This is a genomic window from Vibrio sp. B1REV9, from assembly GCF_905175395.2.
Classification (GTDB): Bacteria; Pseudomonadota; Gammaproteobacteria; order Enterobacterales; family Vibrionaceae; genus Vibrio; species Vibrio alfacsensis.
Genome location: NZ_CAJIMW020000221.1, coordinates 1 through 57,671, shown reverse-complemented (window position 1 = coordinate 57,671; position 57,671 = coordinate 1). Strand labels below are relative to the sequence as shown.

Below are 57,671 nucleotides of genomic sequence, written 5' to 3'. Positions count from 1 at the left end.
CACCAACAACTTATATCGGTACATTGTTTGCTTCAAACAAACGAGTAATAGGTGAGGTAACCTGTAACGGAAAAGAGTTAATTGACGGTACTTTTGAAGTCTCGCAAGGAACCAGTTTTAGTTGCACTGTAGGTACAGTACAACTTGGTGATTTTACTGCGCCATTTCCAAAGCAAACTCGTGACGGCATCAGCAATGATAAATCAGAAGCTTCATTTGATCTGGCAAGCATTCATGGTGATAACGTCACCAAAGTACTTCAGTCTATCGATGCATGTGAGACTCAAGATGACATTTGCTTAACAGAAATAGACGCTTTCGATATAGAAGATGTTTTTAATCAAGGATTAAGCGATGAAGCGGTAGAAGCATACTTTGCTTCAAAAGAAGAGGAAGCAACCGACGAAGTAGGTAAGGCACCGAGTTCTCACGTTGATGATAAAGTGGTTCCGGCCGTTGATCCTGATGCAAATAGCGATCTGAACTCAAACTTTGTATCAGCAAATGCAGAGTCGACCTATTCATACAAACCTAGCGCGGAAAGCAAAGTGTTGACGCGCAGCCAACTGACGGATGCTAATGGTCAGCCTCTTGTTGGTATAAGCTACTTTTCAGCCAATTCGGTCGGCTTAACCGATGAAAAAGGTGAGTTTGAATATCTTTGGGGTGATAGGCTAACGTTTGGTATCGACACATTTGAATTTGGTCAAGTTCAAGGTAATAAGGTCGACTATAAACTGACTGACGTCACGGACAATAATGTTATCAAAGCGAATATTCAGGCTCTGCTCGAACGCTACGCTTTTAATTCAAATGGTAAGCTTGAAATTACGCAAGAGATCCAAGATACGTTTGCTATGTATCCGAACGTGATCAATGAGTTGATCAATTTGTCTCTTCCAAATGGCGGCAAGCTTGAGGCTGAGGGGGCTGATTTTTCACTTCCGAATGATTTTGAAGAACAATTCAACAATGGTTTGACAGCGACCATCGACCAAGCATTACGCCAACCTGCGTCTTTTGCGACTGCTTTGCGTCAGCCACAGGTTCTATCACTGGATAGCGGTAAGTACGTCACTGAATCATTAAATGCCATTTTCCGCAACGTGAATACATTTCATGTCTTCAACGATAACGGCGCGTTTTACGGAGCAACGGGTTATACACGTGGTATGCGAGCTCTAAATCTCTCTAACCGTGCATTCCCAGTCATGATGCCTCGTGCAGACATCAACCGCGAACTTGATTTTGGTGAGCAGCAAGCATGGACTCGTGAAGGTCGACCATATATTGCCCAGTGGCCAGGAATCAACATGCCTGCGATTCCAACGGTGAATAAAGATAACGCGACCTTTGGTTTTCCATTTGTCACTGCTGGTGAGATCGGAGCAGGCAAGATCGTGATGATGGGTAATGGTATGTATCCAAGCATCCTGTCATGCCCAGAAAATTATTGGAATAACCGATCTGTTAAGATCGACAGTGCAGCGAAAACGTGTACGTCGACAACGATTGAAAATCCGAAACACGATGATCATGGCAGCATGAAGCAATTCTTTGCGAACTTGTTCCAATGGTTTAATGGTGGCCAGTCTACGCAAGGTATGAGTGTTGCAACTAATATCGACAAAGCGTATTTTGCACATCAAAACTCAGCGTTAGGTATGCAATATGATTTCTTCGTGAGTCCAGAATTTGGTTTTGGTAACGTAACGGAGTTAAGCAAAGGTGGCTTTGATGGTCTTTCCGCAGTAGATACGCCAATTCTAATATTGCAAGCCTACCCACCAAAACTGGTTCAAGATGGTATGACGAATCAGTTTGTGGCTGATTTAGATAACCCTAACTTCACACAAGGCGATATCACCGCATTGATTAAGTATGTCAATGAGGGCGGTAATATCTTATTTATGGATGCCATTCAAACAGCAAACCCAGAGCCTATTGGTCGTTTGGCTGATGCAGCAGGTATGTCGGTTGGTGGTCAAAACGTAACACCAACAAACCAAGCATTTTGTGGCAGCTCATACTACTGTCAGTCGCCATATCCGAACCTGCATGTTAAGGGTGCAACAGAAATGGTTGTGTTGGAGCGCTTCCAAGACAATGATGGAAAGCAGCCATTTACTGTTAATCAAGACGGTTCAGTTGAATGGATTAAAGACGAAACTAAAATTAAGTTTGAGATCCCAACTTACGAAATGCCTAAGCTGAATGCTGAAGGTGAGCCTGAATTCGATGCTCAAGGTAAGCCAGTGATGCTGACCAAACAAGCTCGTATTTTTGTAAACTCTCCACAAGAGCGTCAGGCCGCGATTGCAGAGCTAGAAGCTGCGTTTAAAGGCACTCCTTTATGTAAAAACGAATACGAGTACGAGTTTAACTGTATTGAAACACGCTCAGGCCATGGTTACACCGTTCGTGGTGCTTATCATCGTCCAGACTTTGATCGCTATGAAGTGAGCAAAGATGTTGTTGAGAGCATGGTAAAAGCAGCAAACCTTGGCACTAACTTTACGGCGTTATACAACCATGAACTGTATTACCGTACTAAAGGCAAGCAAGGGATTCGTTTATCTACCACGGAGCTGAATCAAACATACGACAACTTGTCAATTTGGATGTGGAATGATAACCCATACCGCTACGAGACTGGTATTCCAGATGAGCTTGGCTTTAAGCAAACCGTGCAATTCTTGAACTGTTATACCGATGAACAACATCAAACCGATACTGTTGAAGCACAATGCCCAGTCGATCTCAAAGCTTCGTTAGTAAGCAATGGGATGATCCATGGTGAGGGTGAGCTTAAGGGGCAAATGAACCCAAGTTATCCATTAAACTACATGGAGAAACCGTTAACGCGTATCATGTTGGGTCGTTCGTACTGGGATCACGAGATTACCGTTGATACCACGCAATATCCAGGTCGTACAGCGGGAGTTGTTTCGAATGGGCGTGCAGATATTCAAACCAATGGTAAAGCGGTGACCTACTCGGCAGGGAACAACCAGTCTACAGGCTTCTGGGCTCCTCAATTGCAAGAAGTCAAGGTGTCTGGTGGCGTTAAAGCAACGATTTCGGTCATGATGGCGGATGATTTAACAGGTAAACCAAATCATGAAACGGCATTGAAACGTCCGCCACGTATGCAAACAAGCTACGATTATGATGGTGTGAATCTTACATTTAAAGCCCCTTACGGTGGTTTGATTTACATCCAACCAAAAGAGCGTGATCTTGATGTTGTGACGTTTAACCTTGATGGCGTAGAAACAGCAGCATGGTGGAAAGACGGCAAGTGGCTGAATACGCCTGAATCTGCGACTGCGCCAATTGCGGAAATTGATACGGGCTCGTTCATTTACACAACGCCAATCAATAACGTGACCTCAATGGATGTAGATCAATTTGCGAAAGACATGAACCGTTTTGCGGATGCAGCGAGTGATTTTTATGGCCGTGATGAAGTGACAGAAGAGGGCGCTCATCGTCGTTTCACTTACCCGGAACTAAAAGAATTCCGTCACCGTTTTGTCAACGATGTTCAGATCTCAATTGGTGCGGCGCACTCGGGCTATCCAGTAATGAACTCTAGCTTTAATGCGAAGAGTACTAATGTCCCAACTAATGCGGTGAATGATTGGCTACTTTGGCACGAAGTGGGTCATAACTTAGCGTCCGCGCCATTTAGTGCGCCGGGGAGTACCGAAGTGACCAACAACGTATTGGCACTTTACATGCAAGAGCTTGAGGGGCGTAATGATAACCCTCGAATGGACCGTATAATCTTCGACATCAAAAAAGCACCGATGTGGTTAGATGCGAATGATGGTCATGCATGGTCTCATGGTGATGCAGGCATGCGCTTAGTCATGTTTGGTCAGCTTAAACTGTGGGCAAAAGCGCACTTTAAGATTGATGATTGGTACAGCAACGTTGACGTTAAGCCAACCATTTATGGCGAAGATGAGGGCTGGAACATGTTCAAGTTGATGCATCGTAAAGCACGTGGTGATGTTCAAGGTGACAATGGTGGCATGAACTATTGTAGCTCGCGTGACACAGGCCTATCTAATGGTGATCTCATGATGGTTTGTAGCTCTTACGTTTCAGACTATGACTTGAGTGACTTCTTTACCGCTTGGAATGTTGGCGAAACATCAATGACTAACCCAGATGGCACGAAAGTGTACTCAGGTGGTATTAGTCAACAAGCAATAAATATGGTGAAAGCGTTGGGTTTGAAAGAACTTAAAAATAGCCCACTAGACGTCGATTCACTAAGCTACGGTGTAGCAAATTAATTAGTCAGTTCTATTAAAAATACGTCCCTCAACTTCGGTTGGGGGATTTTTTTGTGCTGTGCTTTTGTCTGGAATGGGTTACTGTTCTGCCAACTTAACTTTTTAGATACACATTATGTCTAAAGCAAAGCTCATTTTAATCCGCGGTCTGCCTGGTTCGGGTAAAACGACATTGGCGAAACAACTGGCTTCTAAGCTGGACGCAAAACATTTTGAAGCAGATATGTATTTTGAAAATGCTCAGGGGGACTATCTCTTTGATCAGAATAAGCTTGGCGATGCACATGACTGGTGTTTTTGCCAAACCAAAAAATGGTTGAAACGAAGCCATATCGTGATTGTGAGTAATACATTTGTTAGGCATTGGGAAATGAAACGCTACTTACAATATTGCAAAAAACATCATGTAGAATTTGAAATTAAAGTTTGTGGCGGAACGTTCACAAGTATTCACAATGTTCCGAGTGAAGTCATAGAGAAAATGCGGGAAAAATGGCAACCTTAATTCCAATTGTATTGGGTTGATTGCATATATCACTTATGTATCGTGCTATGGATCGTATAGTTGCAGTCAATGATGGCGAAATGTTAAAAACTTCGCTTCAATAGGGGCGATATAACATTTAAGGTTCGCCCATGCCGCTCAAACTCACACTAATATCAATAGCGATTCTTTCTTCTGCGCCGATTCATGCAGAGTCCACACCATTGCCTCCTGTGTCGTTAGCTGAGTCGTACCAAAATGGTATTGATGTTTCCCAATATTGGTATAGTGAAAAGTTAGATGGCATAAGAGCCTACTGGACAGGGCAGCATTTCGTGACACGCAATGGGAATCGTATCTATGCGCCTGACTGGTTTACGAAAGCTCTGCCAGATTTCCCGCTCGATGGTGAGTTGTGGGCTGGACGAGGGAATTTCCATTTAGTCCAGCAAACCGTGCTTGATAAAAAGCCAGTTGAAGCGGCATGGCGACAGATCGATTTCATGATTTTTGACATGCCATACTCGGCGGGAGACTACCAGAAACGCTACTATAATATTCAAGCATTGGTGTTTGATATCGATGTCCAGCACATAAAATACGTCGAACATCGGGCGATAAAAGATGAGGAGCATCTGTTTTATCAATTGGATCGTATTGCACAGTCTGATGGTGAAGGCGTCATGCTGAGAAAGGTTTCTAGCCGATATCAAGCAGGCAGAGGCAGTGACTTACTTAAGCTGAAACGATATGAAGATGCTGAAGCGAGAGTGATAGGTTACAAGCCTGGTACAGGTCGCTTACTCGGTATGATGGGAGCGTTATTGGTAAGATTGGACGATGGTACAGAGTTTTACATTGGCAGTGGATTCACTGATGAATTGAGGAAAACCCCTCCTCAAATTGGTACAACAATAACGTTTCGACACAATGGCCACACCCATACAGGAAAGCCTAGATTTGCACGATTTTTAAGAGAAAGAGTGCAATAGTTTGCCTTAAATATGTATTCCTTTGGGCGGTACTTCCTTTCTAATTACGTCCTACGTTGGTTCCACAACGTTTGAAAAGGCCTTTCCAAAACTCGACGTGTGCCATTGTGTTTCTTCGAAATGCATCATGAGCGTTTTTGATGCCATAGTGCTCTCCATGAGCGGCCATTCTATTGTTGATCAGTTCAATACCGACACTCAGTTGCTGGTAGGTGCTGTCGAGAAACGCCATATAAGGTTGAACTTCACCAATATATAAGTTTTGAAAGACATTTCTTAGATACCGAAATTGTGTCGTATCTCGGTTGGCATTACAGATAATGTTTGCTTGGTTTTGTTCAAGCATTTGAGTGATTTGTTTGAGCCATTCTGCAGCGTTGAGCAGAGAGTAATAGAGTGATCCAATGGTACGGCTTTTTTCTAACGATTCTTGATAAAGGGTAACAGGGGTATCGGGTAAACGAGAGATAACCTGATACGGCGCTTGATAGAATTCATCGAACATAAAAAAAGCATCCTTGATAGGCGCGATTTGGTTCTTACTTTGAGTTGATAGCCATCGAGCACTAGTCAGTTGTTTTCGCATCACGTCACTGGCAAGAAAAACATTATCTAAATGCACTAACAAGTGTTGCCATCTGAGCTTATAGAGCTGATCTAACTTTTTATTTTCTTGGTCATTCAATGGAAAGTCATTCAGGCAAGTGTTGAGCGTGTGTAATAAACTCGTCTGATAGTCGAGGTTATAAAAAGCGTCTTGAACTTTTCCCAACGAAGAGTTTTTTTCTGCAAGTAAATGGAACAGGCCGCATTCTCTTAGTTGGTAGCTTTCGAGTAAACCTAGGGAAAGTCGAGGCAATTCATGAAAAAGGGATCGTTTATCGGGAATGGTGATGGGGGGAGATTCAATAATTGTTGTTGGAGTGACCTCAAGTACATTCGCCAAGCGTTCATTGTACTTTTCAAATAACCTGCGCTCTGGCTGCTGCCAATACTCACATCCACCAAGCCAAATCGTAAGTATTGCGAATACCGTTGTCGTAAGTGATGCTTTCAAAACTATCCCTCAATCATCTTGTAGGTCGAATCCAAGTAAATATTGAACCTTAAGTCGGGGAAATCGAAGCCAATTACAAATTAGATAATGTAAAAATGATATCCCCAGTTGAGGTTGAGTATATTCAACGATTGTACCGATGACGCAGCAGTTTGGATCAAAAAAGCCAGCATAACGCTGGCTTTAAATGTATTTTTTACAAAAGTTATTGCTGTGAAAAATTCAATTGTACTTGCGGTTCTTGATGATGCATCCAACGTAAACGAGCGCCAAGTAAGATAGCAGCAGAAGTTAGGCCAATAATAAAGCCTAGCCAAAAACCTTGTGCACCCATCGGTTCAACAATCCAATCTGTGCGAGCTAGGATGTAACCCATAGGTAAACCGAGGATCCAATACGCAATAAATGTACGATTGAAAATAGCTCGCATGTCTTTGTAACCGCGAAGCGCACCTGCTGCGACAACTTGTACCGCATCGGTACATTGATAAATAGCGGCTAGGATAAACAATTGCATTGCAAGGCTAATGACTTCTGCATTGTTTGTGTATAGATTCGCAATGGACTCGCTGAAAGCTACTGTGATAAATGCCGTCATAAATGACAAGCAGAGGCCGACCATGATACCAACGCGAGACGCAACACGAGCACCATCTACATTATTTTCACCTAGGCGATGACCAACACGAATACTGACTGCGGCACCAATACTCATTGGTAGCATGAACACCAGTGATGAGAAGTTAATAGCAACTTGGTGTGCTGCCACAACAATTGAACCGAGCGGTGAAACCAAAAGCGCAACCACGGCAAACAGCGTTACTTCAAAAAAAAGTGCAGCCGCAACAGGAAAACCAAGCTTAAATAGGCGAATTTGAGCTTTTAGTTGTGGTTTATGGAATTCACCAAAAAGATTGATGCTTTTTAGTCGGGCAGAGGTTGTAACGTAAAGCAATAAAAGACTGAACATTACCCAATAAACAATGGCTGTCGCCACGCCACATCCGACACCACCAAGGGCTGGTGCACCAAACTTACCATATACGAATACCCAGTTAAGTGGGATATTTAGCATAAGTCCGATAAAGCCGATCACCATGGCCGGTTTTGTTAGAGACATGCCGTCTGTTAGGCTTCGCAACGTTTGGAAGAGTAAGAACGCTGGTACAGCAAACATAACGGCATGGATATAACCGATGGTTTTCTCAGCCATCACTGCTTCAACATCCATGACCTGCAGAATAAATTGAGTCTGAAATAGCACACCTAAAATAGGCAAACTGATCAGAAGCGCAAGTACCGCACCTTGTTGAATTTCAAACGGGATTTGATTTCGGCGACCGGAGCCGTTCAATTGGGCAACAATTGGTACAAGCGCCATTAGTAGCCCAATACCAAATAAAATGGATGGTAACCAAATGCTAGAAGCAACGGAAACGGCAGCCATATCTGTTGCGCTCACACCGCCAGCCATGACGGTATCAACAAAACCCATGCCTGTTTGTGCGACAGAAGCGATCAACACAGGGGTTGCTAGCTTAATTAGGCTTGACGCCTCTTCTTTGTAGCGATGCACGAAATACTCCAGAGTGGAACAAAAGTGATTAGGAAAACGTTATATATTCCAGTAACTTCAAAGATGAATAAATCAGAGCTTTGACACTGATTGGGTGTAAGGAAAACGGCGAAGCGTAGCCGATCGCGTTTTCCAAGATATGTTAGAGTGCATGAGAACGAAGATGTGATAAACGGGTGGTTGATTTTCACTACAATATGGTGAAAAAATGTCTCTAGAAACTCCGCGGCGATAATAAACAATTGTTCGAATAGTTACCATACTTTCGGCGTCTGCATTTACGATTATTCTCGGTTTGACGCCGGTACGCGAAATAGACCGATACATAAGATAGATACTGACGTAGAACGAATACCAAAACGTACAAAGTCAGTATTTCAATAATAGGTAATGATGATGTTTACAGGAATAGTGCAGGGCACAGCGAAAATTGTTCACATTGATAAAAAGGAACGTTTTCAAACTCATATCGTTGAATTACAAGGGCACTTAGCGCAAGGATTAGAGATCGGCGCATCAGTCGCTCATAATGGTTGCTGTCTAACGGTGACGAAAATAGAGGGCGAACAAGTTAGCTTTGATTTGATGCAAGCTACGCTAGCGTTAACGAACCTAGGAGAACTAACGTCTGGAGACTACATTAATATTGAGCGTGCAGCAAAATTTGGCGATGAGATTGGCGGACACAGCATGTCTGGCCACATTAGTCTCATGGGGCAGATTGTAGAGGTGCTTGATACGCCCAATAACCGTACGATTTGGTTTGAAGTGCCAGAGAGTTCAATGAAGTATGTGTTGTCAAAAGGCTATATTGGTTTAGATGGTTGTTCTCTAACGATTGGAGAGGTGACGGATAATCGTTTCTCGGTGCATCTGATCCCTGAAACCTTACAAAGAACCTTATTTGGTGGTCGAAAGGTGGGGGATAAGGTGAATATTGAATTTGATCCTCAAACACAAGCTATTGTCGATACGGTTGAGCGAGTCCTTGCGGCGAAACATTTGGCTTAGTTGCCATTTTCCTGAGTGTGCCATTTGCCTAAGTGTACCATTTGCTTTAGTGTACAAAGAGTGTGACTTGTAAAACACAAAAGGAGCATCTGATTGCTCCTTTTTTTCAATGCTTTATCGGTAATGTGAATCGAGAGTACTCATTACACGTTGTCTAGACTCCAGTAATCATGTTCGATATTTAGTAGACTTTCCTATTCATAGTTGTCGTCGATAAACAGCTCTACTTTGTCATGCAATTCATCCACTTTCATGTTTAAGTGAATGGCATGACAGCATGCAGGGCAATCATCATAAAATTCTTGGTTTCCATTACTCGCATCTAGAGTAATACCAATTGAGTGCCCACAGTGGGGGCATTTTACATGTCTTTCAGTATAATTTTGCATACAAAAACTCCTCGTATTGCAGGGCTTTTAATACTTAGATTTCTAAATGCTCAGATGTCTAAATACTTAGTTTTCTAATTTTTGGTATAACGAAAATGCAGCCCTTAATCACTCACCTCTTAGGTTGAGGTACAATCTAAGCAGAGTTAACTAGAATATTAGGTGTTGTTGTTGCTAATTGAGTCGAAATAAGTACAAAAGTTGACCCCAAACTCAGCATTTGAGCTTGGGGATATTTTGATGGTGATATGCGTCGAAAATTTACACATTTGAAATGTAATTTACCCGTTAAATCAATAAGAAATGATTTTCTTTATTATGGACTGTGCTTGTTCCAAATAGTGACCACCAAAAAGATTGCAGTGGTTTAGAATATGATAGAGGTTATAGATATCTTTACGGTCATCATAGCCAGGAGAAAGAGGCATAACTGATTCATATCCTTGATAAAACTCTTTTAGAAACCCCCCAAATAGTTCCGTCATAGCAATGTCACATTCTCGGTCACCCCAATAGCAAGCAGGATCAAAGCAGATTGGACCAAAGGGTGTTAGAGCAGAGTTGCCATTCCAAAGATCACCATGAAGCAATGAGGGGGATGGTGTGTGATTGGCAAGAAGCTGTTTCACGACGCCAATAAAGTCATCAATGTCGACCAAGGAAATACCTTTTTCTTTCAATAGTTGTAACTGCCAACCAATGCGCTGTTCCGCAAAAAAGACGCTCCATTTTTTATGCCATTGGTTTGGTTGCAATGTGGAGCCAATGTAATTGTCCGTATCGAAGCCAAATTCTTTTTGTTCGCCCCACGAGTGCAATTCAGCCAGCTTTTGACCAAAAACGAAGCTGTTCTTCGGATCATCCAATGGCTTGGTCGGGAGGTAATTTAAAATAATGAACGCATGTGTTTTGGTTTTTCCTACTAAAACGACTTCAGGAACAAATACGGTAGATGTTTCACGTAAAAGGTGGAGACTTTCTGCTTCAACTTCAAATTTGGAGAGAAATTCTCGGTCATTAATCTTAACGAAGTAGCGCTGTTCGCCATCGTTGATCATATAGCTTTCACTAATATCCCCTCCAGAGAGTCTTACTTTCTCTTTGATTTGAAATTCGAACAACAAAGTATCAGAGAGCTGTTGCGATATTGCTTGCCACATAAAAAACCTCGTTAATCTATTTGACCAACAATAGTTTAGGATAAATGCCAGAACATTGACGCCAAGTGACGCAAACTTCGACAACAAATTAGTGTGGCATAAGGGCAAATGTGCATAAGTGTGAATTATGTCTCCTATAACCTCATGATTTATCGAGCTATCATATGGAGCTATTTGGATACAGCGAGTATCATTAATTTTTTGACTTGGGTTCCAATCGTTGCATGAAAATACTGATTTGTGATGACTCTGCTGTGGCAAGAAAGTTGATCTCTCGCTCTATAGTGCAAGAGTCGTCAATGCGTCTGTTGGAATCGCAAGACGGATCCGAAGCACTACAGGTTTTAGCCGAACAAAATATTGACGTTCTGTTTTTAGATTTGACCATGCCAGTCATGGACGGCTTTGAAGTACTCAAACGACTACCAGTAAGCCAACACCCAACAAAAGTTGTGGTCGTATCTGGAGACATTCAGCAAGAGGCAAAGCAACGCTGTCTCGAGCTCGGTGCCGTCGACTTTATTGCCAAACCCTTAGCGATGGAGCAAGTTGCCCCGCTCTATGAACGAATCGGCCTACGTTATGCAGATAATGGCGGAAAGCGGGCACCTAACAGCGGCAGTGGTAAGCGTGAAATTTCACCTCTAGCGAAGTTTAGAGAAATTGCAAATATCGCTCTTGGCAAAGGGGCCGCAATTATGGCTGACCACTTACAGGAGTTTATTCACTTACCTGTTCCCCATGTTGGTCCGTTAACCAGTGGTGAATTGCATATGACGCTCGTTGATGTTATCAGTCGAGAACGGTCCGTTGCGGTTGCTCAACGTTTTGTTGGTGGTGGTATTCACGGTGAAGCGCTTGTGTGCTTGCGAGGTAATGACATCAACCAAATTGGTGAAAGACTCGGCTATTTGGCGGAGTTTACTCCCTACAATGAGATCATTTTGAATGTCTCAAATTTGCTTGTTTCTTCATTCTTGACCTCGTTAGGCACGCAGTTAGATAAGCAGTTTTCCATGCGTCAACCAAGTATTTTAGAGACGCTCACCCCATATGATGAGAGTAAATGTGAATCGGGTGATTTGTTTACTATGGAATATACCTATATGGCTGAGGAACTCGATTTTGAGTGTGAAGTTCTGTTTCTTATTGATAAGCCATCGGTTGATATTATCTATGAAATCATGGAGTCAATATAATGTCTGATCTTTCGTTAGATATTGCCAATTTTCATTGGGTCACCCAGATTTTAGATACGATGGATTCAGGGCTCATCGTGTTAGATCGCGAATACAAAGTGTGTGTTTGGAATAGCTTTATGCAGTCCTACAGTGGTGTGCTGTCACAGGATATCTTAGGAGAGTCCTTGTTTGATCATTTTGACGAGTTGCCTAAAACGTGGTTAGAAACAAAATTAAAAACAAGTGCTGAACTCGAAACGCGCTCTTTCTCTAGCTGGGAAAATAGGCCTTATCTCTTTAAGTTTAATAATTTCTCTCCAGTATCAAACAGCAGTAATTTGATGTATCAAGATATCGTGATCACGCCATTACATTCGCTGTCTGGTTCTATCAGTCATATCGCAATCCAAGTCAATGATGTTTCAGAAACGGCTAGGAATCGAATCCACTTGCGTGAAACGAATCAGTATCTTTCGGAGATCAGCCGAAAAGACGGTCTGACCGGGCTCTTTAATCGTGCATTTTGGGAACAATCCTTAAAGGAAGAGTTTTCTCGATTGAGCCTCATCGACAGAACGTCGTCACTTGTAATCTTTGATATTGACCATTTTAAGAAAGTGAACGATACCTACGGCCATCACTCTGGTGATGAAGTGATACGCCATACCGCTTCGTTATTAAGGAAAACGGCAAGAAGCAGTGATGTATGTGGACGTTTTGGGGGAGAAGAGTTTACGGTACTACTGCCGAATACCAATCAAGAACAAGCGTTTAATTTTGCCGAACGATTGAGAACGTTGATTGAAAAAGAGTGTGTGACGGTAGAAAGTAAACCTATCTACTTTTCGGTGAGCATTGGTGTATGTGAATATAAGCGTAGTTTTGAAAATCATACCCAATGGATAAAATGTGCGGATGCGGCGCTTTATATAGCGAAAGAAAATGGTAGAAACTGCACGCGTATTTATGATCAAGATTGATTGTAGACATATCTGGTCAAAGTTGAGCTTAAATGGGTGACAAAGCTCTGATTTATCTACCTTGAAGTTACGTAGCTATATGTCTTACTATTGATACGATTTTGCTTTCATTATTGAAAGCTTGTATAAAATGGAGAAACGCAGTGGTTGTAGAAACCGATGGATACCTCGCTCTTATCGAGCATTTGTCACTTAACTTGAGCATTTTTACTTCAGAAGTGGGTGACACGGGATCAGAAAGCATTGAAGATGTGGTTACGGATATGATTGCATCTAACATCATGGCAATTTTTGAACAAAATCCTGAACTGCATTCAAGTGTTCGTTTCAAATTATTAAAAGAAGCCGACGCCGTTGTGGCAGACTTGAGTGAAGTACTTGCCGGTGTGTGGTCGAAGAAAGCGACAAATGAACAGATCGCATTTCTAGATGAATACATTGCACTAGTAAAAAACTTGTTTGATACCGCTGTCGCGACATACGACTAGAGATTACTCCCCTAAATTTCTAGCCTATATTTGGTTTTACTCGGACATTGAAATAGCAGTTGATGCAGTGGACACATCAGAAGGGTTACAGTGTAACTCTTCTTACCTGCCAAAATTTGGAAGCCCAGTACGGATTATCCATTCTTGAAATAATGACACCTTTTGATGTCGATGCGTGCATAAACTGTTTATTGCCTAAATAAATACCGACGTGATAAGTCGAACGATTGGTTTTGAAAAAAACTAAATCGCCTTGTTGGGCATCAGACCATTTCATCTTTATGCCTCGCTTCGATTGTTGACGCGTCGTTCGCGGTAGTGACATTTGATACGCTTCAATAAACGCTTTCTGAACAAATGCCGAGCAGTCAATGCCTGATTTTTTTGTTCCTCCCAATCTATAGGGAGTCCCTTGCCACTCGCTATAAAATTGAAATAAATCAACATTTTCTGATAGCAACTCATTAACGGATACCACTTGGTTCAACGTTGGTGAGCTGGTCACTTTCGATTCTGGCTCAGGCGCAGATGAACATGCACTTAGAAAAGCACTAATAATCAAAGGAAAATAAACTCGACGCACAACATCCACCTGTCAACAATATACCCAAGCTGTCTCAGCCTAGGTGGAAATACGATATCTTAACTAAATTACACGAACAAAATCACACGATCCAAAGTACGAAGCTAAATTTTATGATCGAAGCTATATAACTCATCATCGCTTTGATAAACCTAGAATATGATTTTGCACTTGGTGTTTCTAACGTCATTCGGGCGATATTTTAAACCATCATGGCACTTGTTATAGCCTTTTCTATTCTAAGTTTCAAAGCTGAAACACTTTAATTGCGTATGAACACGAATGAATACGGTTCTGAAATAAAAAATGTGGAGGTAAGGTAAGCTTTTAGGCGAGTTGGGCAACAAAACGCTATGCTTTGATTAGAAGCGAGCTGAAAAATTGGGGACGCATCGTTGTTATTTTTAATGTGACGATTACTGCCCTCAGCGAGCACTATCGATTCTCGATGAAAGACATTGTCGGTCTCAAAAATAGTGATGAGATTATAAATATCAAGCTGATTTCTATATGCTTAGCGCATTCATTCAGATAAGGAAAGGAAACGATGATGGACAAATTCGTAGTATTTATCCTATGCCTTTGCCTGACATTAGGTGGTGTGATCCATATTTACGACAATATTGTCGATGGTTTCTTACCATATCATTTTGCCCCAACCTGGTTAAATTTGTATTGGAGTGCTTTGGGGATCGTTGATTTACTTGCCGTATACTTGCTCATTAAGCACCGCCGTTCAGGTTTGATTCTACTGTTATTTATTCTGCTGACGAGCGTCGGCTTTAATTCTTATGCTCATTACGGGTTAGGTATACTTGAGAATGCCGGAAAACTGCAGTGGCAGACTCTACTATTAGGATTTTCAATTGGCGTGTCGTTTTGGCTGTGGAGTTCGCAAAAGAATCGCCACTCACGTCAGATATTCCGTTAATTTTGGTTGCTATTTTTTTGGGTTGTTTATTTCTTAGCGTAACGAAATGGTTGAGTGAGCAGTTTGTCGAGGCGCTGTTCCGTTTGGTCTCTGATTTCCGGGACACCAATCTCAACATCATCATGACCTAACTTCGGTTGAGCGCGGTACGTGCCAAACAATCGATCCCAGACAGATAGGAAGAAACCAAAGTTTGAGTGAGTTTCTTGTGGAATAACGGAATGGTGCACACGATGCATGTCTGGTGTGACGATAAGTTTGCGTAACTTCGCATCGAGTATAAGTGGTAGTTTGGCGTTACTATGGTTAAACATCGCACTCGCATTCAATATAATTTCAAACACCACGATGGCAATAGGGGAAGCGCCCAAAGCGAACACAAAAGTTATTTTTACCACCATAGAGAGAATGATTTCTATCGGGTGGAACCGTGTTCCTGTTGTGACATCGACATCTAAGTCGGCATGGTGCATTCGGTGAAGCTTCCACAGTGGTTTAATGCGATGGAAAACTAAATGCTGTAGGTAGATGACGAGATCGAGTAATACGACGGCAATCAGCACGTTCAACCAATTTGGCAAGGCAAGTACATTGAGCAAACCCCACTGATTTTCATGAGCGATAATGGCTGCTTGGAAAGCGACAATTGGCATAATAACGGCAATAACGACACTATTGAGCGCGACCAGTGTGAGGTTGTTAAACCAACGGAATGCTCGATCGACGGTTAGCTTTCTTCTTGGTAGTTTGTTTTCCCATAAGGCACAAAGAATCAGTACCCCAATAAAGAGACTGAGTCGTAGCCAGGATGGGTCGTTAAATACAGTTTCGGTCATACAAATTTCCTTGATTGATTCACTTTTTCTAAAGACCTTGAGACTTCATTGTATCTTTCACTGAGAAAAAAGGCTTATGTGTAACGGTAGACTTAATCTGGATGTTAGTCCGCTCACCACCATTCCTTGAGACTCATTGATGATGCAAGTAGAATCGCGTTCTATTTTATACATGCACTCATAGGGTATGTTGACCTTTCAAGCTGAGTTTCACCGCGAAAAATCAACAGCCCCTAATTAATAGCACTTTCTATCCATGAGAATTCACGCTTTCCATCGTTTATACCAGCACCGTCAATCTATCTCAACGAAGCCATTTAACGCTCGTGGTTGTAAAGTGGTTCGCTGTCCTTATTGTCAGGTTTCTGAGCAATTTTGTTTGTGCGACGTCCAGCCGAACATCGAATCAAATATTGCCTGCATGCTGATTGTGTCAGAAAACGAAGTGTTCAAACCAAGCAATACCGGACGTTTGATAGCTGATACGATTCAAGAGACTTACGTGTATCAATGGAATCGCACAGAACCGTCGGCAGAGATGCTTGCGTTACTAAAAAACAATGAGTATCAGCCAGTGATTGTATTCCCATCCGATTATGTAGACGAGTCCGAACGTCTATTGGACGGATTGAGTCCAAAACTCGTGTCGAACCCAGATGGATTGAATAAAAAATGGCTGTTGATCTTTATTGATGGCAGTTGGCGAGAGGCGCGTAAGATTTTCCGTCGATCTGAGTTTCTTAAGTCTTTACCGGTGCTTTCTATTGAGCCGGAATCCTTGTCTGAATACATGATGCGCAGGTCAGATAATGAGCAGCATTTGTCGACGGCAGAGGTGGCTACATTGGTGCTTAAGCAAGCTGGAGAGGAGCAAGCTTCCGAGTGTCTGCAATTGTGGTTTGAAGCGTTCCGCGAAACTTATATGCTGACAAAAACTAGGGCTAAAATCGACTGGTCTCGACCACACCTGAAACGTTTCAAAGAATGGGCCAAAATCGAGAGCTAACTCTAAGGAATGAGTTTTTGTTGATGGCTTGTTGTTCAACTGGCTTTAACGAGAGGATAAATCTGGATTGGGTCACGGTTTGCAGGCGTACAGATATGGATAATGTTTAAAGTTTGACTCCAGTACCTATATTTTGGATTTTGGGAGTCGGTTGAGCATTTTAGGAGAGAATTGCATGTATTACGGCTTTGATGTCGGTGGCACTAAAATTGAGTTTGGTGCGTTTAATGAAAAACTTGAACGTGTTGCCACAGAACGTGTACCAACCCCAACAGACAACTATGATTTATTGGTAGAAACCATCGCTGGTCTCGTTAATAAATACGATGCAGAATTTGGCTGCGAGGGAACGATTGGTCTTGGTTTGCCTGGTATGGAAGACGCGGATGATGCAACCGTGCTTACCGTTAACGTACCCGCGGCAAAAGGAAAGCCACTTCGAGCAGATTTAGAAGCGAAGATTGGTCGCAGCGTTAAAATTGAAAATGATGCGAACTGTTTTGCGCTTTCTGAAGCCTGGGATGAAGAACTTCAAAACGAACCATCAGTGCTTGGTTTGATCCTGGGTACAGGTTTTGGTGGCGGTTTGGTATTGGATGGTAAAATATTTTCTGGTCGTAACCACGTTGCGGGTGAGATGGGCCATACTCGCCTTCCTATTGATGCATGGTTCTACCTAGGTGATAACGCGCCTTTGTTGGGCTGTGGTTGCGGGAAAAAAGGGTGTTTAGATAGTTACTTATCTGGTCGTGGCTTTGAGTTGATTTACGCTCATTATTACGGTGAAGAGAAGAAAGCGATCGAGATCATTAAAGCTCATGCTGACGGTGAAGAAAAAGCGGTGGAACATGTTGAACGCTTTATGGAGTTGTTGGCGATTTGCTTTGCGAACCTATTTACGGCCGTTGATCCACATACTGTCGTATTAGGCGGTGGTCTATCTAACTTCGAACTGATTTACGAAGAAATGCCAAAACGTATTCCTAAGTACCTGCTTTCTGTAGCGAAATGTCCAAAGATCATCAAAGCAAAACACGGTGATTCAGGTGGCGTACGTGGCGCGGCATTCCTAAATATTAAATAAGCACTTAAGCCTTACTTAAGAAAAGCGTAGAAATTATCATCGAAAGCCTTGCTGTGTTCAGCAAGGCTTTATTTATTTTAAACGCTTGTCACTAGGTTTAAGCCATGCACACTAGGGTTTGAGCAATGGTCACCAGACTTGAAGTAATGGCCACTAGGCTTATTTTTTCTTTTTACCTACGCCCAAGTTTTCTTTTTGAGCTAGGGTGATTTTGCTAAAGCCTAATTTTCTGAAATGATTGTCGCGGTAGTTACGAACCGCTTTTGTGTCAGATACTGCTTCGATTTGCTGCTCCATCTTTAGGAACTCAGTGATGTCGATACCTTCCGCTTCTGCAACCGCTTCTTGAATGTTACGGTGTTGCTCGTATGAGAACGTCAGTTCTTTGTCTTGGTCTTTGTAAGTGTAAAGAATGGTGCGAGCCATAGCTGTCTCTCTGAAAAGTTTTTCTGTAATCAATAAAAAGGCCAGACACGCTGACCTTTGAATTCTGAATCGGCCTAGATTCTGCCTTGAAGCGGGATGATTGTCACGCTTTCTCCTGCTTTTACTGTATCAACAGCCGGGGAGATTTCGATTAAACAGTTTGCCTCACTCATTGAACGCAGAATACCTGAGCCTTGTTTGCCCGTTGTGCGAACCGTTAAACGACCTGTTTCGTCTAGCTCGTAAATACCACGACTAAATTCGGTACGGCCTTGGCGAGAGCGCAGATTTTCTGTCGCAATTGCGCTGACTTTGAGTGGCTTCCAACCTTGTTCACCCTGCATCTTACGCAGTGCAGGCTCGACAAAGTTAATGAATGAAACCATCACAGCCACAGGGTTACCCGGTAAACCAAAGAAAGGCTTATCGTTGATTTGACCGAACGCAAGCGGACGACCAGGGCGCATGTTGATACGCCAGAAATCAATTTGACCCAGTTTGTCTAATGCAAGTTTGATGTAGTCTGCATCACCAACGGATACGCCGCCAGACGTCATGACCACGTCAGCTTTTTCTGAGGCGTTCTCTAGCGCTTCAATCATGAGTTGTTCGTTGTCTTCTAAAATGCCGAAATCTAAGATCTCGCAACCGAGTTTCTCTAACATACCCATGATGGTAAAACGGTTTGAATCGTAGATTGAATTCGCTTTTTGCTCAGTGCCCGGCGCTTGCACTTCATCACCGGTAGAGAACACAGCAACTTTCAACTTGCGGAACACATTCGTTTCACCAAAACCAAGAGAAGCAATCATGCCCATTTCAGGAGAGGCGAGGCGAGTCCCTGCGGTAAACACGTCGCTACCAATTGCTAGGTCTTCACCCGCTTGGCGAACGTTTTGACCTGCTTTGATGGTTGCACCATTGAACGTGACAGTGTCGCCGTTTTGGGAAGCTTGTTCACGCATTACTACCGTATCGCCGTTGATAGGTGTTGGTGCGCCCGTCATGATCTTGACTGCTTGACCTGCTTCAAGAGGTTGGTCGTAAGCGTGACCAGCGAGCACTTCAGCAACGATTTGATAGCTGTCACGATCAACATCATCGCCACGAATCGCGTAACCGTCCATTGCTGAGTTAGTGTATTGCGGAACATTCACTGGTGACACCACATGGTCGGCAAGCACACGACCGTACGCATCTTCAATCTTGCACGCTTCGGTTTCAGCAACCGTGTTCACCAAAGATAGGATCTTTTCTTGGCCTTGAACCACGGAAAGGAAAGCAGGAGAGAGCGTATCACAGCAAGTGGCTTCTTTCTCTTTACTCTTTGGCGCGTTCGCTTCTTGAACATACTGAAGAACGAACTGAGCGATGGCATCGAGATCGTTGATGTTCATTTGTGGCAGTTCAGATTCCAACTCGCCACTGTCTGAAGCAATCGCGATGATGTTTGCATCATGCGGGTAAAGCCAAGGTTTGCCGACTTCTTCACGATGCAATTCAATCTTAGGAAAAGCAATGTTTTTGCAGCCCTCAACTAAAACCACATCAAGTTTATCTTGATCGAAACGCGTCAGTAAGTAATCAAATTCGGATTCCGATTCAGGCGTTTCTGTCATTAAAGCAAAACGGTTACGAGAAGAGATCAGCATTTGTGATGCGCCGGCTTTGCGTAAGCGGTGGCTGTCTTTGCCTGGTTGGTCGACATCAAAGTTATGGTGTGCGTGCTTGAGCATGCCAATGCGCAGACCCGCTTCGGTTAACTTCGGTAGTAATGCTTCAAGCAAAGTGGTTTTGCCTGTACCAGAATAGGCAGCAAAACCAAGAATAGGGATGTTTAGCGTGTGTTTCATGATTCGAGTTGTCCAAATTGCGCCAGTTCTTCTGGGGTATTCAAGTTGACGAAACAGTTTGGTGAGTCACTAAAGTCAACGTAACTGGTGTTGCACTCTTTGTAGAGTAAAATGATCTTACGATCGCCACGTTCTAAAAACGCGGTCAGTTTTGGCAGCACGCGCTTGTGATAAAGTGTGAAGACGGGTTGCTGATGGTCACCATCATGTGCAACCAAAATATCAGTATCTTCTTTTACTGCTTGGCAGAAACGCTCGACCAGATCGGTGTTGATTTGTGGGCTATCACAAGGAACAAAACCAACCCAATCGGTCTCTGCATGGACTAAGCCCGCATGGATTCCACCCATTGGGCCAGGGAAGTTTTCAAATTGGTCACCAAAAACGAGACCATAGATGCGGTAAGCGTCTTGGTTTCGGTTCGCATTGATCAAAATGCGAGGAGTTTGCGGTGATAAACGTTCGATAACGTGTTCAATGAGTGGCTTCTGATTCAATTCAATCAGACCTTTATCTTTTCCACCCATACGGCTGGCTTGTCCACCAGCCAATATGACCCAACTAGTTTGTGTTGGCTGAAGCATATGCGTTCTCTTGGGATGTTTCTTTTGGTATGACATACAACAGTGGAGACTCTACCAAAGTCTTGTCTTTTATCCACCACTGTTTTTTACATAAATCCGTCAATGCATTGGCTTGGTGACTTGTGATCACGATGCTTGAACCACGATCTAGAAGATCTTTTGCCATGATGACAAGGCGTTCAATAGATTCTTGATCGAGAGAGGCACTCGGCTCGTCCATTAATAGAATTGACGGTTTAAGTATCCACGCTCTTGCCATGGCCACGCGTTGCTTTTCTCCGCCAGATAAAACAGAGATGTGCTCATCCGCTAATGTTTCCAAGCCGACCATGCGCAATGCATTGATGACCTGTGCTCGCTTATCATTCGCGGTGTTTTGTTGATATTTCACTCCATAAACAACATTGTCATAGACAGTGCCATCGAAAAGGTAAGGAGACTGATGGAGGTAAATAACATCGACACGACCACTACGACGCGTCCATTTTTTTAACCAAGTATCTTTTGGCGCGACAACTTTACCTGTCGACGCTTTCAAGAGGCCAGCTAGGATTTTAAGTAGAGTCGTTTTACCAACGCCATTATCACCTTTTAGGTAAATCGCATCGTTTGGTCCAATGGCAAGCTCAGGGATGTGAAAAAGCACACGCTCCTTAAATCGCATGGACAATTGCTCGGCGGTTACTTTAATAGTCATAATACACCCTTATATTGGGTTGAAGGCGAGTCGATTGCTTGCTTCATGTTCTTAGATAGCCTTTGCCTCTCATGCTTGATAAGAGGAAGTTAAGCGCTAACGCTAACGATAGTAATACAATTCCCAGTGCAACGCCTTGTGCAAACGCACCTTTGCTGCTTTCCAATGCAATTGCAGTGGGTATATTTCGCGTCACACCCATAATGTTGCCTCCAATCATCATTGAGCAGCCCACCTCGGTCACGATGCGTGAAAACCCTGCGATAACCGCTGCCATGATAGGAAATCGAGTCTCCCAGATCATAGTAGCAGCGATACGCGGCATCGAGACGCCTAACGTAATCGCGGTTTCCACAATACGGCGATCACTTGATTGCAGCGCACCGTGCATCATCGAAACGAGAACTGGAAAACAGATGATCATTTGACCGAATATCATCGCCTTTTGGGTAAACAGCATTTGCCAGCCTCCCCAAGGGCCAGCACGTGATAGCAGCATGTAAAGCAATAAGCCGATCACAACGGTGGGTACGGCTTGCAAGGTGTTCACAATCGACAACAAAAACCATTTACCACGAAAGTCGGTATAGGCGAGGACGAAAGACATCAAGATTGATGGTAATATCACTAAAGATATTGCCGTAATAGAAACACTAAAGGAGACCGCGACGATCTCCCATAGGTCTGTATCAAAATTCACTAATAAGCGCAGGGCTTCCAGTGTTGTATCAGCAAGATTCATACTGCGTTATTTGCTCTCAGCATCCGCAACAAATAACTGTTTCCCGTTTAGACGGAAGCTATTAATCAGCTCCTGACCACGAGGATTCACCAACCAATCACTGAATGCTTTTGCACCTTGGTAATTGATGGTTGGGTATCGCTCTGGATTGACCAAAATAACTTGGTATGGGTTGAACAGTGCTTTGTCGCCTTGGAAAAGGATCGCAAGATCCAGTTTGTTTTGGTAAGCCAGCCAAGTACCGCGGTCTGACATGGTGTAACCTTGCATTTCTGCCGCCATGGTGAGTGTTGGACCCATACCTTGACCGACGCTGCGGTAGCCACCAAAGTTAGGTTCCATTTTTGTTTGTGCCCAGATACCCAATTCTTTTTTGTGAGTGCCTGAATCGTCGCCACGAGAAATGAAGACGGCATCTTTGTCAGCAATTTCTTTGAAAACGTCCAACACCGATTTGTCGTCTTTTACTTGAGCGGGATCCGATTTAGGACCAACGATAACAAAATCATTGTACATCAGTTTACGTGGAAGAACGCCGTAACCTTTTTCAACAAAGAGCCCCTCAGCCTTAGGTGCGTGAGTCATCACTAGGTCTACGTCGCCATTTTCACCCATTTTTAGCGCTTTACCAGTACCTGCTGCGATGATGTCGACTTTGTAACCGGTGTCTTTTTCAAATTGTGGAAGGATGTAGTCTAGTAGGCCTGAATGATAAGTACTTGTCGTGGTAGCCAGACGAATGTGTTCGCCATCTTGAGCCGCAAAAGTAGAGTAGCTTACAAGAGTGATTGACGTTGCGGCCAATGTCAGCGCAATTTTTTTCATTTTTATTTGTTTCCTTTCCAATGATTTTTGGCTTCTAGAGTCTAGATAAACTGAAGAAGTCGCCAGAGCGTCAGAGCGCGCTCAAATTACAAGTCACCTTAGGGTGAGAGAATGTGGTTGGGTATTGCCCCCTAAGCACGGTTTATCGTGCCAAAAGCAGTCCCGCATCCTGAGGTCACTTGGAATCTCTTTATAGCAAACAAGATGCCAACATTTTACAAGCGAAAAAGGTTGGATTTATGCGCTAATTCATGGACTTATTTGCATAAAAATTAGAATTGGTACAAAATGTCGCACTTTTTGTAGGGTATCTCGACTCAAACTTGGTACACTCTGTCCCATCTGAATCCAACTGGGGTAAATATGTCTACTCAATCCCATATTAGTACACATCAACAATATAACGCATTTTCAGTACTCGTCGTTGATGATGAACTCGGCATGCAAGCAATCCTGAAAAAAGCTTTGGGTAAATTATTTTCGCAAGTTGATACCGCAGGAAGCATCGAAGACGCAGAAGTATTACGTTGTGCAGGCCATTACGATTTGATCCTGTTAGATATCAATTTACCAGGTCGTTCAGGGATTGAATGGGAAGAAGCGTTTGAAGATGACGACAAACGCGCCGATGTTATTTTTATGACCGGTTATGCGGATCTAGAAATCGCTATCCGAGCACTTCAGCTAGGGGCATCAGACTTTATTCTTAAACCATTTAACTTAGAGCAAATGCTTAAAGCCGTTAGTCGATGCATGGATCGTCGCTTGAATGAACGCATGCAATATGTCATGAAGCGTGATTATCAGCGCTACAACAATTCAGAAATCATTGGCAGCTCCGATAAAACCCATGAACTAAAGCAGCTTATTACTCAATTTGCACCATCGCGTGCTTCCGTTTTGGTTGAGGGTGAGTCGGGAACAGGTAAAGAGTTAGTCGCTCGAGGCATCCACCAAGCGAGCGGACGTTCTGGCCCTTTTGTTCCGTTGAACTGTGGCGCAATTGCCCCTGAGCTTCTTGAGAGTGAGTTGTTTGGTCATACTTCAGGTGCATTTACAGGTGCGAAGAAATCACGTGAAGGTCTGTTTCGCGTAGCGAACGGCGGTACTTTGTTTTTGGATGAAATTGGTGAAATGCCATTGTCCATGCAAGCTTCACTATTGAGAGTGTTAGAGCAACGTACCATTCGTCCGGTTGGTTCTGAAAAAGAGATCAGTATTGATGTCCGAATCGTCGCCGCAACTAACCGAAATCTGCAAGAAGAAGTCAATAAAGGGCATTTTCGTAGCGATCTTTACTACCGTTTGAACGTGCTTAAAATTGAAGTCACGCCATTACGTGAACGAAAAGCCGATCTTTTCGATCTGGTTCCTTACTTTAGCAATATGCTGACCCGTGAATTGGGTATGCAAGCACCAAAGTGGGCACACGAAGATATGGAAGCCATGAGTGAATATGAATGGCCGGGCAACATACGTGAGCTTAAAAACCTAATAGAGCGCTGTATCTTATTAGGCAAACCGCCTGCACACCATTGGCGTGAACTCGGTGGTAAACCAGTAATCACAAATGCGCCTAACCAAACAGAACAGAACAATGTTCAACCGAAGAGTATCGAACTCTCAGAACATTCAGGCGAGGGCTATCCTAACACATGGACTTTAAAAGACGTAGAAAAGGCGCACATTCAACAGATTGTAAATCTCCATGATGGTAATAAATCGGCAGCTGCACGCGATTTGGGTGTCGCGCGTAAGACGTTAGAACGCAAGTACAAAGAATGGGATTCTGAGGGTGAGGGATATGCCGAATAGTTGGCAGAGTAAAAGCGTGACTAAGTGGACACACCGTTTTAGAACCATGGTGCGATATCGCTTATTGATTCTTACCTCTGCGCCTATATTTTTGACGCTTATTGCACTGATTGGAATTACGATTTATTGGTCTATCCACTATACATGGCAAAACGCATTGCTCGATGTGTCTGAACGTCTAGGCGTGGCCAACAATAGTATTACCTTACTACAGCAAAAGCAGGCGAATTACGTTAAGTCATTTGCTGAGTCTTATGATTTTAGGACGCGCATTAACCAAAATCTCCCTCAGACGAAGCTTCAGCCGTGGGTGACAGAGCAAAAGAAACGTTACGATTTGGATTTCCTGTCTTTCCAACGTGTTGATTCAATAGAAAACAAATTTCGTTTTATGGATCTCACTAAGCGGGAATCATTCTTCGATGTGCTAGATAAAGCGGAGTTAGAGCGGTTAGACCCAGATCTGGCGAAACGTGCAGAAGTGCCGATTCTTAAAGATGGAAGCGTAGAAGTGCGCGGTCTTGTGAGTCGCACAGTGATTCCGGTATACAATCAAGCGAATGATTTGATCGGCTTCTTGGATGGGGGGATATTGCTAAACAACAGCACGATGTTGGTAGACCAAATTCGCGACCTTATCTATCTGGGCGATCAAGATTTACTCCGTCCTGTAGGCACAATTACCGTATTTTTGGATGATTTACGTGTGAGCACCAACGTACCACTGGACAGTGACCAACGTGTGGGGCGTGCGGTTGGCACGCGAGTGAGTAGTGAGGTGTACGACCAGGTACTGGCAGAGGGTAAGCAATGGGTCGATCGTGCTTATGTGTATGACGCTTGGTATATCACCGCGTATCAGCCAATCAAAGACCAATACGACAATGTTATTGGCATGCTTTATACCGGTTACTTGATGTGGCCATTTGTGAAAGCGTACATGACCAACATTGTTGAAATTAGTGTCATTACTGTCCTGTTGCTCTTTATTTCTGGAGTCATGGTTTATCGTGGCTCTAGAGAGTTATTTAATCCGATCGAACACATTCATCGCGTTGTTAAGATGATTCAATTGGGGAAAGAAACACGCATTGGACCACTGGATCTTGACGATGAGCATGAGTTAGCACAACTAGCGAAGCAGTTTGACAACATGCTGGACCTACTAAGGCAGCGTAAAAATGAACTTCAATTTGCGGCAAACGAGCTAGAGAGAAAAGTTCAGAAACGTACGGCGAGTCTTGAAGAAAAAACCGCAGAGCTAGAGTTACATATCCAATTGCTCAACCAGACTCGGAACAAGTTGGTTGTACATGAGAAGCTGGCTGCATTAGGCGAACTAACGGCTGGTATTGCACATGAGATCAACAATCCGAGTGCAGTGATACTGGGCAATGTAGAGTTGATCCAGTTTGAGTTAGGAGAAGATGCCCAACGTGTTCAAGAAGAGCTGGATGCTATTCATACCCAGATTGACCGTATTCGTAATATCACGCGAAGTTTGTTGCAGTACAGTCGTCAAGGTGGTGTACAGGATGAAATAACATGGCAACACGTCAACCCAATTGTCGACGAGAGTATCACCTTGGTGAAAACGGGTACCAAGAAGCGACACATAGAGTTTGTCACGCTCTTGCAGGCCCATACACCAGTAGAGGTAAATCGCCATCATTTATTGCAAATACTGGTGAACCTGCAAATGAATGCGATTCATGCTATGGATGGTCAAGGTAAGTTGACTGTTATCAGCGAAGATTGGGTTGAAGACGGCGACATCAAAGGCACGGTGATTCATGTTACCGATGAGGGTTGTGGTATCAAACCAGAAAACTTAAGCCGTATTTTCTCGCCGTTTTATACCACCAAACGAGATGGTACAGGCCTTGGGTTATCCGTTTCACAAAGTATTTTGAGCCAAACTGGCGGTGAGTTAAAAGCGGTGTCGGAATGGGGCAAGGGAAGTACGTTCAGTATCTACCTGCCGAAGAAAGCCGAGCTGCTACTTGAAGTGACCAATATCGCTTAACTTGTTGTTAGCACCAGATATTTTGACATCGCCACACAGAAAAATGATAAGAAAAAGGGTCAGTGTTATCACTGACCCTTTTAGTATCGGCTAATCGGTTGCTGAGGTTAATGAGGTTAATGAGGTTAATGAGGTTAATAAGCAGTAGTGCCCATTTATCCCGTATGCACAGCAATTTTCGGTGGGTTGATACCGTGCTTCTTAAACTCTTTCATTACACGTAAGGTAATGTCAGTTTCAAACAGCTTCTCGTATGCGGTATCGACTACGTATGCTTTACAGGTTAGTTGAATCGCAAGGTAGTTATCGGTTATCGTCTGTTTCACTAATACCGTTACTGGCTTTGGTAGGTGGATATAGCGACTTGAAGAGGCGGCTTCCTGAATGAGATCACGGGCGAGGGTTATGTCTTCATTCATCCCGACATAAAACGGAATCACAACCTGCATATCCAAAGCACCGTAGTTACCACTGACAACCACTTCGCTTAAGAATTTGTTGTTCGGAATAGTAATGATGTCATCGGTTAACGTACGCATACGGACCGAACGCAAACCAATTGCAATCACATCGCCGTAGTTCCCCTCAAACGTGACGCGGTCACCAACTTGAAACGGACGGTCAACCATCACGGTCATCCCCGCGATGAATGATGCTGCGAGGTCTTTCATCGCAAAACCAACGGAAACGGCCAGCGTACCGCCAATCAATGCGAGGATTTGGTCATTGATGCGAAAGCTCATCATAAATACGACAGAGCCTGCGGTTAAATAGATAAAGAATTGCAAGAACGATTGCAGTTTTTGCAGCACCATTCGATATTGCACAAACTGGCTACCGATGCTCTCTACCATCGAACTCATGAATTTAAGTAACAGCCAAGTACATGCAATGACGATAATAGAAAAGAACACGCCACTCCAACGGATCAAGCTTGCGATTTGCGAGATATTGTCCACACTCGCGATTTCTTCCGAGGCGAAAGTGGAAGTGCTCAATACTGATAGAGCGAATACGGTGAGTAGTTTTTTCATCGTTATTTCACCAATAAATGTTGACGGTCAAGAACGTTGGTAATGTGGCGGAACCAATGGTCAGAAACACGAGCTTTGTCCTCTCCCCACTCAATAAAACCACGGCTTTGAAAGTAGCGAAGAGTGCCAATGACTTCTGCAATACTAAGCTGAGTACAGTCCGACAGTTCCTCTGGCGACGCGACTTCGAGCTGAACAATGGAGCGAAGTACAGCTAACATGGGTTTCGGCATTTTTTCTAGTTCTTGTGACTCTGGTGCATGGAATAAACGCACCACCACGTGTTGTGTCTCTTTATTTTGACGAAGAGAGAGTCGGAAGAAACGCAAAGCAACCGTAGGGTTACCATCAGCGTAATGCCAAAGAATGCGATAGAAACCTTGTTTTGCACGCTCTTCTTCGGTGATCTCCTCTTGGTCCCATTGCTTTGGAACCACCAAACCATCAAACGTCACTGGATTTTCTACTTCTTGGTTAATTCGGCTATCAAAGAGCGCACAAAGCTGTTTTTCACTCCAACGAGGCATAAACTCAACCCAATCAAATAGAAGACGCTCTCCGCGAGCACGATCGACAAAGCGCCAACTCGCTTTTTCAATCGCGATAACCACGCGATGATTCTTTTTAGATCGACGAAGTAAGTTAGTCAGCTTGATTAAACCGCTTAGCCCTCCGACCATGGGTTTTACTAAACGCTGCGCATTATCAACTGCAATGAGATACGGCGTGTCACTTTTGCGTAGGTGAGCAAGAACTTGTATCTCTGTGGCTTCTGCTTCTAGGCCTAGGGAGGTTGCTAGCTCTTTCAGTAACTCGTTGTAACCGGCATAGGGGCAGTTTAAATAAAGTGGCTCGGCATTTTTAACTTTACTCAAGATCGTACGCAAGAATGTGGTTGTGCCAATGCCTCGCTCACCTGAAATAACACACACTGCGGGGCTGTCTGTCAGTAGATACTTCGAAAGCTGTTTGATTTCATCGGAGGCGTACTCGACCAATTCACTGTTTTCGCTACCTGGTAGAACATATTCGAACGCTTGATCACCTTTAATGCGCACTAGATTGGTGTCAGTACCGTTATTGCCGGTTTGTTTGGCGACTTCGATACGGAATAAGTACGCCAATGCTTGGCTAAACATGGTGTAATTAGAAAGCATTGCCACGATACGATGTTTAAAGCTATGCAGCGTAATCCACACCGCACAAATTGCTGTACCGATGATGCTTAAGAACAAGGTGTCTTTGCGGCGAATAGACCAGTTCACCCAAACTGGACGTTCAGAGAGCTTCTCTGCGACTTCGAAGACTTTCTTCCGCCATAGACGCAACACTGATAGCGTCACCAACACAAACCAGAAAAACAGTGCGCTGTAAATCCAAGAGTAAATGGTGCCTTTGCCAAGTGTGCGAACGGATATTTGAAGAATGACACCCGCCACGATAGCGCTCCATACATAGCGACGAATGGTTGAAAGGCGCAGGGCAATGACTTCTTGGCTCGTACTGCGACTGTTACGATAAGCAAACTCCAGAATAAAGCTGATCGCAATAGATCCGCCTAATACCCACCAAGTAAAAATTTCTAGAATAATTAGGTGCTGCAAACTTGGGATCTGTGAAAGTACGCGAAGCGAGAGTGTAATCGCAATCAGCCAAGCAATTGCGCGATGCGCTCGGCTGATGTACCAAATCATGCGAACCCAAATTGGGGGCTTGGCGACATTATCGAGTTGGGTTTCTCGAAACAGGGTAATGATGCGTTTACTATTGGTTAACCACCACACCAAACCAAAATAGATGAACAGTACTTTAATTCCTGCCCACACCACAGGGATCGGTGAAATAAGGATCTCTTGAACCAGAGATTGGAACGAACGAACTTGGAAGTACAGTAGGTACTCGGCGTTAAGTTTGGTTTGATGCCACTCCTGTTTAAATTGAGTCACACCATAAGGGCCGAATCCGGTGAGTTTGTCATGCGTTATAGGGTCCGCTAACTCTAATAGGTGCTCTTTACTTTGCCCAAGACTGTTAAGGGTTAAATGCGCAGATTGAGTATCGAACCACTCCTTATCACCACCTGATTCACGAAAGGTATTTAAGCGCTCATCGAAAATCAGAGTTTGTTTACGCTGTTCGTGAATAACAGCGTTTAGCAGTTGATTGACTTTACGTTTATCACGGTCAGACATGAATAATTGCTCAGGTAATTGATTTATTTCCTGAGCAATTTCTTGTGCTACGGGTTGTACTTGAGGCTCTGGCTGAAATTCATACTCCCACTTTGCATGAGCCGGCAAAGAAAGTACGAGGCCAATTAACATTAAAAAGCGCACCATAGAATGCATAAAATTCTCTTAAAACTTATAAGGTTAGAGTTAGTGTAGTTGTTTTATTGCCATATGCGAGTTTTCGTAAGTTACTGCAGGAGAATATTGCGATCCGCTTAATGAGCGCATTAAAGCAATAAGGTGGGCAGTAATAAGATTGCATACAGAATGAATGGAAAGGTCGCACTATAAGAATCAAGCGAACAATTATGTCAGGCCTGTGTCATAGGTAAGTGCCTGTATCAAACTTGAGATGAGAGGTTGGTTTTTATACAAAAGTACGCACTTTTTGTTAGCGAATTCTCAAAAATACGGTCGGGAAGATGGTTTTTCTCACTAATTAATAAAAACAAAACTTGCAGTAAGTAGCCTTAAGCAGTAACGTTGCGCGGTTTTTCCCAATAAACTTGAATTGCTAAGGTAAAGGTTTTGATTTCCACAGCGAATATTACTCAACAATTTGGCGCTAAGCCGCTATTTGAAAACATCTCAGTTAAGTTTGGCGAAGGTAACCGCTACGGCTTAATCGGGGCTAACGGTTGTGGTAAATCAACCTTTATGAAGATCTTGAGCGGTGAGCTAGAGCAAACTAGCGGTAACGTAAGCTACGATCCAAACGAGCGCGTTGCAAAACTGAACCAAGACCAGTTCGCTTATGAAGAGTTCACGGTTATCGATACGGTAATCATGGGTCATAAAGAACTATGGGAAGTGAAGCAAGAGCGTGACCGTATCTACTCTTTGCCAGAAATGAGCGAAGAAGACGGCATGAAAGTTGCGGACCTAGAAGTAGAGTTTGCTGAAATGGACGGTTACATGGCAGAAGCGAAAGCAGGTGAGCTTCTTCTTGCTGTGGGTATTCCAATGGAGCAACACTTCGGCCTAATGAGTGAAGTCGCTCCAGGTTGGAAACTTCGTGTGCTTCTAGCTCAGGTTCTGTTTGCTGATCCAGACGTAATGTTACTAGACGAACCAACCAACAACTTGGATATGGATACGATCCGTTGGTTGGAAGACACGCTTAACGCACGTAACTGCACCATGATCATCATCTCGCACGACCGTCACTTCCTAAACTCAGTATGTACGCACATGGCTGACTTAGATTACGGTGAGCTACGTGTTTACCCAGGTAACTATGATGAATACATGACGGCGGCTTCTCAAGCTCGTGAACGTCTATTAAGCGACAACGCGAAGAAGAAAGCACAAATCGCTGAACTTCAAACGTTCGTTGCGCGTTTCTCAGCAAACGCATCAAAGGCAAAACAAGCAACCTCTCGTGCTAAGCAAATCGACAAGATCAAACTTGATGAAGTGAAAGCGTCGAGCCGTCAAAACCCATTCATTCGTTTTGAACAGTCTAAAGAGCTATTCCGTAACGCTCTGATTGTTGAAAACCTAAGCCAAGGTTTTGAAGACGACTTGTTTGCAAACTTCAATGCGATTTTCGAAGTAGGTGAGCGTGTTGCTATCATCGGTGAGAACGGTGTGGGTAAAACAACCCTACTAAACACGCTTGCTGGTGTACTAGAGCCACGTACTGGTGAGTTCAAATGGTCTGAAAACGCAAACATCGGTTACTACGCGCAAGATCACGCTCATGAGTTTGAAGAAGACCTAAACCTAACTGATTGGATGGGTCAATGGCGTCAAGAGGGCGATGACGAGCAAGTGGTTCGTAGCTTCCTAGGTCGTATGTTGTTTGGTCAAGACGACATTAAGAAGTCTGTGAAAGTACTGTCTGGTGGTGAGCAAGGTCGTATGCTGCTTGGTAAGCTAATGATGCACAAACCAAACATGCTGCTAATGGACGAACCAACCAACCACATGGACATGGAATCGATCGAATCATTGAACACGGCACTAGAGCAGTACAAAGGCACATTGTTCTTCGTATCGCACGACCGTGTATTCGTAGACTCACTAGCAACACGTATCATCGAAATCCGCGATGGTAAAATCACAGACTTTAAGGGCACTTACTCAGAGTTCCTTGCGTCTCGTGGTATCGTAGGCTAATGATGTTCTAGTAAAAACTTGATAACAAAAAAGACCTCGATATGAGGTCTTTTTTTATGTCAGTATCAATCCTTAAACTGCCTCGTCAGGTAGGCAACGATTCCAACTAGGCCGAAAGTAATCAACATTGAAATAATAAGCCCGCTAGGGGTGAGTAGATAATCCCACAGTTGATCGTTGTACATAGTTCACATCCTTTGTGAATCTGTATTATTACACTTTTTCATTTTACTTGATGAATAGGTGTGACGCTATTGATTCCCTTTCACATCGAAATCAATTTTTTCTGCACCGGTGAAGACTTGGAAACGTAACCCTTTAGCACGTGCTATCGTGGTAATGCCGAATTTTTTCGCCAAATCTAACCCCATTTGGGTTACGCCTGAGCGAGATAACAAAACAGGAATGCCCATTTGAGCAACCTTAATCACCATCTCTGAAGTCAGGCGGCCGGTAGTATAGAAAATTTTGTCGTCACCTGTTTCTTGGTTTAGCCACATTTCACCAGCTAACGTATCAACCGCGTTGTGACGACCAACATCTTCCACAAAAGACAGCACTTCATTACCTTTACATACCGCACAGCCATGCACTGCGCCGGCTTTTTTGTAGGTATCATTATAATGTGTAAGCGCTTCTAATGCGGTGTAGATCTCTGATTGTTTAAGTGGTACTTGAGGAACTTGATAATCTTCAAGTTGCTTCATTACATTGCCGTACATCGTGCCTTGACCGCAACCTGACGTTACGGTTTTCTTCTTTAACGCACTTTCTAAGTGTTCTGTATTTTCTTTGGTGATTACGGCAGCAGAGTGGGTTTCCCAATCAATAATCACCGATTCAATCGCTTCAGGATCTGAAAGAAAGCTCTGATTCTTTAAATAACCTAACACCAGTGCTTCTGGACGGGAACCAAGCGTCATTAGTGTGACGATTTCTTTCCAATTGAGCATAACCGTAAGAGGGCGTTCACAGGCAATTTGCTTGGTGAGCTTTTCTCCATACTCGTCATATACTTCTACTTCGATGGTTTGAAGGGGATTCTCACTGGTTTTGATAATGTTTGGTTTTACCACAGTCATGTCCTGATGAATAAGAGAGTCACGTAATACTCTCATCGATAAGTCGTTTGTTATTTCAAAATTCGTAAAGCAATTCTTATTCCAACATAGCCATTAAGCAACAAAATGCTCGGTTTCTGTCAATTTTAGGTTAATCCGAGACTCTCGCACGAATAAAACAGGATATAAATGACAGTTTTACTAGGGTTGTATTGATGGTTCACGTAATTGTGAGTGTAAACGGGCTTGTTTGTTGCCGCTTGTTTATTTTGAACGGTTTATTGCGAATGGGTTATTATGAATTGTTTGGTGGCACTTGTTACTTTGGCTTGTTTATTGCTTTCAGTTGCGGGATTAAAACGAAAACAACGTATAAAATTGGGTGAGTTATGTCGGATACAAAAGAGTTTGGAACAGAATTCGAAAAAACAGAAGCATCATGGCCAATTGGCATCGAGTTAGTTGAACATGAAATTACGACTGGTATTTGGGTAACGACTCAATGGCAACTTATGGCGTTTGATATCGCCCCAACGGAAGAGGCTCAGCATGTGTGTCTACTTCAGTTACACAAAGACGAACGCTCTGATTATCGTTTCAATTTAAGTTCACAGCAGCCAAAACTCTTTTTAGTGATGGATAACGAGGACTCCGGTGTACAACCAACCATTCAACTGCTGACAGCCTCACAAACAGTTGCAGCGCAGTATATGGATGGTGACAATTTAGTATTGTCTAATGACATGCCTTTGGCGGTACAAGCGTGGATGGAAGCATTCATAGGCCGTCATGGTGAACTGATTGAAGTAAGACGCAAAAAACGCAAAGGAGCGGGTAGAGCGAATGGCAACTAGTTTTTTTAGCCGTTGGTCGAAACGTAAGTTAGAAGAGTCAACAACAGAGCAGGTAGAAGCAGAGGCATTCACGGCTAGTGATTCTACCGAAGCAGAAGTAGCACAAGCACAATCAACGGATGAGGCCGACGTTCAACAAGCAGAAACGACGGTGGCGCCTACTGAAAGCACGACATCTGAGCCAACAGAGCCAGAAGAAATGTCCGTTGCACAGCTATTGGTCTCTGAAGCATCAGAAAGTGTTAAGAAAGCGGCATTGCGTAAAATGTTTTTATCTGAAGAGTTCAATATTCGTGATGGTTTAGACGATTATGATGACGACTACAGTAACCTTAAGTCACTATCAGAGGGCGTAGCAGAAACACTGCGTAATTGGGTGAAAGAGGAAACGGAAGATGAAGCAGTAGAAGAGCCTGTGGAAGACAATGCTCAAGCTATTGAATCTAATACAGAAAGTGATGTTGAAGCGGTTGAATCAGAACTCTCGGAAAGTGAGGTAACTCTCGAAGAAGAAAAAGATCTGTATATAAAAACAGTATCTGATAAAAATGGTATTCCAGAGACGAAATTTAACAGTGAAGAAATGGGACAAAATATACCACACAAAGAATAGGTACATTTTGACTAAACACGCAATGAACCGACTGGGACAAAATGTCTCGGTCGGTTTTTTTACACTTAACTTTTTTACAAAAAGACGATAATTAGCTGATAAATAGACATAATCTAATTGGCACGACATTTGCTATAAACGGGCATTACCAGTTTTGTTGAAGTAAACAGTAAAAGGGGCAATCCATAAACCCATGGATGTACTACTCAAAAGGGTAGTTACTGACAAGTTGGACAGCAGAATTGTCCCTGCTAACTACAATGAAAGATGGAAAAGACTATCCATGTTCATAGATGGAACCGAGCAATGTTGAAACAATTATTAGAACAAGCAACTTCCAATAACGGTAAAGCACGCCTGTATGCTTTTGATAATACCGTAGAGTTGACGAACCTTATCCCACCAACGGTGAGCTACGAAAGTGGTGGTAATACACTGATTGTTGGTCCAACAGCGATCATTGAGAGTGCAGCCGCACAATTGTCTCAAATGAATAGCGTGACTTTACTTTCTACGGATGGTGAGAAAGGGGAAAACGCTGGTCTGTATTATGCAAATTCTGTTCAGGTATCTGGGTTCTTAGGTACATTTGAAGTTCTTATTGAAAATAATGGGCTAACAAATAACTTAGCGAAAGTTGCAATCAATAGTGATTGTTTCGATATCGTTTTGGATCTTTGCCTCAATAGCTGTATGTCAGAAGAAGTTCCGGTTCCTGGATACTACCCAGTTGGCCGTGGCTATCCAAAACTTACTGAAGCACTTGAAGAAATCCCAACGTTGATGGGTACATTCGACAAACCTAAGTTCTTTCGTCTAAATACCGATCTATGTGCGCATAGCTCTCGCGGCGTAAAAGGTTGTGAGCGTTGTGTGGATGCTTGTCCAGCTGGCGCGTTATCAAGCGAGGGTAGTGACAAAACGGGTCATCGAATTGAGATCAACCCTTACCTTTGTCAAGGTGTCGGTACATGTGCAACGGCTTGTCCAACAGAAGCCATTCATTACGCTCTACCAAATCCAGAAGAAACACAGAAATTTATTGAGCGTACGTTAGCGAATTACGAGCTTGCTGGGGGACTTGATCCTATCGTTCTTATCTGTAGTTCTCGCCATGAAACATATAACGTAATGGCACTTAAAGCACTACCAGATAACGTGATTCCTATTGTGGTTGAAGAGCTACCATCTATTGGTATCGATACTTGGTTTGCTGCGTTGGTTAACGGTGCAACTCAAGTTCTTTTTGCGGCTTCTCGTTTTATGCCGCAAACCATCATTCGTGTACTTAATAATGAAGTAGGTATCGCGCAAGAGCTGCTTGATCAACTAGGTATAGCAAAAGAAACGATTGATATCCTTTACTTAGAGTCACTACGCGAAGGTCCTCCAACGCTTTGCACTGACCCGTTCGATCTTGCGTTAGGCGATCTACAAGGTAATAAGCGTCAGCGTTTATTTTCAGCGCTTGATGCTATGACATCTTCACGTATTCCAGTCGAAAACATTGTTGAGCTGCCAGCGAATGCACCTTATGGCAATGTTTCTTGTGAAAGCAAAGATTGTACGTTGTGCATGAGTTGTGTAGCGGTTTGTCCAACACGCGCTCTGCATACTGACGGAGACTCGCCATCACTTAAGTTCGTTGAACAAGACTGTATTCAATGTGGCTTATGTGCAAAAGCATGTCCTGAAAATGTTCTGACGTTAACACCTCGCATGAACTGGGTAAAAGAAGAACGTCAGAAAGCGGTTGTTATTCATGAGGAAAAAGCAGCGGAATGTGTTCGTTGTCACAAACCTTTCGCACCGCAATCTATGATTGACATGCTCCAGACTAAGTTACGAGGTCACTCTCATTTCTCAGATGAAGCGGCAATTAACCGTATTGCGATGTGTGAAGACTGTCGTGTGATCGATATGTTTGAATCGATGGCGACAGATCCAATGAAACAACTTAAATACTAGGAGCTCGCAGTGGATACGCAACTAGAACAAGAACAAACACTGAGAACAGAGATCTACTTAGTTCTGTCAGCCCTTTTTCGCGGTGCACCAACGTCTGAAATGATTGAATTTCTGAGCTCATTAGAAATTGAACCATCAGAAAGTGCAATGCAAAAAGCGTGGCTCGCCTTGCAACAAGCAGCGAAAGAGTCAAATCGCGAAGCCCTTGAAGATGAATACCAAGACCTTTTCATTGGTATTGGTCGTGGTGAAGTAATGCCTTTTGGTTCATGGCACTTAACAGGATCGTTAATGGAAAAGCCATTAGCAGAAATTCGTCAGGATTTAGCATTGATTGGCATCGAGCGCGATGAGCAAGTGAAAGAACCGGAAGATCACATTGCTGCACTTTGTGAAGTAATGTCAATGTTATCAGGTGAAGAGGAAGCGCTTCAACAAGCGATATTTAATAAACATCTCGCACCTTGGTTTACTTTATTTACAAGCCAACTTGAAACTGCACAGAGTGTGAACTTCTACAAGCCAGTCGCTCAATTGTGTGAAGCATTCTTAACACTAGAGCAGGTTCGCTTTAGCGCAAACACAAAAAGCAGTAAGCACAAATTAAAAATTGATGTGAAAAACGTCACTGATTACGAGTAATCGAGCAGTACTTGGTCATATCGATAGCGGGGCGTATGCCCCCACAGTTCTACCGTAAGGTAAGGAAGCAATGATGAAAGATAATAAAGAAATAAACACAAGCCGTAGGGACCTCCTGAAAGGCTTAACAACTGCTGCCGTTGCTGGTGCGGTTGTCGCTGGAACAACAAAAGTGGCAAGCGCTTCAGAAACGGTTGAACCTTCTGATAAAGACGTGAAGAAGACAGGGTATCGCGAAACGCAACACATTCGTGATTACTACAACACACTTTAGGAGATAACGGATGAAACTTGTCAAACGCTCCGACAGTGTGAGCAAACAAACGAATCAACTTGGCGTTTCTCGTCGTTCGTTTATGAAAAACACCTCGCTAGCTGCTGGTGGCGCCGTCGTTGGTGCAAGCCTATTTGCACCAGGCATGATGAAAAAAGCACAAGCAAAAAGTGTCGATCCAGAAGCAAAAGTTGAGCAGAAACGTACTATCTGTTCACACTGTTCTGTGGGTTGTGGTGTTTACGCTGAAGTTCAAAATGGTGTGTGGACTGATCAAGAGCCAGCATTTGATCACCCGTTTAACGCTGGTGGCCACTGTGCAAAAGGCGCTGCATTGCGTGAGCACGGTCATGGCGAACGTCGCCTTAAGTACCCAATGAAACTTGAAAACGGTAAGTGGAAGAAGCTTTCTTGGGAGCAAGCGTTAGAAGAAATCAGCCAGCAGGCACTGAAAATTCGTGAAGAATCAGGCCCTGACTCAGTTTACTTCTTGGGTAGTGCAAAGCACAACAACGAGCAGGCATACCTGTATCGTAAAATGGCATCGCTTTGGGGTACCAATAACGTTGACCACCAAGCACGTATTTGTCACTCAACAACTGTTGCCGGTGTAGCAAACACTTGGGGTTACGGTGCGATGACCAACTCTTTCAACGATATGCACAACTGTAAATCGATGCTGTTTATCGGCTCGAACCCAGCAGAAGCGCACCCGGTTGCGATGCAACATATCTTAATCGCGAAAGAGAAAAACAATTGTAAGATCGTTGTTGCGGATCCTCGTCGTACACGCACTGCTGCGAAATCCGATCACTATGTTTCTCTTCGTCCTGGTACAGACGTAGCGTTCGTTTGGGGCGTTCTATGGCACGTATTCGCAAATAACTGGGAAGATAAAGAATTTATCCACCAACGTGTATTCGGTATGGATGAAATCCGGGCTGAAGTATCGAAATGGAACCCAGCGGAAGTTGAGCGAGTAACGGGCGTAGCGGAAGCTGACGTATACGCAACCGCGAAACTACTTTCTGAAAACCGCCCAGGTTGTGTCGTTTGGTGTATGGGGGGGACTCAACATACCACGGGTAACAACAATACACGTGCTTATTGCGTGCTTGAACTTGCACTCGGCAACATGGGTAAATCAGGTGGCGGCGCGAACATCTTCCGTGGTCACGATAACGTACAGGGTGCAACAGATCTAGGCGTACTTTCTGACACGCTGCCAGGTTACTACGGTCTATCTGAAGGCGCATGGCGACACTGGTCGAAAGTCTGGGATCTTGATTACGATTGGGTTCACGGCCGATTCGACAACAATTCATACGCCGGTCAAAAACCGATGAACAGTGCAGGTATTCCTGTCTCTCGTTGGGTTGATGGCGTTTTGGAGAACAAAGACAAGATTCGCCAACGTGAAAACATTCGCGCGATGTTCTACTGGGGTCACGCGGTGAACTCTCAGACTCGTGGTCCTGAGATGAAAAAAGCAATGCAGAAACTGGATATGATGGTTATTGTTGACCCATACCCAACGGTTGCTGCGGTAATGAACGATCGTACTGATGGCGTTTACCTACTTCCCGCTACGACTCAGTTTGAAACGCACGGTAGTGTGACAGCGTCAAACCGCTCAATCCAATGGCGTGATCAGGTTATTCAGCCACTATTTGATTCCAAACCTGACCATGAAATCATGTACTTGCTATCGGGCAAACTTGGTATCGCTGATCAGTTGTTCAAAAACATTCGTGTTGAGAATAACCAGCCTGTAATCGAAGATATTACCCGCGAGTTCAACAAAGGTATGTGGACAATCGGTTACACAGGTCAAAGTCCGGAGCGTTTGAAAGAACACCAACAAAACTGGCACACATTCGACTTCGATACACTTGAAGCGATCGGCGGGCCAGCGAATGGTGAGACTTACGGTCTACCTTGGCCATGTTGGGGTACACCTGAGATGAAACATCCAGGTACTCACATACTTTATGACACGTCTAAGACCGTTGCTGAGGGTGGTGGTAACTTCCGTGCACGTTTCGGTGTTGAATTTGAAGGTCAAAGCCTACTTGCAGTAGATAGCTACTCAAAAGGCAGTGACATTAAAGATGGTTACCCAGAGTTTACTGACAAGCTACTTAAACAGCTTGGTTGGTGGGACGACCTCACGGCAGAAGAGAAAGTTGCGGCAGAAGGTAAAAACTGGAAGACCGACCTGTCTGGTGGTATCCAACGTGTGGCGATTAAGCACGGTTGTATCCCATTTGGTAATGCAAAAGCACGTGCGATTGTATGGACGTTCCCAGATCGTGTTCCTTTACACCGTGAGCCTCTTTACACACCACGTCGCGATCTTCTTGCTGAATATTCAACGTGGAATGATAAAGAATCGATTTTCCGCCTGCCAACATTGTACAAATCAATCCAGGAGCAAGATAAGGCGAAAGAATACCCGATTATCCTAACCTCTGGTCGTTTGGTTGAGTACGAAGGTGGTGGCGAAGAAACGCGTTCTAACCCATGGCTTGCAGAGCTCCAACAAGAGATGTTTGTTGAGATCAACCTAAAAGACGCAAATGATCTTGGCATCAAAGATGGCGATGACGTTTGGGTTGAAGGTGCAGAAAAAGGTCGTATTAAAGTGAAAGCGATGGTAACCCCTCGCGTTATGCCGGGTCTTGCATTCTTACCATTCCATTTTGGTGGGAAATTTGAAGGTGAGAGTCTACTTGATAAATATCCTGAAGGTTCAGCGCCTTACGTTATCGGCGAGGCGGCTAATACGGCAACCACTTACGGTTACGACCCTGTCACCTTGATGCAGGAAACAAAAGTGACTCTCTGTAATATTCGCAAAGCGTAAGGATTCCCAAAATGGCTAGAATGAAATTCCTTTGTGACACTAAACGCTGCATCGAATGTAACGGTTGTGTCACTGCATGTAAGAATGCAAATACTGAAGCTGTGCCATGGGGCATTCAACGTCGTCGCGTTGTTACCCTAAACGATGGTGAGCCGGGTGAAAACTCAATCTCTGTCGCGTGTATGCACTGCAGCGATGCGCCGTGTATGGCGGTTTGTCCTGCTGACTGTTTCGTGCAGACAGAAGACGGCATTGTTTTACACAATAAAGACTTGTGTATTGGTTGTGGTTACTGTCTATTCGCTTGTCCTTTTGGCGCGCCTCAATTCCCGAAACAGGAAGCTTTCGGTGAGCGCGGTAAAATGGACAAATGCACTTTCTGTGCCGGTGGTCCAAATACGGAACCAGGCTCAGAAAAAGAGCGCATGCTTTATGGTTCTAACCGTATCGCAGAAGGCAAGTTGCCACTATGTGCATCAATGTGTTCGACAAAATCGCTACTTGCGGGGGATGCTGAGAAAGTTTCAGATATCTTCCGTCAACGTGTGGTTGAGCGTGGTGCGAAAAATGCAGGTTGGACTGACGGCGAAGATCTTTCTTACGACGCAACCAAAAGCTAAGTTAGGAGAGACTCATGTTAAATACTCTTAAACGTGCGTCTCTTGCAATGCTGTCTATGATGACAGCATTGCTATTGACCTTTGCAATGCCAGCGTCTGCGCAAGAAGACACGTCTCCAGTGGTACAACAGGAGATGACTCAACTTGCAGGTGCAGATTTCTGGCGTCAGGTCAAAGAGGGGCAATCGGGTTATACCACGTCAAAATCAGCGGAGCATGGAGTACTTATTAGTACTCCGGGTGAGACTTGGTACATTCTTAAAGAGAAATGGATGTCTCCGGCTGGTGCTGTCGCTATTTTCGGCAGTATCGCTATGGTTATCATGGCTTACGTATTCGTAGGTCCTTTGATGTTAAGCAAACCTCGTACAGGCAAGAAGATCAAACGTTGGTCTCGCCTAGACCGAGCACTTCACTGGAGTATGGCGTTTACTTTCCTAACGCTGGCATTCAGTGGTTTAATGTTGGTTTATGGTAAGCACTTCTTGAAACCGTACGTACCTACAGAGTTCTGGGGTTTTGTGGTGATGCTCGCGAAGCAATACCACAACTACATGGGGCCTCTGTTCTTTATCTTGCTGATGTTTGTACTACTGAAATGGTGGCGCAAATCGATCCCTAACATGACTGACATTCGTTGGTTCATGAAAATGGGCGGCATGGTAGGTAAACACAAAGGAACGCACCCATCGGCAGGTTTCTCTAACGGTGGTGAGAAAGCCATTTATTGGTTGTTGATTTTCTTCGGTGCTATTGCAGCAGTGAGTGGCCTAGTTCTGGATTTCCCAATTTTTGGCCAAACTCGTCGCGATATGGAGTTGTCTAACCTCATTCACGCAATTTCAGCATTGATCTTAATCTGTGGCTTTATCTTCCACATCTATATTGGTCTATTTGGTATGGAAGGCGCGCTAGAGGGCATGGTGACAGGCGAAGTTGATGAAACTTGGGCAAAAGAACACCATGATCTTTGGTACAACGAAGTTAAGTCCAAAGAAGCGATGGGAGAGGCAGGCGCTGCACAGACGGATGTAAAAGGAGCGAAAACGAATGAACAAACATCATAACGGGATTTGGGTTGCATACATCCTGAGCTGTCTAACCCCGTTTACGTTTTTGATCTCAGGCGTTATTGCAATCATTTATGCTGGTTACCGTTTGGATAAAGGCGATGATAGTGATGTGGTGAATTCGCATTATTACGGCTTGATTCGTACTTTCTTTCTGTACTTCACGTTCTTTGTGGTGCTGATTGTAACGGTTGCAACGTCAAATGGTGTGTTGGTGGGTGTAAGTGACTATTGGGTACACAGTACTTTACTCGATACTATTGCTTACTTTATTCCTTGGGTAGGAATGCTTTTCGCGACACTGGCGATTTTGGTATGGTTCCTACGTATGTACCAAGGCATGAATCAACTGCGCAACAATATGCCACATAGACCATCTACTGGTCCGAACCTATAAACGTGTAAAAAACGTAAGATAAACAGCCCTCGAAATATCGAGGGCTTTTTTTAAGTCTCCGTCTGCTGTTAAGCTACCGAAATATTAGCAATTTCCTTTTTTTGCTTGACCTGGAGGGCAAAAGTTACCATTACCTGAATGCTTGTTATCATTGGTACTGACTTTGACTTTTACGTCGTCAATTTCTCCCTCAACATGTGTGAGTTGGCAGCCGGTAAGGATAGTAAATAAAAAAAGTGTGAATACGGCGCGCATCATTGTTTTTCCTCTCAAAACGAAACATAAATCAGCGTCATTACGACCATGGTCTAATCCATATTACTACTGTTGTTATTCGTTCAGTGTTAAGCTAGTGAAAAAGAACGACAAGGACAGGTTATGAAGTTCCCTTATAGAAATATTGTAGTACTTACCGGCGCAGGCATCTCTGCAGAGTCTGGTATTCAAACATTTCGAGCTCAAGATGGTCTTTGGGAAAATCACCGAATAGAAGACGTGGCAACCCCTGAAGGTTTTGACCGCGATCCAGACCTCGTTCAGAACTTTTATAACCAACGTCGTAAAAAGCTTCAAGCCGAAGAAATTAAACCGAATGCTGCACATATTGCATTAGGACGTCTAGAGGCTGAACTCGATGGAAAAGTTACCGTTATTACTCAAAACATCGATAATTTGCATGAGAGAGGCGGTAGCAGCAATATCATTCATATGCATGGTGAACTCCTCAAAGCGCGTTGCAGTGAATCAAATCAAGTTATCGAACACTCAGACGATATTGAAACTGGTGAATTGTGTCATTGTTGCCAAATTCCAGCGCAAATGCGACCACACATCGTCTGGTTTGGTGAAATGCCTCTCCGAATGGGCGAAATATACGCGGCACTCGAAGAGGCAGATTTGTTCATATCTATTGGCACATCTGGCGTGGTGTATCCCGCTGCTGGTTTTGTTCACGATGCGAAGATGCATGGGGCACATACTATAGAAATCAATCTAGAACCAAGTGCAGTTGAAAGTGAATTTGAAGAGAAGCGCTATGGAAAAGCAAGCATTGAAGTGCCACGGCTCGTTGAGGAAATTTTGGCGCTTGAAAATGAAACCAGCGCTTAAACAAATAGATAGATCCTAGATATGACAAAGGCATCGAATCAATTCGATGCCTTTTTGCATTCAGGGTGTTTGTGTTTCAAGCTGCGTATCTAATTGTGCTTCAGACAAAAGAGGCAGGCTAGATACAAGAAAAGCGACCGAGGCCGCTTTTCTAGACTAAATTGACGAACTGATTAGTTGTCTACTTTTAGCTTTTGGAAGTACTCATCATAAAGCACGCTTGCTTCACCAACTTCATCTTGCCATGTACCGCTATCCATCACTTCTTGTGGAGGGAAAATGCTTGGATCATTTGCAAATTCTTTCGGTAGTAGGTCGTGCGCAGTTTTCACTGGAGTAGGGTAACCAATCTCTAGTGCAATCTTAGCTGCGTTCTCTGGACGTAGTAGGAAGTCAATCATCTTATGCGCAGCATCAACGTTCTTCGCACCAGCTGGAATCGCAAGGCTGTCCATCCAGAAGATAGCGCCTTTTTCTGGCCAGATGATGTCGATGTTCGCACCTTCTTGGCGAGCCATGTACGCAGAGCCGTTCCAAAGCATACCAAGTGATACTTCACCTGCTAGGTATGGGTTCGCTGGGAAGTCTGAGTTAAATACTAATACGTTTGGCATTAGCTTTTTCAGTTCTTCGTAAGCGGCTTTGATTTCATCTGGGTTAGTCGTGTTTGGCGAGTAACCTAGCTTAGTTAATGCAATATGGAATACTTCACGAGAATCATCCATCAGCATTAGTTGACCTTCCCACTTGCTATCCCAGAAATCATCCCATTTTGAAACTGATGACTTGCTTAGCATGTCCGCATTGATACCAATGCCCGTTGCACCCCAAATATAAGGAATAGAGTAGTTGTTGTTTGGGTCGAACGGTTTGTTCAAGAAATTAGCATCAAGGTCGTCAAAGTGAGACAGTTTCGCTTTGTCGAGCTTTTGCAGCATGCCTTCTTTACGCATTTTAGATACGAAATAGGTAGACGGTACTACCAAGTCGTAACCAGAACCCTGAGTTTTCAACTTCGCGTACATACTCTCATTAGATTCGTACGTTGAGTAGATAACTTTGATACCAGTTTCTTTTGTAAAGTCTTCAAGAACTTCATTTGGAATGTATTCCGACCAGTTGTAGAAATACAGTTCTTGATCAGCCGCCATTGCCGGGGTAGCGAACAACGTCGCTGCACACAGTGCGCTTGCGTAGATTTTACTTTTCATTTGTTTTCCGTTTTGTTCAGCAACAGGCAACACCAACACCGATAGGTATTGATAGATGTTATGTTGCGATAAGCACAATCCTGTTTATTCGGATCACCAACCTCAATCATTATTGGATAAATAGGTGACAATGTTTGAAGCCGTGTCAAATAAACCTAGCTACGTATAACCAAATAACCTTTTGTCGGCGTTTATAAGACCTAAAGTTACTTGGGTATAAAATTATATCAGTCAATTACAAAAATAGGCAGCGTATTGCTGCCTATTTTCATTTAGTAGATGGCTTATTAAACAGATTATTGACCTGCTTTAAGCTTTAGGAAGTAATCTTCGTACTTCACTGTCAGATCGCCTACAGAGTCTTGCCATTCGACGCGGTCAAGGTCTTCTTGCGATGGGAACAGTGGGGCAACGTCTTTGAACTTAGCGTTCGATTCTTTTACCGCTGTTAGGTAGCCAGTGTCACGAGAGATTTGCTCTGCGATTTCTGGACGTAGTAGGAAGTCGATCATCTTATGAGCCGCTTCTACGTTCTTCGCACCAGAAGAGATTGCAAAGTTATCAACCCAGCCGATACCGCCTTCTTTAGGGAATACTAGCTTAAGGTTCATGCCTTCGTTTTGAGCCGCAGCGGCACTGCCGTTCCAAAGCATACCAACACCAACTTCGCCAGACATGTAAGGAGCGCCTGGGTTGTCAGAGTTAAATACGAGAACGTTAGGCATTAGCTTTTGTAGCTCAGCGTACGCTTCATCAATTTGTTTTGGATCCGTAGAGTTACCTGAGTAACCCAGTTTACGTAGTGCAATATGGAACACTTCACGAGTATCGTCCATCAGCATTACTTGACCTTCAAGTTCTGGATTCCATAGATCAGCCCAGCTTTGGAAATCGTTTGGATCGTACATGTCAGCGTTTACTGCTAGACCAGTAATTGCAACAACGTGTGGGATAGAGTAGTCGTTCTTTGGATCGTAAGGCTTGTCTAGGTAGTTTGTATCTAGGTTGCCGAAGTTTTTCAGCTTAGTCTTATCGATCTTTTGTAGCATACCTTCGTCACGCATCTTCGCTACGAAGTAGGTTGAAGGTACAACTAGGTCATAACCTTGGTTATGAGTTTTTAGCTTTGCATACAAAGTTTCATTCGACTCGTAAGTCGAGTAGATAACCTTAATGCCTGTTTCTTTGGTAAATTGCTCTAGGATATTACTGTTAATGTAAGGCCCCCAGTTCATAAATACCAATTCTTTGTCGTCCGCTGCCGCTGAACCAGAGAACAGAGAAAGCGCACATGCACTACCAGCTAATAGAGTAGCCCATTTTTTCATTGACGTTAGCTCCAAACCAAACGTTGTCCAAACCATTTTGGACGTTAGATAGAAAAACAGAATGGCGATGACCATTCTGTTTCGTGAAATTTCCGGAAGCGGATTCTACTTTACTTTTTCTCTTGCTAGCAACTGTGAAATTACTACCAGAGTTAAAGAAACAATCAACATTACCGTTGCGAGGGCATTTACTTCAGGAGAAATGCCTACTTTCACCATTGAGTAAATCTTCAATGGTAAAATTTCATATGTTGGACCCGTTACAAACGAACTGATAATTACGTCGTCTAGAGACAGGGTAAAACTCAATAACCAACCTGCAGCAACCGCTGGCTTAGCAAGAGGGAGGATAATCTGCTTTAAGATAACCCATTCACTTGCACCTAAGTCTTTTGCGGCTTCTAACATTTTCACATCAAACCCGTTAAGGCGACTGTAAACCGTTACCACGACAAACGGAAGACAGAATGTGATGTGAGCAATCAAAAGCGTAAAGAAGCCAAGCTGCGCCCCTAATACAAGGAACAGTGCCAACAATGAAATCGCCATCACGATATCCGGTGACATCATTACCACAAACAGCATGCCGTTAACTGCGCCTTTTCCTTAAAGGAGTAGCGGAATAGAGCAACGGCCGTCAAGCTACCAATAATTGTAGCAGCTGTCGCAGAAAACACCGCAACATTTAACGAGTGCCAAGCCGCTTGGACCAAGCTGTCGTTGTTGACTAAAGTTTCATACCATTTGGTGGTAAATCCGCCCCATTTCATGCCGAATTTGTTGGCATTAAACGAGTTAACAATCAAGACGATGATAGGCAAATATAGGAATGCGTATACCAGCGTCATAAAGCTAAATCTAATTGTGCGTCCCATTAGTCTAGCTCCACTTTCTTATTCAATAGTTTGCCAGCTCTGTAGTAAGCATAAAGCATCACAGCCATTGCAAAGGTGAGGGCAATACTTGTTGCCGCACCAAATGGCCAGTCACGAGCGTTGAGCACTTGGCTCTTGATCACGTTACCAATCAGTAGGTTCTTCGCGCCACCAAGTAGATCTGAAATGTAGAACATACCTAGAGCAGGAAGTAGTACCAATAAACAGCCGCCAATAATGCCTGGCATGGTCAGCGGTAGAATGACTTTAGTAATCGTCTGGATCTTGTTCGCACCAAGATCTTTCGCCGCTTCAATGTACGTGTTATCAAGCTTCTCAATTGCCGAGTAAAGCGGCAAAATCATAAATGGAAGCAAGATGTACACAAGACCAATCATTACTGCAGTTTCTGTGTACATCAGGCGAAGCGGTTTATCGATGATTTCCATAGCCATCAACGATTTGTTCAAAATACCTTGAGTACCTAAAACAATCTTTAGACCGTAAGTTCGGATCAAAGAGTTGGTCCAAAATGGAACAATCACCAAAAACAACATAAATGGTCGCCATTTTGGTGGCATTTTTGCGACAATATAGGCAAATGGGTAACCAATTACCAAACACAATAACGTTGCAACGATTGCCATATAGAAAGAGTGCATTAGCACTTTTGCATATAGCGGATCTAACAATCGTAGATAGTTGTCAAAAGTAAACGTTAATTCAATTAGGTTCGCTTCATCACGCGTCAAAAAACTTGTACCGATAATCATTAGATTCGGAATCAACACAAACAGTGTTAACCAACCTACGATTAAGGTAATGATCGCGTTCTGAAGACTAAGCTTCTTGCTTATCATTTAGTACTACCTCCCAGCTCTCAACCCAAGTAATAGCGACTTTCTGGCCGAGAGAGTGGTCCACATCTGGATCATCCTCGTTAAAGAACTCGCTTACCATCACGCGCATGCCTGAATCCAATTGGATTACAGAATCTAGAGTCATACCTTTATAAGTACGCTCAGTAACGTGACCTACGATGCCTCTCTCTTCAGACTCTTTGATCTCTTCGATACGCAAGTCTTCAGGGCGAAGTAGTACTTGTAGTTTGTCACCAGGCTGTGCTTCTTGATCGTAGTAAACAACCGACTCAACACCTTCGATTTCTGCACGAATACGCTTCTCATCGATGCGCTCAAGCATTGTGGTGTCGAATACGTTGATCTCACCGATAAAGCGAGCAACAAATAGGTTTTTAGGTTCTTCGTATATTTCACGTGGAGAGCCATCTTGTTCAATTACGCCATCACGCATAACGATAATGCGGTCAGACATCGATAGGGCTTCTTCTTGATCGTGTGTTACGAAAATGAAAGTAATACCAAGTTGACGCTGCAACTGTTTAAGCTCGATTTGCATTTGCTTACGAAGTTTGTAATCAAGTGCAGATAGCGACTCATCAAGGAGTAGTACTTTTGGTTTGTTCACAACTGCACGTGCGATAGCAATACGTTGTTGTTGACCACCAGAAAGTTGATGTGGCTTACGCTGTGCCATTTTTTCTAGGCGAACCATGCGTAGCGCTTCCATAACACGCGGCTCAATCTCAGCTGCAGGTGTTTTCTGCATACGAAGACCAAAGGCAACGTTTTCGAATACGGTCATGTGAGGGAAGAGTGCATAACTCTGAAATACCGTGTTGACGTGCCTTTGCTCAGCAGGAACCTGTGTTACATCTTGGTCATCTAATACGATTTGACCGTTATCTGCCGTTTCAAAACCTGCGATCATGCGTAAAACCGTAGTCTTACCACAACCAGACGGGCCAAGAATCGTTAGAAACTCACCATGATTAACATCCAGATTTAAATTACCGATGATCTCCTTGCCATCGAAACTTTTGCTAATACCAGATAGACGAACTACTGGCTTTCCTGCTTGCTGTTTAGCGTTCAACGTCTGTATTTCTCCCACGTTCAAATTGGGGTTGGACCAATTGATGTGACATTAGTCATTCACTTTTGAGGCGCGCATCATAATCACCAAAATTGTGAAATCAAAGCATTTTCTTAAGATGAAACGGAAAAAATTTTGCAGGCAAAAGTAAACAATCCTTACCATACTGTGTTTATCGCTTTAGAAAGTGCGAGAATACAATCTGTTAAAGTTGTTTTTCATTATGCAATTGTTTTCAATTTCATGGGTTTGAAAGTGTGTAATTATCGACCAATTCGTAGATATTGCAAGTGAAAGGAGCCGATTATCGTTTTAGACAGGGAAAGATTTCTTTATACTAACGCCCACATTAATTAACTGGTTTTCCAGACAAATATTACAAGGTAACCTTGGATAAAATATGAACAGTGATTTTGAGAAAGATTTCAATCTTGGCGGGAATGTAGAACGTGCTCTTTCTGGTCAGTACGAGCTGAAAGCCGGAGCAGTTTTTAGTGAAGCTTGGCGCACAACCATTCAACAATTTTTATCGTTCTCTCCAGCGATCATTTTGCTACTTCTCGTTCAACTTGGTATTTTTTACATTGCCCTGCAGCTTCAGTTGGGGGATCCGAGTGTTATTTTAAGTGCATTAGAAAATCCAGAAGCATTTACTGCAGATATCGCAGGCGCTATTTACGTTGCGAACTTCAGTTATGAAGTGATCAGCGCCCCAATTTTTGCAGGCGTAAGTCTTATGGCTATGAGCCACATTGCTGGGTTGAAAACAAAAATTCGCCATGTGGGTAAAGGCCTTCAATTCACGGTACCTGTTATTTTGGCAACCCTGTTTAGCTTGATGCTTCAAGGTGCTATTGCCATTTATCTACCATTAGTATCGCTCTATTTTGCGTTAGCATTTAGCCAGTCTATCTTGTTGATTTGCGAGAAGAAAGTTTCACCAATGCAATCGCTTTGGTTATCATTTCGAGCGGTAAACAGAAAGTTATTTGTTGTTGCAGGGCTTTACTTAAGCGTGATGTTGATGTTTATTGTCGCTGCGATGTTCTACGGAATAGGCTTGATCTTTGTGCTACCTTTCTTTTTTCATATGAAAGGGATCCTGTACCGCGAAATGTTTGGTATCAAGCTGAAGATCGTTGCAACGCAAAAGAAAGATAACGATCACGACGGTAATTCACAGGTGTTTGATGCCTAAATCTCTAAAATCAATGAGTTTACGTGTGGCGGCTATCTCTATAGCCGCCACTTTTGTTTCAATTGGTCCTTATTTGCATTATGACCGCGAGTACAGAAGCGCAATTGATCCTAGTGTTATTCATGGCCCAATAACGCATCCGGATTTGTCTCATCTCCCATATATTGGGGACATTCCCGATTTCGCTTCTATTCAGGATATCAAAGCAAAGAAAACCGCATTCTTTGATTTTCTTCGCCCTAAAATTGCGTTAGAAAACCACCGCATCCAAAAAGAAAGAGCATTTTTGGAGTCGTTACGCATTGGGAATGTCACCAAAGAGCAAATTTCATATGCAGAGAGATTGGCGGCCTTATATTCTTACCCTTTAACAGATGGTGTCATCAACCAACAATGGCTTGATGAAATGTTAAAGCGAGTCAATGTCCTCCCAGAGGCGTTGGTTTTAACACAAGCAGCCAATGAATCTGCGTGGGGCACCTCTCGTTTTGCAACTCAAGCAAATAACTTATTTGGTCAATGGTGTTATAAGACTGGTTGCGGGATTATTCCTGCCAAACGTGGAGCAGGACAAAAGCACGAAGTTAAAAAATTCAAATCTGTACAAGAGTCCGTTCACGGCTATTTTATGAATGTTAACCGTAACAGAGCTTACGCAGATTTGAGAGATATTCGCGCAAATTTGGCAAAAAATAACAAGGACTTATTGTCAGTCTCGACGGCGACTGAATTGACTCACGGTTTACTCGCATATTCAGAACGAGGGATTGCCTACGTTAATGATTTGAGAGCCATGATTCGTCACAATAATGCCTATTGGACACAATAAAAAGAAACGACGAAACGGATGAAGAAGTTAAGCCTAAGCCTATTGGGCAGCGCAATGCTAATGTTAGCAACGCCTGCAACTCACGCTCAAGAATACATGTTTACGTATTCTAAGCTCTATACACAATTGAAAAACAATACAAAAGACGGACACGATGACGTGAAGGTTGGCGTGTTTTTTGTAGATGCGAATACCAAAAAGTTGTGTGATATTGAAAAAGCATGGATGGAAAAGGAAGAGCATTACGAAGAGTTTGTGATACCAGTTACAAAGGAGTTGCCACTTCCCGTCGATAAAAACCTTAAATCTGCAAACCCTTTGGTGTTTGTTCAGACGCAACAAGGTACGCGTTGTGATTATTCTTTGGTCGTGATGACTAAAAGCCCACTAGCTGGGCAAGTTTCTTATGAGCAACTTGCCCCATTAATGCCACAAATGCAGGCAATGCTTGAGGACTTAGGTGGAATGTTTGCTGGTTGGTTTACTCCGCAAGTGCAGGGGGTAACAATGGAATTTGCCAATGACCTTAATGGTAAGATTGTGTTATCCAACGGACTCGAAAAAAATATTGTAGATGGCAAAGTGCAGGTCGCTCTAAATGAGATCGGTGAGGGTGGTTATATGACATTACCCGAACCAACGACGCGAGTTTTGCCATACCTCCCGAGCGCCACTGAATAGTTTTTTTGGTAAAAGGAGCGAAATTTTAACGCTCCTTTTCAGTTATCACCCCGCTGAACCTCATTTAGTGTGCTTTTCTTTACCTCTCGATACAGACAAACATTTAATCCTACGCAAAAAGCTCGTATAATCCACGCCCCAAATAAATCCATGTTAGGAAGTCCTACAGTCGATTTTTCGGCGATGTGAGAGCCCGCAATGAACCAAATAGATACAAGAAAAGAAACCCTTGAATTCAACAAGCTTCAGAAACGTCTAAGAAGACATGTTGGTAATGCCATTTCTGATTACAACATGATCGAAGAAGGTGACGTTGTAATGGCATGTATTAGTGGTGGTAAAGATTCATTTGCGATGCTTGATATCCTGCTGAATCTACAAAAGGCAGCGCCAATCAAGTTTGACGTGGTTGCGGTTAACCTTGACCAAAAACAACCAGGCTTCCCTGAACATATCCTACCTGACTATTTTGAAACGCTGAACATTCCTTACTACATCGTAGATAAAGATACTTACTCAGTAGTGAAAGAGAAAGTGCCAGAAGGTAAGACAACCTGTGGTTTATGTTCACGTTTGCGTCGTGGCACACTTTACTCGTTTGCAGAAAAAATTGGTGCGACAAAACTAGCGCTTGGCCACCATATGGATGACATCGTCGAAACAATGTTTTTAAACATGTTCCACGGCTCACGTTTGAAAGCAATGCCACCTAAACTTCGTTCAGATGATGGTCGTAACGTAGTCATTCGTCCACTGACATACTGCCGCGAAAAAGACCTGATCAAGTACGCTGAACATAAAGAGTTCCCAATTATTCCGTGTAATCTTTGTGGCTCACAAGAAAATCTTCAGCGTCAATCAATTAAAGCGATGTTGATTGAATGGGATAAGAAAACGCCTGGTCGAGTAGAAGCGATCTTTAAATCCATTCAAAATGTAAGTCCAAGCCAATTAGCTGACCGTGAGTTATTTGATTTCGTAAACCTGCCACTTGATCGTGAAGGTAACCGTGAGGAATATGAATTCAGTGAAGCTGTGGTCTCTTCAACAAACATCGACGAGTCTATGTTTATTGATGTGACTAACATCTAACAGATAACAAGCATCTGTTAAAGGAAGAGGCTAGCAATAGCGATAGTTTGATGAACATGCTGTTAGTTAGATAACTTACGCCCCCAGGATACTAAGCATCGCAACTGCTTCCAGCTTAAAAAATGTATCAAGCTTAAAAAAATCCCCCAAATTTGGGGGATTTTTACATCTGATGATTTGTTGCGTTAGATTATGTCGCGGTATTTGGATCAAGTGGGCTGATATACCCATTTGGTTTTAATGCAAGTACGTCGCAATTGATCTTATCAATCACATGTTCAGCCGTATTACCAATAAAGACTGCTGATAGACCTGTACGGCCCGTCGTCCCAAGAATCACCATTGCTGCATTAAGTTTTGCTGCTGTTGCGGGAATAATGTCCTCTGGTAAACCTTGCTCTACGATGGTTTGCTCTTCATCTAAGCCGTGCTTTTGACGAAGTGCTTTCATTGCTGTTAGATGATGTCCACGAACCGCATCTGTATATGTGGTTGGGTCGAACTCAGGTAATTCAATCGTAATGTTTGCAGGCGTAACAGGGTAGGCGTTAACCAAGTACGGTTCAGCGTCCAGCCGATTAGTGATTTCTTTAAGTCGCTCTACCATTGAATCATTTAAGTCGATATGCGTAGGGTTCTCAGAACCAACGTGCACGGAAGCAAGAATATTAGCGTGCTCTGGCCAATCTGAATTTTTGATAAGAAGTACAGGAATAGGACACTTGCGTAACAAATGCCAATCAGTTGGTGTGAAGATAACCGACTCAAGAACATCGTGCTTTCGAGTCCCTTTAATTAGGATATCGTGGTCACCGGCAAACACTTCGGCGATAATTGCTTCATAAGGGCGGTTGTGCCAAACGACACAAACATCAAAATCGAAACCATCTTCTAAATAAGGTTGAGCAATTTTACGCATCCATTGCTCACGTTGATGTATTACCCCACGACGCATTGCGTCTCTCTCATCAACCGACAGCATCGAAGTCATATCGTACGAGAAATCGTAGATAGATAGGAAAAAAGTGATTCGGCTTCTAGAGACACTTTTTCGTGCGAGCTGAACGGCTCTGGCGAGTGCAGGCTGTTCATCATTATTGATGTCAGCAACAACAAGGATCTTACTGTATATACTCATAACTAAGCCCACTTATTATCGTAAAACCAAATACTGAATATAAGGTAAATCAGTATATTGGAGTACACAAGGTACATTTTTACTGTAGCTCAGTTTGGCAGAATATTTGAGGGTTTTTGACAGGATTTTGGAAGAAATATGATGTAGCTCATTTTCGAGCTACATCAATAGATGGGGCAAATTATTCTTTGCTTACGCCAGCAAGTTCCATCAATGCATCATGATCGAGGATAGTTATGTACTTACCTTTAACGCTTAAAATTTCCGATTTTTGGAAACGACCAAGTAGACGGCTTATTGTCTCTACCGTTAGACCTAGGTAGTTACCAATATCACCACGAGTCATGGTTAAACGGAACTCTCGAGGGCTAAAACCACGTTGTGAAAAACGAGTTGATAGGTTGTATAGGAAAGCCGCTAAACGTTCTTCAGCATTCTTTTTAGAAAGCAAAAGAATCATCTCTTGGTCACCTTTGATCTCGTTACTCATCAAACGCATGATTTGCTGACGCAGTTTAGGCATTTTACCTGACAGGTCGTCTAAGATTTCGTATGGAATTTCACACACCATAGATGTTTCTAGTGCTTGTGCAAAACTCGGGTGGCAGTCACCAGTAATCGCATCGAAACCAACAAGATCGCCAGCTAAGTGAAACGCTGTAATTTGCTCATCGCCTTGCTCAGTGATGGTATAACTTTTGATTGTACCAGAGCGGATAGCATATAAAGATTTTAGCTCATCACCGGCTTTAAAAAGCTCTTGACCCTTTTGGATCGGCTTTTTTCGCTCGATAATTTGATCCAACTGATCCAATTCGGATTCGTTCAGAGTGAACGGAATACACAGTTGGCTAATGCTACAATCTTGGCAATGAATCGCGCAACCACCTGATTGGATACGCTTTGTTGCAGGCTTTTCAGAAATCATAACAACCTTTCACTATTTGATATACATCAATATTTTATCACTGCTTGATCTTAAAGGGTAGCAAAAATATTGCTCGAAACGACTTTCATTTCATATGAAACCAAGCATTTTGATCGCTCCACTCGCGGTATACAGGCCATAAATGATGAGTATTAATGCTGATATATTTCTAAATATTAACGATTTTTGCAATTTCTGAAAGTAATTCGCGCCATAACCGACAAGGAGCATTGATGGTAGGGTTCCAATACCAAACGCAAGCATAATGAATCCTCCGTCTATCGCACTACCAGAAACGGCAGACCAAGTGAGCGCGGAATAAACCAAACCGCAGGGTAGCCAGCCCCAGATAAATCCAAATGGCAAGGCATGAGTAGGGTGTTTTAATGGCAATAAACGCTTACCGGCAGGAGATATGTATTTCCATAAATGCTGACCTACTTTTTCTAAGAACAATAAACCATGCCACCATTTTGCAATGTATAGCGCGACAAGAATCATGAAAAATGCGGCAACAAGGCGTAACCATGCCAGTGACTGAGTGAGCCCACTTAACTCCGACAAGCCGGATATTGCACCGCCTACAAGTGCACCAATGACACCATAGCTAACGAGCCTACCAAAATTATAAAAAATGGGTATTGAGCGAGACGGTTTGTTGTTTTTCGAACCAATAGAAAGAAGCGAAGCAATGCCACCACACATGCCCATGCAATGACCAGCCCCTACGAGGCCAATCATAAAGGCACCAATAAAATCAGGATTCATAGTATAGGATTATCGATTTTTATTAATGTTTGTTTTTTTATTAGTGTTTGGTGTTTCATCTTCATCGAGAAGAATGTTGTGGCCTTGACGTTCAAGATCTTCAAATTGGTCACTACGGACCGCCCAAAGGAAAATAGCCACCGCGACACAGACCAATACGATGGCAATAGGGATTAATATATACAGACTTTCCATGTTTGATCTCTCACTTACTTCTCTTTAAGTAACCGTAAAGAGTTGGATACAACAATGATAGAGCTCGCCGACATGCCAACTACTGCGACATAGGGGGCAACTAACCCCGCCACGGCCAATGGCAAAATTAACAGGTTGTACCCTAAAGACCAAGCCAAGTTTTCTCGAATGATTTTTCGTGTTCGGATGGCAAGTGTGCGGGCTTCTAACAACTTCTCTAAATTATCGCCTAATAACGTCATATCCGCTGAAGCTTTTGCAACATCAGTACCTCCCCCCATAGCAACGGAGAGATGAGATCCTGCAAGTGTTGGCGCATCGTTAATACCATCACCAACCATCATCGTAATGTCGTTTTTATCCAATCCTTTAAGATATGCAAGTTTGTCTTCAGGCTTCGCTGATGCAATCACATTGTCAATGCCGATTTCATTTGCTACGGACTGTGCGTTTTGTAATGAATCACCCGTTAGAAGTGTTGTTTTGATTCCAGCATCTGCAAAACGTTGTATGAATGCTTTACTCTCTTTGCGAATGGGATCGCGATAGTAGAAAGTGGCTACATGCAGTGCATCTACAGAAAGATATACAGCGTTGCTCTCGGCTCGACTTTCACCAACAACAAAAATGGCGCTACCAATTTTTACTGTCTTACTATTCCAATTACCTTGAATGCCAGAACCAATGACGTTTTGAACATCACTGACTGTGACTTCTTCTCGACTAAACCCTGAAAACGCTCGAGCAATTGGGTGGTTCGCGTGAACCTCAAGCGCAGCTGCAATGGAAAGTACTTCAGACTCATTTAAATTGGCAAAGGTTTTAGTTTCACTGATTTCAATGTCACCTTTTGTCAATGTGCCTGTCTTATCAACGACAAGATGATTTATCTTGCATAAGGTCTCAAACACATGCCCTTTACGCAGCAAAATACCAAAATTGCCCATACGCGAAGTTGCACATGTTAGTGCTGTTGGTGTCGCCAAGGAAAGGGCACATGGACAAGTCGCGACAAGAACAGATAACATAATCCAAAACGCATCATCAGGTTTGGTTTGATGCCAGTAAAACCAAGTACCCGCAGAAATGATGAGAATAACGCCAACAAAGTAACGCGCGACTACATCTGCGATTTCAGCGATTTTAGGCTTTGAGTGTTGAGCTTCATCTTGCAAGCGGACAATATTCGAGATCATTGAATCTGCTTTCGAATTCGTCACTTCCAATTCAAAGGACTCATCTCCGTTTAATGTGCCGGCATAAACAGCGTCACCAATTTTCTTAACGACGTGAACGGATTCCCCTGTAAGCATCGATTCATCGATATGAATACGACCAGAAATGACTTTGCCATCGGCAGGGATGTGCTCCCCAGGAAGGACACGAATTCGATCGCCAATGTTGAGTGTTTTTACAGGGATTTGATCGCCATCTAATGTTGTGGCGATGGCTGGAATCAATTTTAACAGGTTCCCACTTGCCGCTGCAGCTTTACGGCGAGCACGCATCTCCAAAAACCGGCCGACTAACAGGAAAAACGTAAACATCGAAATAGACTCGAAGAACACTTCACCTTGG

At 43.3% G+C, this 57,671-nt stretch carries 52 protein-coding genes and 1 pseudogene (1 of these 53 running past the window's edge); 27 read left to right on the top strand and 26 right to left on the bottom strand.

Translation table 11 applies throughout. From position 1 onward, the window contains the following. From KHN78_RS00345 to KHN78_RS00335, 3 genes are all read left to right on the top strand, one after another. A protein-coding gene (locus KHN78_RS00345) for an SslE/AcfD family lipoprotein zinc metalloprotease (protein ID WP_211919090.1) crosses the window boundary here: on the top strand, window positions 1-4,307 show its 3' portion. It extends 130 nt beyond the left edge of the window; 4,307 of the gene's 4,437 nt are visible here — the last part of the coding sequence; the start codon falls outside the window, past its left edge; its stop codon occupies window positions 4,305-4,307. A gap of 115 nt (window positions 4,308-4,422) precedes the next feature. Further along, complete coding sequence (locus KHN78_RS00340) at window positions 4,423-4,812, top strand: ATP-binding protein (protein WP_211919082.1); 390 nt, start codon at window positions 4,423-4,425, stop codon at window positions 4,810-4,812. A gap of 131 nt (window positions 4,813-4,943) precedes the next feature. Further along, entirely contained in the window at window positions 4,944-5,783 is an 840-nt protein-coding gene (locus KHN78_RS00335; protein ID WP_128810911.1) for a DNA ligase, read from the top strand. Between the two features lie 40 nt (window positions 5,784-5,823). On the opposite strand, the gene KHN78_RS00330 is transcribed toward KHN78_RS00335, so the two are convergent. Together KHN78_RS00330 and KHN78_RS00325 are read right to left on the bottom strand one after the other, a co-directional pair. Next, window positions 5,824-6,840: a DUF3080 domain-containing protein gene (locus tag KHN78_RS00330; protein WP_211919080.1), complete on the bottom strand. Its 1,017-nt coding sequence runs from the start codon at window positions 6,838-6,840 to the stop codon at window positions 5,824-5,826. A gap of 205 nt (window positions 6,841-7,045) precedes the next feature. Further along, window positions 7,046-8,416 carry an MATE family efflux transporter gene (locus tag KHN78_RS00325; RefSeq protein WP_211919077.1) on the bottom strand — a complete coding sequence of 457 codons (1,371 nt, stop codon included), beginning with the start codon at window positions 8,414-8,416 and terminating at the stop codon, window positions 7,046-7,048. 396 nt (window positions 8,417-8,812) lie between these two features. Between KHN78_RS00325 and KHN78_RS00320 the strand changes: the two genes are divergently transcribed. Further along, window positions 8,813-9,427 carry a riboflavin synthase subunit alpha gene (locus KHN78_RS00320; protein ID WP_211919075.1) on the top strand — a complete coding sequence of 205 codons (615 nt, stop codon included), beginning with the start codon at window positions 8,813-8,815 and terminating at the stop codon, window positions 9,425-9,427. 194 nt (window positions 9,428-9,621) lie between these two features. On the opposite strand, the gene KHN78_RS00315 is transcribed toward KHN78_RS00320, so the two are convergent. After that, on the bottom strand, window positions 9,622-9,816 hold the full coding sequence (locus tag KHN78_RS00315) for a CPXCG motif-containing cysteine-rich protein (protein ID WP_128810909.1): 195 nt from the start codon (window positions 9,814-9,816) through the stop codon (window positions 9,622-9,624). Between the two features lie 293 nt (window positions 9,817-10,109). Beyond that, window positions 10,110-10,976, bottom strand: a complete 867-nt coding sequence (locus tag KHN78_RS00310) for a fructosamine kinase family protein (protein WP_211919073.1) — start codon at window positions 10,974-10,976, stop codon at window positions 10,110-10,112. A 224-nt stretch (window positions 10,977-11,200) separates the two neighbouring features. Here KHN78_RS00310 and KHN78_RS00305 point away from each other — a divergent pair, with 224 nt between their 5' ends. From KHN78_RS00305 to KHN78_RS00295, 3 genes are all read left to right on the top strand, one after another. Then, entirely contained in the window at window positions 11,201-12,175 is a 975-nt protein-coding gene (locus KHN78_RS00305) for a response regulator (RefSeq protein ID WP_211919071.1), read from the top strand. Next, the gene (locus tag KHN78_RS00300; RefSeq protein WP_211919070.1) at window positions 12,175-13,137 is read left to right on the top strand and encodes a GGDEF domain-containing protein; all 963 of its coding nucleotides are present in this window, start codon (window positions 12,175-12,177) and stop codon (window positions 13,135-13,137) included. The genes KHN78_RS00305 and KHN78_RS00300 overlap by 1 nt, the downstream gene beginning before the upstream one ends. Before the next feature lie 143 nt (window positions 13,138-13,280). Then, window positions 13,281-13,625, top strand: coding sequence for a DUF3802 family protein (locus KHN78_RS00295; protein WP_211919068.1), 345 nt, complete (start codon window positions 13,281-13,283; stop codon window positions 13,623-13,625). Window positions 13,626-13,710: 85 nt separating this feature from the next. Here the strand turns inward: KHN78_RS00295 and KHN78_RS00290 are convergent, their stop codons facing one another. Next, window positions 13,711-14,217, bottom strand: a complete 507-nt coding sequence (locus KHN78_RS00290) for an NlpC/P60 family protein (RefSeq protein ID WP_211919059.1) — start codon at window positions 14,215-14,217, stop codon at window positions 13,711-13,713. A gap of 541 nt (window positions 14,218-14,758) precedes the next feature. On the opposite strand from KHN78_RS00290, the gene KHN78_RS00285 reads away from it, so the two are divergent. After that, a complete protein-coding gene (locus tag KHN78_RS00285) occupies window positions 14,759-15,139 on the top strand; it encodes a hypothetical protein (protein ID WP_211919948.1) in 381 nt (126 codons plus the stop codon). Window positions 15,140-15,165: 26 nt separating this feature from the next. Here KHN78_RS00285 and KHN78_RS00280 read toward each other — a convergent pair whose 3' ends face one another. Beyond that, window positions 15,166-15,975 carry a sterol desaturase family protein gene (locus KHN78_RS00280; RefSeq protein WP_211919051.1) on the bottom strand — a complete coding sequence of 270 codons (810 nt, stop codon included), beginning with the start codon at window positions 15,973-15,975 and terminating at the stop codon, window positions 15,166-15,168. A gap of 256 nt (window positions 15,976-16,231) precedes the next feature. On the opposite strand from KHN78_RS00280, the gene KHN78_RS00275 reads away from it, so the two are divergent. Together KHN78_RS00275 and nagK are read left to right on the top strand one after the other, a co-directional pair. Continuing rightward, window positions 16,232-16,981: a tRNA-uridine aminocarboxypropyltransferase gene (locus KHN78_RS00275; protein WP_211919049.1), complete on the top strand. Its 750-nt coding sequence runs from the start codon at window positions 16,232-16,234 to the stop codon at window positions 16,979-16,981. A gap of 175 nt (window positions 16,982-17,156) precedes the next feature. Then, window positions 17,157-18,065, top strand: a complete 909-nt coding sequence (gene nagK / locus KHN78_RS00270) for an N-acetylglucosamine kinase (RefSeq protein ID WP_211919047.1) — start codon at window positions 17,157-17,159, stop codon at window positions 18,063-18,065. A gap of 159 nt (window positions 18,066-18,224) precedes the next feature. On the opposite strand, the gene KHN78_RS00265 is transcribed toward nagK, so the two are convergent. The 6 genes from KHN78_RS00265 to KHN78_RS00240 form a co-directional block, all read right to left on the bottom strand. Next, complete coding sequence (locus KHN78_RS00265) at window positions 18,225-18,491, bottom strand: DUF2960 domain-containing protein (RefSeq protein ID WP_128810903.1); 267 nt, start codon at window positions 18,489-18,491, stop codon at window positions 18,225-18,227. 74 nt (window positions 18,492-18,565) lie between these two features. Then, a complete protein-coding gene (locus tag KHN78_RS00260) occupies window positions 18,566-20,344 on the bottom strand; it encodes a bifunctional molybdopterin-guanine dinucleotide biosynthesis adaptor protein MobB/molybdopterin molybdotransferase MoeA (protein WP_211919045.1) in 1,779 nt (592 codons plus the stop codon). Next, window positions 20,341-20,928: a molybdenum cofactor guanylyltransferase MobA gene (gene mobA / locus KHN78_RS00255; RefSeq protein ID WP_211919043.1), complete on the bottom strand. Its 588-nt coding sequence runs from the start codon at window positions 20,926-20,928 to the stop codon at window positions 20,341-20,343. The genes KHN78_RS00260 and mobA overlap by 4 nt, the downstream gene beginning before the upstream one ends. Beyond that, window positions 20,906-21,625: an energy-coupling factor ABC transporter ATP-binding protein gene (locus KHN78_RS00250; protein ID WP_211919041.1), complete on the bottom strand. Its 720-nt coding sequence runs from the start codon at window positions 21,623-21,625 to the stop codon at window positions 20,906-20,908. The genes mobA and KHN78_RS00250 overlap by 23 nt, the downstream gene beginning before the upstream one ends. 43 nt (window positions 21,626-21,668) lie before the next feature. Further along, window positions 21,669-22,367: an ABC transporter permease gene (locus KHN78_RS00245; protein ID WP_211919039.1), complete on the bottom strand. Its 699-nt coding sequence runs from the start codon at window positions 22,365-22,367 to the stop codon at window positions 21,669-21,671. Between the two features lie 6 nt (window positions 22,368-22,373). Further along, window positions 22,374-23,192 (bottom strand): substrate-binding domain-containing protein, encoded by an 819-nt coding sequence (locus KHN78_RS00240; RefSeq protein WP_211919037.1) that lies wholly within the window; start codon window positions 23,190-23,192, stop codon window positions 22,374-22,376. A gap of 363 nt (window positions 23,193-23,555) precedes the next feature. Here KHN78_RS00240 and KHN78_RS00235 point away from each other — a divergent pair, with 363 nt between their 5' ends. Both KHN78_RS00235 and KHN78_RS00230 read left to right on the top strand, forming a co-directional pair. Further along, window positions 23,556-25,007 (top strand): sigma-54-dependent transcriptional regulator, encoded by a 1,452-nt coding sequence (locus KHN78_RS00235; RefSeq protein WP_211919035.1) that lies wholly within the window; start codon window positions 23,556-23,558, stop codon window positions 25,005-25,007. Then, on the top strand, window positions 24,997-27,033 hold the full coding sequence (locus KHN78_RS00230) for a HAMP domain-containing sensor histidine kinase (protein WP_211919033.1): 2,037 nt from the start codon (window positions 24,997-24,999) through the stop codon (window positions 27,031-27,033). The genes KHN78_RS00235 and KHN78_RS00230 overlap by 11 nt, the downstream gene beginning before the upstream one ends. A gap of 155 nt (window positions 27,034-27,188) precedes the next feature. Here the strand turns inward: KHN78_RS00230 and KHN78_RS00225 are convergent, their stop codons facing one another. Beyond that, window positions 27,189-28,067: a mechanosensitive ion channel family protein gene (locus KHN78_RS00225; RefSeq protein WP_128810895.1), complete on the bottom strand. Its 879-nt coding sequence runs from the start codon at window positions 28,065-28,067 to the stop codon at window positions 27,189-27,191. Window positions 28,068-28,069: 2 nt separating this feature from the next. Beyond that, a complete protein-coding gene (locus tag KHN78_RS00220; protein WP_211919031.1) occupies window positions 28,070-30,415 on the bottom strand; it encodes an ATP-binding protein in 2,346 nt (781 codons plus the stop codon). Between the two features lie 411 nt (window positions 30,416-30,826). Here KHN78_RS00220 and KHN78_RS00215 point away from each other — a divergent pair, with 411 nt between their 5' ends. Further along, window positions 30,827-32,419, top strand: a complete 1,593-nt coding sequence (locus KHN78_RS00215) for an ABC-F family ATPase (RefSeq protein ID WP_211919030.1) — start codon at window positions 30,827-30,829, stop codon at window positions 32,417-32,419. 251 nt (window positions 32,420-32,670) lie between these two features. Here the strand turns inward: KHN78_RS00215 and KHN78_RS00210 are convergent, their stop codons facing one another. After that, window positions 32,671-33,495: a formate dehydrogenase accessory sulfurtransferase FdhD gene (locus tag KHN78_RS00210; protein ID WP_128812275.1), complete on the bottom strand. Its 825-nt coding sequence runs from the start codon at window positions 33,493-33,495 to the stop codon at window positions 32,671-32,673. 374 nt (window positions 33,496-33,869) lie between these two features. Between KHN78_RS00210 and KHN78_RS00205 the strand changes: the two genes are divergently transcribed. The 9 genes from KHN78_RS00205 (at window position 33,870) to KHN78_RS00165 (ending at window position 42,784) form a co-directional block, all read left to right on the top strand. Next, complete coding sequence (locus tag KHN78_RS00205) at window positions 33,870-34,334, top strand: DUF3305 domain-containing protein (RefSeq protein WP_211919021.1); 465 nt, start codon at window positions 33,870-33,872, stop codon at window positions 34,332-34,334. After that, window positions 34,324-34,947 carry a DUF3306 domain-containing protein gene (locus tag KHN78_RS00200; RefSeq protein WP_211919019.1) on the top strand — a complete coding sequence of 208 codons (624 nt, stop codon included), beginning with the start codon at window positions 34,324-34,326 and terminating at the stop codon, window positions 34,945-34,947. The genes KHN78_RS00205 and KHN78_RS00200 overlap by 11 nt, the downstream gene beginning before the upstream one ends. 306 nt (window positions 34,948-35,253) lie before the next feature. Continuing rightward, entirely contained in the window at window positions 35,254-36,915 is a 1,662-nt protein-coding gene (locus tag KHN78_RS00195) for a 4Fe-4S dicluster domain-containing protein (RefSeq protein WP_211919017.1), read from the top strand. Window positions 36,916-36,924: 9 nt separating this feature from the next. Then, entirely contained in the window at window positions 36,925-37,557 is a 633-nt protein-coding gene (locus KHN78_RS00190; RefSeq protein ID WP_211919015.1) for a molecular chaperone, read from the top strand. Window positions 37,558-37,630: 73 nt separating this feature from the next. Further along, window positions 37,631-37,831 (top strand): twin-arginine translocation signal domain-containing protein, encoded by a 201-nt coding sequence (locus KHN78_RS00185; protein ID WP_211919947.1) that lies wholly within the window; start codon window positions 37,631-37,633, stop codon window positions 37,829-37,831. A 10-nt stretch (window positions 37,832-37,841) separates the two neighbouring features. Beyond that, window positions 37,842-40,697 (top strand): formate dehydrogenase subunit alpha, encoded by a 2,856-nt coding sequence (locus tag KHN78_RS00180; RefSeq protein WP_211919013.1) that lies wholly within the window; start codon window positions 37,842-37,844, stop codon window positions 40,695-40,697. Between the two features lie 11 nt (window positions 40,698-40,708). After that, the gene (gene fdh3B, locus KHN78_RS00175; RefSeq protein WP_211919011.1) at window positions 40,709-41,317 is read left to right on the top strand and encodes a formate dehydrogenase FDH3 subunit beta; all 609 of its coding nucleotides are present in this window, start codon (window positions 40,709-40,711) and stop codon (window positions 41,315-41,317) included. A 14-nt stretch (window positions 41,318-41,331) separates the two neighbouring features. Continuing rightward, the gene (locus KHN78_RS00170; RefSeq protein ID WP_211919008.1) at window positions 41,332-42,384 is read left to right on the top strand and encodes a formate dehydrogenase subunit gamma; all 1,053 of its coding nucleotides are present in this window, start codon (window positions 41,332-41,334) and stop codon (window positions 42,382-42,384) included. Then, entirely contained in the window at window positions 42,368-42,784 is a 417-nt protein-coding gene (locus tag KHN78_RS00165; RefSeq protein WP_128810887.1) for a hypothetical protein, read from the top strand. Before KHN78_RS00170 ends, KHN78_RS00165 begins: the two co-directional genes overlap by 17 nt. A gap of 84 nt (window positions 42,785-42,868) precedes the next feature. Here the strand turns inward: KHN78_RS00165 and KHN78_RS00160 are convergent, their stop codons facing one another. Beyond that, on the bottom strand, window positions 42,869-43,042 hold the full coding sequence (locus tag KHN78_RS00160) for a hypothetical protein (RefSeq protein ID WP_211919006.1): 174 nt from the start codon (window positions 43,040-43,042) through the stop codon (window positions 42,869-42,871). A gap of 120 nt (window positions 43,043-43,162) precedes the next feature. On the opposite strand from KHN78_RS00160, the gene cobB reads away from it, so the two are divergent. After that, window positions 43,163-43,894, top strand: a complete 732-nt coding sequence (gene cobB, locus KHN78_RS00155) for a Sir2 family NAD+-dependent deacetylase (protein ID WP_128810885.1) — start codon at window positions 43,163-43,165, stop codon at window positions 43,892-43,894. 173 nt (window positions 43,895-44,067) lie between these two features. Here the strand turns inward: cobB and KHN78_RS00150 are convergent, their stop codons facing one another. The 5 genes and pseudogenes from KHN78_RS00150 to potA all read right to left on the bottom strand — a co-directional run bounded on the left by KHN78_RS00150 (window position 44,068) and on the right by potA (window position 49,264). Then, window positions 44,068-45,105 (bottom strand): extracellular solute-binding protein, encoded by a 1,038-nt coding sequence (locus tag KHN78_RS00150; RefSeq protein WP_128810884.1) that lies wholly within the window; start codon window positions 45,103-45,105, stop codon window positions 44,068-44,070. 296 nt (window positions 45,106-45,401) lie between these two features. After that, complete coding sequence (locus KHN78_RS00145; protein ID WP_211919003.1) at window positions 45,402-46,433, bottom strand: extracellular solute-binding protein; 1,032 nt, start codon at window positions 46,431-46,433, stop codon at window positions 45,402-45,404. A 105-nt stretch (window positions 46,434-46,538) separates the two neighbouring features. Continuing rightward, window positions 46,539-47,308 (bottom strand): annotated as a pseudogene (potC, locus tag KHN78_RS00140) (spermidine/putrescine ABC transporter permease PotC). Next, window positions 47,308-48,168: a spermidine/putrescine ABC transporter permease PotB gene (potB, locus tag KHN78_RS00135; protein WP_211919001.1), complete on the bottom strand. Its 861-nt coding sequence runs from the start codon at window positions 48,166-48,168 to the stop codon at window positions 47,308-47,310. Before potB ends, potC begins: the two are co-directional and overlap by 1 nt. Then, window positions 48,149-49,264 carry a spermidine/putrescine ABC transporter ATP-binding protein PotA gene (potA, locus tag KHN78_RS00130; RefSeq protein WP_223917742.1) on the bottom strand — a complete coding sequence of 372 codons (1,116 nt, stop codon included), beginning with the start codon at window positions 49,262-49,264 and terminating at the stop codon, window positions 48,149-48,151. Before potA ends, potB begins: the two co-directional genes overlap by 20 nt. Before the next feature lie 400 nt (window positions 49,265-49,664). On the opposite strand from potA, the gene KHN78_RS00125 reads away from it, so the two are divergent. The 4 genes from KHN78_RS00125 to ttcA all read left to right on the top strand — a co-directional run bounded on the left by KHN78_RS00125 (window position 49,665) and on the right by ttcA (window position 53,064). After that, window positions 49,665-50,462, top strand: coding sequence for a hypothetical protein (locus KHN78_RS00125; protein WP_211918992.1), 798 nt, complete (start codon window positions 49,665-49,667; stop codon window positions 50,460-50,462). Beyond that, a complete protein-coding gene (locus tag KHN78_RS00120; RefSeq protein WP_211918990.1) occupies window positions 50,455-51,291 on the top strand; it encodes a glucosaminidase domain-containing protein in 837 nt (278 codons plus the stop codon). Before KHN78_RS00125 ends, KHN78_RS00120 begins: the two co-directional genes overlap by 8 nt. Window positions 51,292-51,309: 18 nt before the next feature. Next, window positions 51,310-51,972, top strand: coding sequence for a DUF2987 domain-containing protein (locus KHN78_RS00115; protein WP_211918987.1), 663 nt, complete (start codon window positions 51,310-51,312; stop codon window positions 51,970-51,972). Window positions 51,973-52,170: 198 nt separating this feature from the next. Further along, window positions 52,171-53,064, top strand: a complete 894-nt coding sequence (ttcA, locus tag KHN78_RS00110; RefSeq protein WP_128810878.1) for a tRNA 2-thiocytidine(32) synthetase TtcA — start codon at window positions 52,171-52,173, stop codon at window positions 53,062-53,064. Window positions 53,065-53,254: 190 nt separating this feature from the next. Here ttcA and uspE read toward each other — a convergent pair whose 3' ends face one another. From uspE to KHN78_RS00085, 5 genes are all read right to left on the bottom strand, one after another. Further along, the gene (gene uspE, locus KHN78_RS00105; RefSeq protein ID WP_128810877.1) at window positions 53,255-54,202 is read right to left on the bottom strand and encodes a universal stress protein UspE; all 948 of its coding nucleotides are present in this window, start codon (window positions 54,200-54,202) and stop codon (window positions 53,255-53,257) included. 181 nt (window positions 54,203-54,383) lie between these two features. Continuing rightward, window positions 54,384-55,130 carry an FNR family transcription factor gene (locus KHN78_RS00100; protein ID WP_128810876.1) on the bottom strand — a complete coding sequence of 249 codons (747 nt, stop codon included), beginning with the start codon at window positions 55,128-55,130 and terminating at the stop codon, window positions 54,384-54,386. Window positions 55,131-55,220: 90 nt separating this feature from the next. Beyond that, complete coding sequence (locus KHN78_RS00095) at window positions 55,221-55,898, bottom strand: sulfite exporter TauE/SafE family protein (RefSeq protein WP_211918985.1); 678 nt, start codon at window positions 55,896-55,898, stop codon at window positions 55,221-55,223. Window positions 55,899-55,907: 9 nt separating this feature from the next. Next, window positions 55,908-56,093: a cbb3-type cytochrome oxidase assembly protein CcoS gene (ccoS, locus tag KHN78_RS00090; RefSeq protein WP_128810875.1), complete on the bottom strand. Its 186-nt coding sequence runs from the start codon at window positions 56,091-56,093 to the stop codon at window positions 55,908-55,910. Window positions 56,094-56,107: 14 nt separating this feature from the next. Next, the coding region (locus KHN78_RS00085; protein WP_211918983.1) for a heavy metal translocating P-type ATPase at window positions 56,108-57,671 on the bottom strand (1,564 nt) is incomplete at its 5' end.

Bases quoted from the DNA above. Each gene is read 5' to 3' on its own strand.
- KHN78_RS00340 (WP_211919082.1), top strand. From the start codon at position 4,423: ATGTCTAAAGCAAAGCTCATTTTAATCCGCGGTCTGCCTGGTTCGGGT.
- KHN78_RS00335 (WP_128810911.1), top strand. From the start codon at position 4,944: ATGCCGCTCAAACTCACACTAATATCAATAGCGATTCTTTCTTCTGCG.
- KHN78_RS00320 (WP_211919075.1), top strand. From the start codon at position 8,813: ATGTTTACAGGAATAGTGCAGGGCACAGCGAAAATTGTTCACATTGAT.
- KHN78_RS00315 (WP_128810909.1), bottom strand. From the start codon at position 9,816: ATGCAAAATTATACTGAAAGACATGTAAAATGCCCCCACTGTGGGCAC.
- KHN78_RS00310 (WP_211919073.1), bottom strand. From the start codon at position 10,976: ATGTGGCAAGCAATATCGCAACAGCTCTCTGATACTTTGTTGTTCGAA.
- KHN78_RS00305 (WP_211919071.1), top strand. From the start codon at position 11,201: ATGAAAATACTGATTTGTGATGACTCTGCTGTGGCAAGAAAGTTGATC.
- KHN78_RS00300 (WP_211919070.1), top strand. From the start codon at position 12,175: ATGTCTGATCTTTCGTTAGATATTGCCAATTTTCATTGGGTCACCCAG.
- KHN78_RS00285 (WP_211919948.1), top strand. From the start codon at position 14,759: ATGGACAAATTCGTAGTATTTATCCTATGCCTTTGCCTGACATTAGGT.
- KHN78_RS00280 (WP_211919051.1), bottom strand. From the start codon at position 15,975: ATGACCGAAACTGTATTTAACGACCCATCCTGGCTACGACTCAGTCTC.
- KHN78_RS00275 (WP_211919049.1), top strand. From the start codon at position 16,232: ATGAGAATTCACGCTTTCCATCGTTTATACCAGCACCGTCAATCTATC.
- nagK (WP_211919047.1), top strand. From the start codon at position 17,157: ATGTATTACGGCTTTGATGTCGGTGGCACTAAAATTGAGTTTGGTGCG.
- KHN78_RS00265 (WP_128810903.1), bottom strand. From the start codon at position 18,491: ATGGCTCGCACCATTCTTTACACTTACAAAGACCAAGACAAAGAACTG.
- KHN78_RS00260 (WP_211919045.1), bottom strand. From the start codon at position 20,344: ATGAAACACACGCTAAACATCCCTATTCTTGGTTTTGCTGCCTATTCT.
- mobA (WP_211919043.1), bottom strand. From the start codon at position 20,928: ATGCTTCAGCCAACACAAACTAGTTGGGTCATATTGGCTGGTGGACAA.
- KHN78_RS00250 (WP_211919041.1), bottom strand. From the start codon at position 21,625: ATGACTATTAAAGTAACCGCCGAGCAATTGTCCATGCGATTTAAGGAG.
- KHN78_RS00245 (WP_211919039.1), bottom strand. From the start codon at position 22,367: ATGAATCTTGCTGATACAACACTGGAAGCCCTGCGCTTATTAGTGAAT.
- KHN78_RS00240 (WP_211919037.1), bottom strand. From the start codon at position 23,192: ATGAAAAAAATTGCGCTGACATTGGCCGCAACGTCAATCACTCTTGTA.
- KHN78_RS00235 (WP_211919035.1), top strand. From the start codon at position 23,556: ATGTCTACTCAATCCCATATTAGTACACATCAACAATATAACGCATTT.
- KHN78_RS00230 (WP_211919033.1), top strand. From the start codon at position 24,997: ATGCCGAATAGTTGGCAGAGTAAAAGCGTGACTAAGTGGACACACCGT.
- KHN78_RS00225 (WP_128810895.1), bottom strand. From the start codon at position 28,067: ATGAAAAAACTACTCACCGTATTCGCTCTATCAGTATTGAGCACTTCC.
- KHN78_RS00220 (WP_211919031.1), bottom strand. From the start codon at position 30,415: ATGCATTCTATGGTGCGCTTTTTAATGTTAATTGGCCTCGTACTTTCT.
- KHN78_RS00205 (WP_211919021.1), top strand. From the start codon at position 33,870: ATGTCGGATACAAAAGAGTTTGGAACAGAATTCGAAAAAACAGAAGCA.
- KHN78_RS00200 (WP_211919019.1), top strand. From the start codon at position 34,324: ATGGCAACTAGTTTTTTTAGCCGTTGGTCGAAACGTAAGTTAGAAGAG.
- KHN78_RS00195 (WP_211919017.1), top strand. From the start codon at position 35,254: ATGTTGAAACAATTATTAGAACAAGCAACTTCCAATAACGGTAAAGCA.
- KHN78_RS00185 (WP_211919947.1), top strand. From the start codon at position 37,631: ATGAAAGATAATAAAGAAATAAACACAAGCCGTAGGGACCTCCTGAAA.
- KHN78_RS00180 (WP_211919013.1), top strand. From the start codon at position 37,842: ATGAAACTTGTCAAACGCTCCGACAGTGTGAGCAAACAAACGAATCAA.
- fdh3B (WP_211919011.1), top strand. From the start codon at position 40,709: ATGGCTAGAATGAAATTCCTTTGTGACACTAAACGCTGCATCGAATGT.
- KHN78_RS00170 (WP_211919008.1), top strand. From the start codon at position 41,332: ATGTTAAATACTCTTAAACGTGCGTCTCTTGCAATGCTGTCTATGATG.
- KHN78_RS00165 (WP_128810887.1), top strand. From the start codon at position 42,368: ATGAACAAACATCATAACGGGATTTGGGTTGCATACATCCTGAGCTGT.
- KHN78_RS00160 (WP_211919006.1), bottom strand. From the start codon at position 43,042: ATGATGCGCGCCGTATTCACACTTTTTTTATTTACTATCCTTACCGGC.
- cobB (WP_128810885.1), top strand. From the start codon at position 43,163: ATGAAGTTCCCTTATAGAAATATTGTAGTACTTACCGGCGCAGGCATC.
- KHN78_RS00150 (WP_128810884.1), bottom strand. From the start codon at position 45,105: ATGAAAAGTAAAATCTACGCAAGCGCACTGTGTGCAGCGACGTTGTTC.
- KHN78_RS00145 (WP_211919003.1), bottom strand. From the start codon at position 46,433: ATGAAAAAATGGGCTACTCTATTAGCTGGTAGTGCATGTGCGCTTTCT.
- potB (WP_211919001.1), bottom strand. From the start codon at position 48,168: ATGATAAGCAAGAAGCTTAGTCTTCAGAACGCGATCATTACCTTAATC.
- KHN78_RS00125 (WP_211918992.1), top strand. From the start codon at position 49,665: ATGAACAGTGATTTTGAGAAAGATTTCAATCTTGGCGGGAATGTAGAA.
- KHN78_RS00120 (WP_211918990.1), top strand. From the start codon at position 50,455: ATGCCTAAATCTCTAAAATCAATGAGTTTACGTGTGGCGGCTATCTCT.
- KHN78_RS00115 (WP_211918987.1), top strand. From the start codon at position 51,310: ATGAAGAAGTTAAGCCTAAGCCTATTGGGCAGCGCAATGCTAATGTTA.
- ttcA (WP_128810878.1), top strand. From the start codon at position 52,171: ATGAACCAAATAGATACAAGAAAAGAAACCCTTGAATTCAACAAGCTT.
- uspE (WP_128810877.1), bottom strand. From the start codon at position 54,202: ATGAGTATATACAGTAAGATCCTTGTTGTTGCTGACATCAATAATGAT.
- KHN78_RS00100 (WP_128810876.1), bottom strand. From the start codon at position 55,130: ATGATTTCTGAAAAGCCTGCAACAAAGCGTATCCAATCAGGTGGTTGC.
- KHN78_RS00095 (WP_211918985.1), bottom strand. From the start codon at position 55,898: ATGAATCCTGATTTTATTGGTGCCTTTATGATTGGCCTCGTAGGGGCT.
- ccoS (WP_128810875.1), bottom strand. From the start codon at position 56,093: ATGGAAAGTCTGTATATATTAATCCCTATTGCCATCGTATTGGTCTGT.